At 49.7% G+C, this 56,016-nt stretch carries 46 protein-coding genes; 22 read left to right on the top strand and 24 right to left on the bottom strand.

Annotated elements, in window-relative coordinates:
* From ACY2RQ_RS17960 to ACY2RQ_RS17950, 3 genes are all read right to left on the bottom strand, one after another.
* Positions 1–1,602, bottom strand: a 1,602-nt coding sequence (locus ACY2RQ_RS17960) for a hypothetical protein (RefSeq protein WP_490114377.1), incomplete at its 3' end; no start/stop codon positions are given.
* A 410-nt stretch (positions 1,603–2,012) separates the two neighbouring features.
* Positions 2,013–2,687: a DUF2959 domain-containing protein gene (locus ACY2RQ_RS17955; RefSeq protein WP_490114376.1), complete on the bottom strand. Its 675-nt coding sequence runs from the start codon at positions 2,685–2,687 to the stop codon at positions 2,013–2,015.
* Complete coding sequence (locus ACY2RQ_RS17950; protein ID WP_490114375.1) at positions 2,662–2,862, bottom strand: YqaE/Pmp3 family membrane protein; 201 nt, start codon at positions 2,860–2,862, stop codon at positions 2,662–2,664. The genes ACY2RQ_RS17955 and ACY2RQ_RS17950 overlap by 26 nt, the downstream gene beginning before the upstream one ends.
* A 234-nt stretch (positions 2,863–3,096) precedes the next feature.
* Between ACY2RQ_RS17950 and ACY2RQ_RS17945 the strand changes: the two genes are divergently transcribed.
* Positions 3,097–4,173 carry an AraC family transcriptional regulator gene (locus ACY2RQ_RS17945; protein WP_490114374.1) on the top strand — a complete coding sequence of 359 codons (1,077 nt, stop codon included), beginning with the start codon at positions 3,097–3,099 and terminating at the stop codon, positions 4,171–4,173.
* A 125-nt stretch (positions 4,174–4,298) separates the two neighbouring features.
* On the opposite strand, the gene ACY2RQ_RS17940 is transcribed toward ACY2RQ_RS17945, so the two are convergent.
* Positions 4,299–5,042, bottom strand: a complete 744-nt coding sequence (locus ACY2RQ_RS17940) for a hypothetical protein (RefSeq protein WP_490114373.1) — start codon at positions 5,040–5,042, stop codon at positions 4,299–4,301.
* Between the two features lie 56 nt (positions 5,043–5,098).
* Between ACY2RQ_RS17940 and ACY2RQ_RS17935 the strand changes: the two genes are divergently transcribed.
* The 11 genes from ACY2RQ_RS17935 to ACY2RQ_RS17885 all read left to right on the top strand — a co-directional run bounded on the left by ACY2RQ_RS17935 (position 5,099) and on the right by ACY2RQ_RS17885 (position 19,490).
* The gene (locus tag ACY2RQ_RS17935; protein WP_490114379.1) at positions 5,099–5,284 is read left to right on the top strand and encodes a helix-turn-helix domain-containing protein; all 186 of its coding nucleotides are present in this window, start codon (positions 5,099–5,101) and stop codon (positions 5,282–5,284) included.
* An 812-nt stretch (positions 5,285–6,096) separates the two neighbouring features.
* On the top strand, positions 6,097–6,576 hold the full coding sequence (locus tag ACY2RQ_RS17930; RefSeq protein ID WP_490114372.1) for a hypothetical protein: 480 nt from the start codon (positions 6,097–6,099) through the stop codon (positions 6,574–6,576).
* A gap of 138 nt (positions 6,577–6,714) precedes the next feature.
* Positions 6,715–7,905: a protein kinase family protein gene (locus tag ACY2RQ_RS17925; protein WP_490114371.1), complete on the top strand. Its 1,191-nt coding sequence runs from the start codon at positions 6,715–6,717 to the stop codon at positions 7,903–7,905.
* A 122-nt stretch (positions 7,906–8,027) separates the two neighbouring features.
* Positions 8,028–9,260 carry an acetyl-CoA C-acetyltransferase gene (locus tag ACY2RQ_RS17920; RefSeq protein ID WP_490114370.1) on the top strand — a complete coding sequence of 411 codons (1,233 nt, stop codon included), beginning with the start codon at positions 8,028–8,030 and terminating at the stop codon, positions 9,258–9,260.
* Between the two features lie 13 nt (positions 9,261–9,273).
* Positions 9,274–11,430 carry a 3-hydroxyacyl-CoA dehydrogenase NAD-binding domain-containing protein gene (locus tag ACY2RQ_RS17915; RefSeq protein ID WP_490114369.1) on the top strand — a complete coding sequence of 719 codons (2,157 nt, stop codon included), beginning with the start codon at positions 9,274–9,276 and terminating at the stop codon, positions 11,428–11,430.
* 312 nt (positions 11,431–11,742) lie between these two features.
* Entirely contained in the window at positions 11,743–12,933 is a 1,191-nt protein-coding gene (locus ACY2RQ_RS17910) for a CaiB/BaiF CoA transferase family protein (RefSeq protein WP_490114368.1), read from the top strand.
* A gap of 175 nt (positions 12,934–13,108) precedes the next feature.
* Entirely contained in the window at positions 13,109–14,272 is a 1,164-nt protein-coding gene (locus ACY2RQ_RS17905; RefSeq protein WP_490114367.1) for an acyl-CoA dehydrogenase family protein, read from the top strand.
* A gap of 6 nt (positions 14,273–14,278) precedes the next feature.
* Positions 14,279–15,055 (top strand): enoyl-CoA hydratase, encoded by a 777-nt coding sequence (locus tag ACY2RQ_RS17900; RefSeq protein WP_490114366.1) that lies wholly within the window; start codon positions 14,279–14,281, stop codon positions 15,053–15,055.
* A gap of 120 nt (positions 15,056–15,175) precedes the next feature.
* Positions 15,176–17,959, top strand: a complete 2,784-nt coding sequence (locus ACY2RQ_RS17895) for a hypothetical protein (protein ID WP_490114365.1) — start codon at positions 15,176–15,178, stop codon at positions 17,957–17,959.
* Between the two features lie 228 nt (positions 17,960–18,187).
* On the top strand, positions 18,188–19,198 hold the full coding sequence (glpX, locus tag ACY2RQ_RS17890; protein WP_490114364.1) for a class II fructose-bisphosphatase: 1,011 nt from the start codon (positions 18,188–18,190) through the stop codon (positions 19,196–19,198).
* Positions 19,199–19,259: 61 nt separating this feature from the next.
* A complete protein-coding gene (locus tag ACY2RQ_RS17885) occupies positions 19,260–19,490 on the top strand; it encodes a hypothetical protein (RefSeq protein ID WP_490114363.1) in 231 nt (76 codons plus the stop codon).
* 36 nt (positions 19,491–19,526) lie between these two features.
* Here the strand turns inward: ACY2RQ_RS17885 and cls are convergent, their stop codons facing one another.
* Positions 19,527–20,978: a cardiolipin synthase gene (cls, locus tag ACY2RQ_RS17880; RefSeq protein WP_490114362.1), complete on the bottom strand. Its 1,452-nt coding sequence runs from the start codon at positions 20,976–20,978 to the stop codon at positions 19,527–19,529.
* A gap of 178 nt (positions 20,979–21,156) precedes the next feature.
* Between cls and ACY2RQ_RS17875 the strand changes: the two genes are divergently transcribed.
* Together ACY2RQ_RS17875 and ACY2RQ_RS17870 are read left to right on the top strand one after the other, a co-directional pair.
* A complete protein-coding gene (locus ACY2RQ_RS17875) occupies positions 21,157–23,589 on the top strand; it encodes a hybrid sensor histidine kinase/response regulator (RefSeq protein ID WP_490114361.1) in 2,433 nt (810 codons plus the stop codon).
* A gap of 41 nt (positions 23,590–23,630) precedes the next feature.
* Positions 23,631–24,320, top strand: coding sequence for a class I SAM-dependent methyltransferase (locus tag ACY2RQ_RS17870; protein ID WP_490114360.1), 690 nt, complete (start codon positions 23,631–23,633; stop codon positions 24,318–24,320).
* Here ACY2RQ_RS17870 and ACY2RQ_RS17865 read toward each other — a convergent pair.
* The 15 genes from ACY2RQ_RS17865 to ACY2RQ_RS17795 form a co-directional block, all read right to left on the bottom strand.
* Positions 24,307–24,543: a DUF2496 domain-containing protein gene (locus ACY2RQ_RS17865; RefSeq protein WP_490114359.1), complete on the bottom strand. Its 237-nt coding sequence runs from the start codon at positions 24,541–24,543 to the stop codon at positions 24,307–24,309. The two genes, ACY2RQ_RS17870 and ACY2RQ_RS17865, sit on opposite strands and share 14 nt — an antisense overlap.
* 87 nt (positions 24,544–24,630) lie before the next feature.
* Positions 24,631–25,191, bottom strand: coding sequence for a hypothetical protein (locus tag ACY2RQ_RS17860; protein WP_490114358.1), 561 nt, complete (start codon positions 25,189–25,191; stop codon positions 24,631–24,633).
* Positions 25,192–25,280: 89 nt separating this feature from the next.
* Complete coding sequence (locus ACY2RQ_RS17855) at positions 25,281–26,471, bottom strand: acetate kinase (protein ID WP_490114357.1); 1,191 nt, start codon at positions 26,469–26,471, stop codon at positions 25,281–25,283.
* Between the two features lie 222 nt (positions 26,472–26,693).
* Positions 26,694–26,951: a hypothetical protein gene (locus tag ACY2RQ_RS17850; RefSeq protein WP_490114378.1), complete on the bottom strand. Its 258-nt coding sequence runs from the start codon at positions 26,949–26,951 to the stop codon at positions 26,694–26,696.
* Positions 26,952–26,993: 42 nt separating this feature from the next.
* A complete protein-coding gene (locus ACY2RQ_RS17845) occupies positions 26,994–27,392 on the bottom strand; it encodes a type IV pilin protein (RefSeq protein WP_490114356.1) in 399 nt (132 codons plus the stop codon).
* A 51-nt stretch (positions 27,393–27,443) separates the two neighbouring features.
* Positions 27,444–31,349 carry a PilC/PilY family type IV pilus protein gene (locus ACY2RQ_RS17840; RefSeq protein WP_490114355.1) on the bottom strand — a complete coding sequence of 1,302 codons (3,906 nt, stop codon included), beginning with the start codon at positions 31,347–31,349 and terminating at the stop codon, positions 27,444–27,446.
* A gap of 12 nt (positions 31,350–31,361) precedes the next feature.
* Positions 31,362–31,832, bottom strand: a complete 471-nt coding sequence (locus ACY2RQ_RS17835; RefSeq protein WP_490114354.1) for a hypothetical protein — start codon at positions 31,830–31,832, stop codon at positions 31,362–31,364.
* Positions 31,819–32,736: a PilW family protein gene (locus ACY2RQ_RS17830; protein ID WP_490114353.1), complete on the bottom strand. Its 918-nt coding sequence runs from the start codon at positions 32,734–32,736 to the stop codon at positions 31,819–31,821. The genes ACY2RQ_RS17835 and ACY2RQ_RS17830 overlap by 14 nt, the downstream gene beginning before the upstream one ends.
* A complete protein-coding gene (gene pilV, locus ACY2RQ_RS17825) occupies positions 32,736–33,152 on the bottom strand; it encodes a type IV pilus modification protein PilV (protein ID WP_490114352.1) in 417 nt (138 codons plus the stop codon). Before pilV ends, ACY2RQ_RS17830 begins: the two co-directional genes overlap by 1 nt.
* Positions 33,153–33,157: 5 nt before the next feature.
* The gene (locus ACY2RQ_RS17820; protein ID WP_490114351.1) at positions 33,158–33,646 is read right to left on the bottom strand and encodes a GspH/FimT family pseudopilin; all 489 of its coding nucleotides are present in this window, start codon (positions 33,644–33,646) and stop codon (positions 33,158–33,160) included.
* A gap of 232 nt (positions 33,647–33,878) precedes the next feature.
* Positions 33,879–34,886, bottom strand: a complete 1,008-nt coding sequence (gene oppF / locus ACY2RQ_RS17815; protein WP_490114350.1) for a murein tripeptide/oligopeptide ABC transporter ATP binding protein OppF — start codon at positions 34,884–34,886, stop codon at positions 33,879–33,881.
* A complete protein-coding gene (locus tag ACY2RQ_RS17810; RefSeq protein WP_490114349.1) occupies positions 34,886–35,869 on the bottom strand; it encodes an ABC transporter ATP-binding protein in 984 nt (327 codons plus the stop codon). The genes oppF and ACY2RQ_RS17810 overlap by 1 nt, the downstream gene beginning before the upstream one ends.
* 26 nt (positions 35,870–35,895) lie before the next feature.
* The gene (gene oppC / locus ACY2RQ_RS17805) at positions 35,896–36,828 is read right to left on the bottom strand and encodes an oligopeptide ABC transporter permease OppC (protein WP_490114348.1); all 933 of its coding nucleotides are present in this window, start codon (positions 36,826–36,828) and stop codon (positions 35,896–35,898) included.
* 11 nt (positions 36,829–36,839) lie between these two features.
* The gene (gene oppB, locus ACY2RQ_RS17800) at positions 36,840–37,763 is read right to left on the bottom strand and encodes an oligopeptide ABC transporter permease OppB (protein ID WP_490114347.1); all 924 of its coding nucleotides are present in this window, start codon (positions 37,761–37,763) and stop codon (positions 36,840–36,842) included.
* 67 nt (positions 37,764–37,830) lie between these two features.
* The gene (locus tag ACY2RQ_RS17795) at positions 37,831–39,456 is read right to left on the bottom strand and encodes a peptide ABC transporter substrate-binding protein (RefSeq protein ID WP_490114346.1); all 1,626 of its coding nucleotides are present in this window, start codon (positions 39,454–39,456) and stop codon (positions 37,831–37,833) included.
* 423 nt (positions 39,457–39,879) lie between these two features.
* Between ACY2RQ_RS17795 and ACY2RQ_RS17790 the strand changes: the two genes are divergently transcribed.
* Together ACY2RQ_RS17790 and ACY2RQ_RS17785 are read left to right on the top strand one after the other, a co-directional pair.
* Positions 39,880–40,461, top strand: coding sequence for a DNA-3-methyladenine glycosylase I (locus ACY2RQ_RS17790; protein ID WP_490114345.1), 582 nt, complete (start codon positions 39,880–39,882; stop codon positions 40,459–40,461).
* A 148-nt stretch (positions 40,462–40,609) separates the two neighbouring features.
* A complete protein-coding gene (locus ACY2RQ_RS17785; protein ID WP_490114344.1) occupies positions 40,610–41,353 on the top strand; it encodes a hypothetical protein in 744 nt (247 codons plus the stop codon).
* A 161-nt stretch (positions 41,354–41,514) separates the two neighbouring features.
* On the opposite strand, the gene ACY2RQ_RS17780 is transcribed toward ACY2RQ_RS17785, so the two are convergent.
* Together ACY2RQ_RS17780 and ACY2RQ_RS17775 are read right to left on the bottom strand one after the other, a co-directional pair.
* Positions 41,515–42,384, bottom strand: coding sequence for a hypothetical protein (locus tag ACY2RQ_RS17780; protein WP_490114343.1), 870 nt, complete (start codon positions 42,382–42,384; stop codon positions 41,515–41,517).
* A gap of 320 nt (positions 42,385–42,704) precedes the next feature.
* On the bottom strand, positions 42,705–43,142 hold the full coding sequence (locus ACY2RQ_RS17775; protein ID WP_490114342.1) for a hypothetical protein: 438 nt from the start codon (positions 43,140–43,142) through the stop codon (positions 42,705–42,707).
* A 131-nt stretch (positions 43,143–43,273) separates the two neighbouring features.
* Between ACY2RQ_RS17775 and ACY2RQ_RS17770 the strand changes: the two genes are divergently transcribed.
* Positions 43,274–46,123, top strand: coding sequence for an ATP-binding protein (locus ACY2RQ_RS17770; protein WP_490114341.1), 2,850 nt, complete (start codon positions 43,274–43,276; stop codon positions 46,121–46,123).
* Here ACY2RQ_RS17770 and ACY2RQ_RS17765 read toward each other — a convergent pair.
* Together ACY2RQ_RS17765 and ACY2RQ_RS17760 are read right to left on the bottom strand one after the other, a co-directional pair.
* Positions 46,077–48,485, bottom strand: coding sequence for an ATP-binding protein (locus tag ACY2RQ_RS17765; RefSeq protein WP_490114340.1), 2,409 nt, complete (start codon positions 48,483–48,485; stop codon positions 46,077–46,079). The genes ACY2RQ_RS17770 and ACY2RQ_RS17765 overlap by 47 nt on opposite strands.
* Before the next feature lie 158 nt (positions 48,486–48,643).
* Positions 48,644–49,354 (bottom strand): response regulator, encoded by a 711-nt coding sequence (locus ACY2RQ_RS17760; protein WP_490114339.1) that lies wholly within the window; start codon positions 49,352–49,354, stop codon positions 48,644–48,646.
* Between the two features lie 328 nt (positions 49,355–49,682).
* On the opposite strand from ACY2RQ_RS17760, the gene ACY2RQ_RS17755 reads away from it, so the two are divergent.
* The 5 genes from ACY2RQ_RS17755 to ACY2RQ_RS17735 form a co-directional block, all read left to right on the top strand.
* Positions 49,683–50,024, top strand: coding sequence for a DUF192 domain-containing protein (locus ACY2RQ_RS17755; protein ID WP_490114338.1), 342 nt, complete (start codon positions 49,683–49,685; stop codon positions 50,022–50,024).
* 270 nt (positions 50,025–50,294) lie between these two features.
* Positions 50,295–51,155, top strand: a complete 861-nt coding sequence (locus ACY2RQ_RS17750; RefSeq protein WP_490114337.1) for a helix-turn-helix transcriptional regulator — start codon at positions 50,295–50,297, stop codon at positions 51,153–51,155.
* A 234-nt stretch (positions 51,156–51,389) separates the two neighbouring features.
* Positions 51,390–53,543, top strand: coding sequence for a type I secretion system permease/ATPase (locus ACY2RQ_RS17745; protein ID WP_490114336.1), 2,154 nt, complete (start codon positions 51,390–51,392; stop codon positions 53,541–53,543).
* A gap of 26 nt (positions 53,544–53,569) precedes the next feature.
* Positions 53,570–54,928 carry an HlyD family type I secretion periplasmic adaptor subunit gene (locus ACY2RQ_RS17740; protein WP_490114335.1) on the top strand — a complete coding sequence of 453 codons (1,359 nt, stop codon included), beginning with the start codon at positions 53,570–53,572 and terminating at the stop codon, positions 54,926–54,928.
* Between the two features lie 57 nt (positions 54,929–54,985).
* Positions 54,986–56,016 (top strand): hypothetical protein (locus ACY2RQ_RS17735; protein ID WP_490114334.1); only part of this gene is annotated, 1,031 nt, incomplete at its 3' end.

Below are 56,016 nucleotides of genomic sequence, written 5' to 3'. Positions count from 1 at the left end.
GTCCTTACCTGCGTTTGCAACGGGCTTGCGGGGCGTGATGGACACCAGCATTGTGGAAGACAGATGATAGTTAAGAGTTCTATTCAAATCAGTCAGCAGCATGCGATAGACAATTTCAAAACGCGCGGGTACCTTGGGCGCTTCCAGTTGAACTCTGTAAGTATCCTGACCCGCAGCAAAGCTGATAAGCTCGTTCAGATCGTTCTTCACGGTGCGTCCATCAGGCAGCACGTAGTTTGCGATGTGAGTACTGGAGGTAATGGGAGACGGCTGTGCTCCGGGCCCACCCTGAATACGTACAGCATTGTTAAAATCTTTCTCCGGTGCCCTGTTCAGGCGAACGGAGAAGGTGCCGGTCTGGCCCTGCTGAATACGGATGTTCTGGGTGCTATAGCCAACGGCCAGAGGGTCGTTATCGGTAATGTTGAAGGTGTGCTGAACCGGCTGAGTCAGGTTGACTGAGCCACCATTGCCAACACGTTCAGCGCTGATAACTTCCAGAACATAGGCTTCGTTGGCTTCAGACGCCGTGTCATCAACAACAGTGAACTCTGCGGAAGCCTCTGTATCACTTTTGTTGAAGATAAGGGTGACTGTGTCGCTTTTTTCATCTTTCCAAACAACACCGCCAGAGTGATTTCCCTGTGTGGAGCGAAGCTTCATACGCACACGGAGAGCTGCGTCACGGGGTGTGTCCAGTTTTAACTTGACTTTGACCTTGTCACCTTCGGTGATTTTAGAGGGCAGAGTGGACGATCCCTGGTATTCAAAATGAGCTGAGAGTTGATCAGCATCATGTAGACCATAGAGTACATCACCAGAGCCGGGTGTTGTTATTATCTCTCCCTTGGTATTTCGAGTAACAAAAATATGAGACTCATTTTCCTCAATAATACCGTCCTTTCTTGGTATCAGTTGGATGGTGGTTGAGGTCTGTCCGGCGGGAATCGTGAACGGCCAGCCGGTTTTTCCTTCGGGAAATATCCAGTCGTCCGGGTTGGTGGCAAATCGCCGAATCGGGTGAAGAGTTATTTCGCCAGTTGTCGGTTTATTCAGTTTTTGGCGTAATTTGATGGTAGCCGGGATACTTTTCCCTTCCCGTACGCCACCGTTACGGTCAAAAGTAAGGATTACACCGGTCAATGCGCCAACTTGCACAGTAAAACTTTGGGTTGCCTCCCCAGTGGGGCTCTTGGCCGTTACTGTGATCGTTGCGATTCCGGGTTTAAGGCCTTCCACACTCACCATGCTGCCACGGGAGCGGACTTTAACTACATCCTTTTTTGATGAAGAAACTTCATATGTCAGAGGGTCGCCAAGGGGGTTGACAAAGTTGGCAGCAAGATCACGGGTGATGGTTTCCGATTTCTCTACAACCATATCCGCTACAGATCCTACTGTGCGGGGAGGGGGAAGTATTATGACTTGAGTCCCTTCCTCAACAGGTGGAGCTGCTGGAGAGAATTTGCCACTGTTTCCATTGGAATGGCTGTCAGGATCAGGTGCTGCCTGGAACTGGGCCAGTGCACTTACAGGCAGAAGACCTATAAGTACAGGTATACCCCCTTTCAGGAGAATTGATCGGATCTGTTGCTTCAACATCGACTACCTCTTGAGGAAACCCAGACTCTGCTCCTGTTTTCAATGCTCTGTTCCGGTCTTGCCGTACGGAATTCAGGGCGAACAAAACCACAGAACCTGATGGCTGGTCCGGTGGTGGTTATTGAAGTTCAGGTATGCAGTTGTCTGAGTGCAGACCGCTGGAGTTGAGTGCGGCTTCAATTTCTTATTCTTATGAACACATTGTGCTTTTCATGATTGTGGCAAGTTGTAGAAATACAGAATCAGGGTACGCAGGGAGGCTTGTTGCGGGAATCCACAGAAATGCAAAAGTGGTTGGTCGTTTATATCATTTTTGCAAATAAGGTCGGTGTGAAGGGCTGGTATGCTTGAATAACTGAAGACTTGTCAGGGTAAATCCACCGAAGGAGAGAATCTTTCGGTGGGTGGTCTTATTGCTGCTTGAGAGTTTCCACAAACCGGCGGGATTCATCAATCGAGCGCTGCATATTCTTCATCAGCTTTTCGATATCCGCCTTAATGCTGCCAAATTCACCTTTGAGTGCGCTGATAGCCTGAGCATTGAGGTTGTGCTTGAGATAAAGCACCTGGTCCTGAAAGGCATCAAGAACCGGCTGCATCTGTTTTTCAGTCTTCTCAAGGTTGGCCAGCATTTTCTTGTATTGACGACGGGTATCGTTCAGTTTTTTCTGGCTGGCGCGTTTGAGATTGGCGTTGCTGTAGAGTTCCAGTTCCTCTTCCCACTCCTCGAACAGAGCTTCGGACACATTTTCAACGCTTTCGATACGGTCGCGGACATTATCGGCTGCCGCGACGCTGTTTTCATATTCACTGTTCAGGTTATCGTAAAGTGCTTCCAGGTTGCCGCCATCAAAGCTGACGACACTGCGGAACTGATCCAGGGCGGACTGAAACTGCTCTTTGGCTTCTTCCTGGGCATCCTGGGTTTCCTCAATACGGTCTACCATAATGTCCCGTTTGTGGATGCCGACTTTCTCCATGGCGCTGTAATAGGTGGTCTGGCACCCGGTCAGAATCAGGGAAGCACAGAGCGCTACAGTTGCGGTAAGGGTTTTGGAATTAATCATCATTCTTCCTGATCGCATCTACCAGTTCCTGATTGCGTTTGTCTGCAAGGTGGCTGTTCACAACGAACAGGGCATGAATGACACCGGGAATCCAGCCCAGTAAAGTCAGTAGCAGGTTAAGAAGGGCCTGGATGGGTTTGCCGCACAACAGGACAGCGATAGGAGGCAGCAGAATAGCAAGAAAGTAGCGCATAGAAAGTTACCGCCTTAAGCGATTTAAGCCTTTGATTATTAGATTTGTCAGAAGTATCCATCGCCCAACCCGGCAATTCAAGAATATGGATGCTTTTCTTGCTGTAGAGCATGGTCTGGAGCGAGCTTTGGGGGAAGAGGTGATACAGTTGCAGAACCCGGTCCCGGGGCATTGCGTCATGGCTTATGTAGTGGAACAATCATCCGGTTGTCGGCGAAAAAACAAGCCATACCTATGCTTGACCAAGCAAAGCAAAGAACGATTGCCAGTGTGTTTGTCCGTTCTTCCCTGAAAGGGGTGGAACGTCGTGGAATGTCCTCTGAGTCTCTGCTCAGGAAGCTGGGTATAGATACGGATGTTCTGGTCAATGATGATATGCGGGTGGATCCGGAAATCTACAGCGAGCTCGTGCAGTTAATCTGCCTGACCCTGGATGATGAGTTCTTTGGGCTGTCCGGCAGCCGATGCCCTCCTGGGGCTTTTGCCATGATGGCCCAGGCATGTATAACCTGTGCCACCCTGGGAGATGCTCTGCGCCGGAGTATTCGTTTCTTTGAGATGGTTGCCTCCAGTTTCCGTTACACCCTGTCCTGCCAGGGAGAAGAGGTCAGCCTGGAAGTCGAGCATATTGAGCCTGGTGATATTGATGACAGCTTTCTTATCGAGACCCTGTTTATCTGCCTGATACGCTGGAGCAGCTGGATGGTTGGCCGTCACCTGCTGCTTAACCGGGTTGATTTCTGCAGCGCCGAACCCCTGGAAGCCGATGAGTACAGCCTGGTATTCCCCTGTTCCCGAAACTACCGGCAGCAGTCCAACAGAATTGTTTTTGGTTCCCGCTATCTGACCATGCCGGTTGTGCAGGATGCCCGTTCCCTGACCGATTTCCTCTCCGCTGTTCCCGGCAATATGCTCACCCGTTACCGGCACGATGACAGTCTTTCTTCCCGTATTCGAAGACGATTGACCAATATGCAGTATGAAGAGCTGCCGTCGTTTGACGATATCGCCGAAGCTCTGAATATGTCGACCCAGACCCTTCGGCGCCGACTGAAGAAAGAGGGCAACTCTTACCGGGAAATAAAAGACAGTATTCGTAAAGATATCGCTGTTTATCACCTGTTACGCCAGGATATGTCCATAAACGATATTGCTGAAGTTACGGGATTTGCCGAGCCCAGTACATTTCACCGGGCTTTTAAAAAGTGGACAGGACTGACCCCCGGAGCCTGGCGGGAGGAGCATATTGCCGCAAGGGGCAAGCGGCAGGTGGCCACGAGTGAAACGGCAGCAGAAGTGCCTGTGGGATAAAACCTCTCCAATTGAGAGAGGTTGTTAGAGCCTGTTCACAATCTTTCGCTTTTCACGAAAGACCATGAACAGGCTCTTAAACATGGAAAAATAGGAGTATTTATCTGAAGTTGAACAGATTTACCTTAACATGGCTTCATACCTGATACTAAGCATACGTTATAAGGGCAAACCATCTTACCATGCACTTTCTTTCCACAATTCATGAGGACTCCACAATGACAGCACCTTCCCTGATCTTGAAAAATTGCCATAGCTATACATGCTGGAAACCCTACAATAGAATCACAGGCTCCACATGCTGCAAAACAATTAACACAATCCATCGTGGCCGGCTCTGATGTATTGTCAGACAGCGAATCAGGCTGCAGGTCCGAATGGGAATCTGCAATTTCAGGTTGTAAATTCAGGTCTCTGGTTCTGTAGTAAGCAAGAGAGAGGGTTTCACTGTCCTGAGAACCAAAAATACCTACATATTTTTTTTCTTTCAGGTACTCAACTTCCTGTAAAACCACTTTGGGGTTATCACGTCTCAGCTTTTTGAGGACTATATTTTTAGCTGCATGCTGGGTGCAGTACATTTCACTCCAGCTTGATACGGCGTAGTCACCGATAAAAATATTCTGCCCGCAATCGAATAGCTTTTTCCCAAAAATTCCCTGACTGATTTTTACCATTTTCCTGGAATTAATAGTTTCAGGGGAGGGGTCCACTGTACAGACTGGAGTAATATCATCAAATCGAAAAGACTCAACAAGCTCACAATCACTCACGGCATAAGATAGCTGGAAACAGACTGCGAGAATTAAACCCAGAAAAACTCTGGCAATAAAAAAAGAGAGAATATGATTAGTTCTGGATACTCTCATAAAACACCCCTCACTCTACTAAAAGGTCTGCTGGTTACAAGGCGCGGTTAGTTTAGCTGAATATCTCTTTTGGTCTGTCTTATCACCTGTTACGTCAGGATATGTCCATCAACGCTATTGCTGAAGTTACGGGGTTTGCCGAGCCCGGCACATTCCGCAGAGTTTTTAAAAAGTGGACTGGGCTGACTCCCGGTGCCTGGCGTGAAGAGCACATGAAGAGCACATATTGCCGTAAGGGGTAAACACCAGACGACTGTGAATGAAGGGACAGCAGAAGCACTTGTGGGATAAAACTTTATCTGTTTATTACATTGAATGTGTCGTTTGCAGAAACACATGACCCTGCCTATTTTTGAACAGGGGAAGTCTCAGAAAGGGGTTATCTAATGCAGAAAATACCTATTCCTATTAAGGCTGTGTCGGTTAAGGCGATGTCTATTAAAAAAAGTGTCTTTAAGAGTGCGCCGTTTGCACTGTGCCTGTTCTTCTCTTCGCCACAGACCTCTATGGCCCACTACTGGTTCCCATGCCCTGGTGACAAGGATTCTGTCTGTGCAAGCGAGAGATATTGCCCGAAGTCCTATTATTCTCTCTGTACCAGCCCTGGCTGGGGTACAGGCTGTGGAAGTGTAGATGGGGACGGTGTGCTTTGGGTGCCGGGTCTCTGTATGAGTGCCGGTAATGACGCATATCCTGTTCACTTCAAATTGATGTCTTCAAAATGGAATCTTGTTCCTCCGGCAGTATTATCGGGGGAGGATCAGAGGTGTACATTCCAAATGGAGTAAGAGTAAGTGTCGGTAATGTTATTGTAAGAATCTTATCTGATCCTTCTACTGAGTATTGCTTTTTTCATGATTAAGTGTGGGCAATATTCTTTGCTCAGGGCTGTTTTTATGCTGTAAACAGTGGCTGCCGTTGGCAGTGAGATATTATTGCAGGGAAAATGCCTTTCTTTCAGAGTATTGTCTTCTTTCTTTCTGAAGTGTAATGATTTCCATCAGTGAGAAATGCCGGGTACACTGAAAAGAGAGATACAGGAGGGAAGGGCATTATGATAAGCAAGAAAAGTTCCAGCTCCGAGAATGAATTGATAAGGCATCAGGACTTGCTGGAGAGGTTCCGGGATTCCCGGCAGACTCCCAGAGAGTTTATTTCCCAGTGCCTGAAACGGGGTATGGTCTCAGGGGCTGATGCTCTGGAGTTAATGACCGTACTTAAGTCCAGTGTATCCACCCGCTCTTTTGCGCTCGCTGATTTGAGTGATGATGACCATTTTCGCCTGGGACTGTATGAAACCACCCGGGAAGACAGCGAAAACAATCCGGTTTTCGTTATCCAGTTTGATAATGCCCTGACAGATCAGAATGAGGACATTCAGGAGCTTCTGGAGAGTTTCTCCCGTGATCTGGCGGAGATGATCTCGGAAAAGCAGGAAATAGAGGAGCCTGCCGAATTTGATCCCCACGCCACCCGTAAGGAAGCCATGGATACCATTCTGGAAAGCCTGCCGGTCGACTCTGCACGCCACTGATTATTTCTCCAAAATAACCCGCTTCACCAAATAACAGCTCCTTTTTCCGGGGCTGTTATTGTTTCTGTCTCTGCAGTTAGTGCTCCTGAAGAAAAGCACGCTGATGATTTATGAATAATTATCAGGGGAAAGAAGGCGATGCAACAACTTGGAATTGGTTTTGCTATCTCCCAGGAATTGTTCGCAGGAACAGCAACGGATGAGACAGATTCAGTGAAACCCGGCTCGGGAACGCAAGGGGGGCGATCTGTCGCAAGTACTCATAGTTGCAGGCAGGAGGGTATCTGGGGAGAGACAAAACGCGAGTGCCATTTGCTCAATGGCAAAAGCCTTGATGAGCTTAAAGCCATGACAGCAGCCCCCCAGACCTATCTGGGGCGAGGCTATAACAGCATTGTTTATATGGTCAGATCCGTCGATGGTAGTACCCCTTATGCCATGAAAGTGAGCCTTAATGATGAAGATAAAGAGGCAGAAGACTCAGAGGAAGATGTCAGCCTGCTGACTTATTGGGGCCTGTGGGACGAGGCCGATATCCTTAAGCGCTTGAGCCATCCCAATATTATTAAGTTCTGGGGATTCTACGGGGATGGGGTTCATGCCCACCTAATGCTGGATTATGTTCCGGAGAGCCTGTCAGATCTTCTGGAAGATGGGCGGGGCGGAGATATGTTTGAACGTCTGGCTCTGATCAAGGGGTTGTTGTCAGGGCTGGCTTATATGCATGGAGAGAAGGTTTATCATAATGATTTAAAGTGCGATAACCTGATGATAAACGAGGCACTTCCTCCGGAGCAAAGACTGAAAATTATTGATTTCGGCGCCAGTTGTACGGAAGGGCAGCATATAGTAATGACGGAATATCCTTTACACCTTGATCCTGAAAGTAAACATATGGTCGATGAGAAGTCGGACGTTTTCAGTGGCTGCGGTGTGATAATTTCCCTTGGTCGGGGAGAAGTCTGTGATGCGCTTTGGGCGTTTCAGGAGGGGGCTGGTGGTGAAGAAAAGAAGAAGATCAGTATTTTCCGGGAAAAGGGCAGGATTTGGAAAAAACACCGTAATGAACTGGTAGACCCCACCCTCGAAGACAGCGACAGGCTGAGCGCTTTGGAATTAATAAAAACAGTTGCGCTGCCCGGTCTTCATATAAAGAGGGCGAAGCGCCCCGATTTATCAGTACTGAGGGAGAGAGTGGAGCAAATTTCCCAGCGTCTTGAACAAACTGCAAAAGCAGAAGCCGCTCCCATAATCCCTTTCAGCGTGGCCAGGAAAAGGCAGGCTTTTCAGCAAAGCCCCGCAGTGGAAAGCAAACGCCCAAAAGCATAACACGGGATCCAACTGGCCTGTAACCTGATCTATCAGGTCATTGTTTCTGGGCTCTTCTGCCATTGAGACTCCAGCCCTCTCCGCTATTTTGTATGGCACACATGAAAGGGAAGGAACATCCAGTGACTGAAGCCTATATTTACGATGCAATCCGCACCCCCCGTGGGCGGGGTAAGAAAACCGGTTCTTTATATGAAGTGAAACCGGTCAATATGCTGTCAGATCTCCTCAACACCCTTCAGCAGCGTAACGGGTTTGAAACCGATGCTGTGGACGATATTGTCCTTGGCTGTGTATCCGCCGTGGGTGATACCGGCTGTGATATCGCCAAGGTTGCCGCCATGAAAGCCGGCTGGAACGATGATGTAGGCGGTGTCACCCTTAACCGTTACTGCGCCTCTGGGTCGGAAGCCGTAAACCTCGCGGCTATGAAAATCCGTTCCGGCTGGGAACAACTGGTTGTGGCTGGTGGTGTGGAATCCATGTCCCGGGTTCCCATGGGCAGCGATGGCGGTGCCTGGATGATGGACCCGGAAACCAACATGGCGACAGGTTTTATGCCCCAGGGTATTGGCGCTGACCTGATCGCCACACTGGATGGTTACACCCGTGCTGACGTAGATGCCTACGCCACCCAGTCCCACAAAAAGGCGGCGGCGGCCTGGGAAAAGGGTGCGTTCTCCCGCTCTGTTGTCCCAGTGAAAGACCTTAACGGCATCACCATTCTCGACAAAGACGAATTTATTCGCCCGGACACCACCGTTGAAGGTCTTGCCGGCCTGAAGCCTTCCTTCCAGATGATGGGTGAAATGGGTTTTGACAGCGTAGCCAGGGAAAAATATCCACAGGTTGAAGCCATTGATCACGTTCACCATGCCGGTAACTCTTCCGGCATTGTGGATGGTGCCACGGTTCTGCTGATGGGTACTGAAGAAGCCGGTAAGAAAATGGGCATCAAGCCCCGTGGCCGGGTTGTTTCCACCGCGATTGTGGGTACAGATTCCACCATTATGCTAACTGGCCCGGCTCCCGCTGCCCGTAAGGCCCTGGCCCTGGCCGGCCTGACCTTTGAAGATATTGACCTTTACGAAGTCAACGAAGCTTTTGCCTCTGTGGTTATGCGCTTCCAGAAAGAGAGCGGTGTGCCCTGGGAAAAAATTAATGTAAACGGTGGTTCCATTGCCATGGGGCATCCCCTGGGTGCCACCGGTGCCATGCTGGTTGGTACAGTACTGGATGAGCTGGAGGCCCGTAATCAGCGCTACGGTCTGGTGACCCTGTGTGTAGGTGGCGGTATGGGTATCGCGACAATTGTTGAAAACGTTGCTCTTAAAAGTTTGACAGAACGGGCATAAGGGAGAAGGGAACATGACATCTATTCGTTACGAAAAAGACGACAAAAATATTGTTCACCTGGTTCTCGACCGCCCCAGCGGTTCCGCCAATGTGATGGACGAAGCCTTCCAGAAGGATTTTCGGGAGGTCAGTCACCGACTGGTGGAAGAAGCGGACTCTATTAAAGGTGTGATTCTGCGCTCCGCCAAGAAAACTTTCTTTGCCGGTGGTGATCTGAGCCTGATTATCAAGGTACAGCCGGAACAGGCGGAAGAGTACTACAAGACCGTTGAAGAGATGAAAGCCTGCATGCGCCAGATTGAAACCCTGGGCAAGCCGGTTGTCGCGGCCATTAATGGTGCGGCTCTTGGCGGAGGCTGGGAACTCAGCCTGATGTGTCACCACCGCGTTTGTCTCGACGACGAGCGTATCAAGATTGGTTTGCCGGAAGTGACCCTCGGCCTGTTGCCCGGAGCCGGTGGTGTTGTGCGTACGGTTCGCAAGCTGGGCCTGGAAGCCGCATTCCCGTTGCTGCTGGAAGGCAAGCAGATGCCTCCCTCCAAAGCCATGAAGCTTGGCCTGCTGGATGAGCTGGCAACCGATGCCGACGACATGCTGGCCAAGGCTGTCGCCTGGATTGAAGCCAACCCGGAAGCTGCCCAGCCCTGGGATCAGAAAGGCTACAAGATTCCCGGCGGCACTCCTGCCAACCCAGCCATGGCCCAGAAGCTGCCTATCGCTCCGGCCATGCTGCGTAATAAAACCAAAGGCTGTTTCCCCGCGCCAGAAGCAATCATGAGCGCTGCTGTTGAAGGTGCCCAGGTTGATTTTGATACCGCCCTGCGTATCGAAAGCCGTTACTTCACCAAGCTGGTGATTGGCCAGGTCAGCAAAAACATGATTGGCACCTTCTGGTTCCAGCTGAATGAGATCAAGGCCGGTGCACGCCGCCCTAAAGAGTTTGAAAAGAAGGCTGTAAAGAAAGTAGGTGTACTGGGTGCCGGCATGATGGGCGCGGGTATAGCCTGGTCTGCCGCCAGCGCGGGTATTGAAGTGGTACTGAAGGATGTTTCCCAGGAGTCAGCTGACAAAGGCAAAGCCTACTCCGCTGGCATTCTGAAAAAGAAGCTGTCCCGGAAGCCTGCTTCTGAGAAAAAGAGTACAGAAGCCAAGAGCGAAGCCATTCTCTCACGCATTACGCCAACCACGTCTGCGGAAGACCTGGCGGGTTGTGATCTGGTGATTGAAGCCGTATTTGAGAACCGTGACCTGAAAGCTACGGTAACCAAAGAAGCGGAAGCCCAGCTGGACAGCACTGCAGTATTTGCCTCCAACACTTCAACTCTGCCTATTACCGGTCTGGCGACGGCTTCCGAACGTCCGGAAAACTTTATCGGTCTGCACTTCTTCTCCCCTGTGGATAAGATGCCCCTGGTAGAGATTATCTGCGGCAAGAAGACCTCCGATGAGACGCTGGCCCTGGCTTACGACTTTGTCCTGCAGATTCGCAAGACGCCGATTGTCGTTAATGACAGCCGCGGTTTCTTCACTTCCCGTGTGTTTGGCACCTTTGTGAATGAAGGCGTAGCCATGCTGGGTGAAGGCGTACCGGCTGCTGCCATTGAGAACGCAGCCATACTGGCGGGTATGCCGGTTGGCCCTCTGGCCATTTGTGACGAAGTCAGTCTGGAACTCACAGCGAAAATCCGTAATCAGACCATCAAAGATCTGGAAGCGGAAGGCAAAACTTACGAATCTCACCCCTGCGAGGCTGTGATTGACCGTCTGCTGGGGGAAGAGCGTTATGGCAAGGCGAAAGGCGCTGGCTTCTATGACTATCCCGAAGGTGGCAAAAAGCATCTGAGCCCGCTGCTGAAGGATATTTATGGCGGCGAGAACCTGATGCCTCTGGCGGATATTAAAGAACGGATATTGTTTATCCAAGCCATCGAAACCGTACGCTGCTACGAGGAAAATGTTCTGACCGCTGTTCGTGATGCCAATGTGGGTTCTATCTTTGGTATCGGCTTTGCTGCCTGGAGTGGTGGTGCTCTGCAGTACATTAACCAGTATGGCCTGCAGAAGTTTGTTGCCCGTGCCCAGGAACTGGCTGCCAGCTATGGTGACCGTTTCACGCCGCCAGCCCTTCTGGTTGAAAAGGCTGAGAAGGGTGAAATCTTCGAGGATTAATCCCTGAAAACTGAAACAGCTATAGCTGTTTTTTCTCCGGCCCCGCTATCACTTTGAGTGGTAGCGGGGCTTTTATTGACAGTATTGCCAGCCCCTGGCCAGGTCCGGTGATAATGCGTGAAAGCTCAGGGTGTAGCAGTCTGCCTTTTTTCTTTCATGGTCTTTCATTGCGAAGAGCATCTTCGGTGACCAGCAGGATAGGCATAAGAGCCAACTCTTGTGAGTGGTTTGGTTATTTCCGCTCTGCCCGCAAGCACATACACTCATGGAAACTCAAGTACAGCCCAATCCAAGAAAAATAAGGAATGCTCTATGAATCGTCCCCTTGCTGGTTTAAAGGTTCTTGATTTATCCACTCTGCTGCCGGGTCCTTATGCTACGCAGTTGCTGGCAGATATGGGGGCGGATGTTCTGCATATTGAGGCCCTGGGACGCCATGACATCACCCGTTTCACGCCACCGTTTGTGGAAAAAAATGTATCGGCTTTACATGCGTCCCTGAACCGCAACAAACGGAGCCTGGGTCTGAACCTGAAAACTCCCGAGGCAGTTAACGTTGTTAAGCAGCTGGTAAAGGAGTACGACATTGTCGTGGAACAGTTCCGTCCGGGAGTTATGGGGAAATTCGGGCTGGGTTATGAGCAGCTGAAAGAGATTAACCCTGGCATTATTTACTGCTCCATAACCGGATACGGGCAAACTGGTCCTATGAAAGACAGGGCTGGGCACGATATTAATTATCTGGCTCTCTCGGGCCTGGCTTCCTATAGTGGCCGGCAGGAAACCGGCCCCGTGTTGTCCGGAACCCAGGTCGCTGATATCGCCGGCGGTTCCCAGCATGCGGTTATGGGCATTCTGGCCGCTGTGATCCAGAGACAGGTCACCGGAGAAGGGCAGTTTATTGATATCAGTATGAGTGACTGCGCCATGGCCCTGAATGCTATTTCGGCTCCGGGATGCCTGGCCGGTGGCAAGGCTCCGCAGTTCGGCAGCGAAATGCTCAATGGTGGTATCTTTTACGACTATTACTCTACCAGTGACCAGCGCTGGCTGTCGGTAGGCGGTCTTGAACCCCAGTTTGCCCAGGGATTTTTCACCGCTATCGGTCATCCCGAGTGGCTTGAGAGAACCGTGGATATGAAACTGGAGAGCCAGCAGGTTCTCAAGGGAGATATACAGCAGGTTATGGCAACCCGCACCCTGGATGAGTGGCTGGAATTATTTGGTGAGCTGGATATCTGCGTTGAGCCGGTACTGGATATTAATGAAGCGGTGGAGCATCCCCACTTTCAGGAACGGAATATGGTTGTTGATGTTCCCCTTGCCGGTGATAACAGCAGCACCGTTCGCCAGATGGCCAGCCCGATAAAGTTTTCTTCCAGCGAGCCGGAGTACAGAGTAACCGGTGGCCAGTTGGGTTCTGACACCCGGGAAGTGCTTGAAGCCCTTGGGTATGGTGCTGAGGATATCGGGCAGCTGATGGAAAAAGGTGTCTGCGGATAGGGTGCCTGTTTCGTCCTTTGTCTATCTCGCACTTTAGCGGGCAGGGAGGCCGGAATGTCAAAGTGAATCAAAGTAGTGGCTCACCTGTAACCCGGGAACCAGACGACAAAGTTTGGTTCCCGGCTTTCCTTCGCCTAAGATAATCCGATAATAAAAAACAGATTGCAGGACTTCCATGAACTTCGATCTGACACCTGATCAAAAAGCGTTCCAAAGCTCTGCCCGTGATTTTTCCCGCAAAGAGCTGGCACCCTATGCCGCTCAATGGGACAGGAACTGTGAGTTTCCGGTTGATGTTATCAAGAGAGCGGGCACGATGGGTTTTCTCTCCCTTTATACCCCTGAAGATGCAGGTGGAATGGGATTGAGCCGTCTGGATACCAGTCTGGTTTTTGAAGAACTCTCCGCCGGTTGTACAACCACTACAGCCTTTATGACTATCCATAATATGGCGACCTGGATGATAGCCAGCTTCGGCAACGCAGAACTGCGGGAGCATTGGTGTCCGCTGCTTGTATCCGGTGAACGGCTGGCTTCTTACTGCTTAACAGAGTCCGGCTCCGGCAGTGATGCGGCTTCCCTGCGGACATCCGCCAAACGTGAAGGTAATAAGTACGTCATTAATGGCAGTAAGTGTTTTATTTCAGGTGCCGGAAGTACAGATGTACTTGTTCTTATGGCCCGTACAGGTGAGGCCGGGCCGAAGGGGATTTCTGCCCTGGTGGTTCCCGCTGATGCCGAAGGTATCAGCTATGGTCGCAAGGAAGAGAAAATGGGCTGGAATGCTCAGCCAACCCGCACCATAACCTTTGAGAATGTAAAGGTTCCTGTTTCCAACCGCCTGGGAAAAGAAGGGGAAGGTTTCCGTTTTGCCATGCAGGGACTTGATGGCGGCCGGATTAATATCGCCACCTGCTCTCTGGGTACCGCCCGGGCAGCGCTGGAACAATCCCGCAACTATCTGAAAGAACGCAGACAGTTTGGCCGGGCGATTGGCGAGTTCCAGGCATTGCAGTTCAAACTGGCGGATATGGCGACCCATCTGGTTGCCGCACGGCAGATGGTCCATCTCGCAGCTGTAAAAATGGATACAGCTGACCCTCAGGCCACTATGCACTGCGCTATGGCCAAACGTTTTGCCACGGATGTCTGTTTTGATATCTGTAATAACGCCCTGCAGCTTCATGGCGGTTATGGCTATATTCGGGAGTATCCATTGGAGCGGTACGTCAGGGACTGCCGGGTACATCAGATACTGGAAGGCACTAATGAAATTATGCGGGTAATTATTGCCCGTCGGGTGCTGGAAGATGATTCAATTTCATTCTTAGGGGAATAAATAACAATGACAGACAGCCTGATTCTGGAAAAGCGCGGTTCCATGGCCACTATCACTCTCAATAATCCACCGGCCAATACCTGGACACTGGACAGTCTCAATCTGCTGAAACAGATGGTGGAAGAGCTGAATCAGGACAGCCATATTGTCAGCCTTGTTATTGCCAGTAACTCCGAAAAGTTCTTTTCCGCCGGAGCAGACCTGAAACAGTTTGCTGATGGAGATAAAAAGCTGGCGGCAGATATTGCCAGGGCTTTTGGTCAGGCCTTTGAAACCCTGTCGGACTTCCGCGGGCTATCCATCGCCGCTATTAATGGTTATGCCATGGGCGGAGGGCTTGAAGTGGCTCTGGCCTGCGATCTGCGTATCGCCAGTGACAATGCCGTTATGGCTTTGCCGGAAGCCCATGTTGGGTTGCTGCCCTGTGCCGGAGGGACGCAGAACCTGACCCTTCTGGTGGGAGAGGGCTGGGCCAAGCGTATGATTCTCTGTGGTGAAAGAGTGAATGCGGAACAGGCTCTGGCCATTGGTCTGGTCGAAGAAGTGGTCTCTTCCGGGGATGTTCACGGGCGGGCTGTGGAACTGGCGGAGCAGGCTGTGAAGCAAAGCCCTGACAGCCTTGTTGCCTGTAAACAGCTTGTACAGATGCACCGCAATCTGCCGGTTCGGCAAGCCTTGCCCGCAGAAAGAGAGTTGTTTATTGCCCTGTTCGATGGAGAGAACCAAAAAGAAGGCGTACGGGCTTTTCTGGAGAAACGCTCCCCTGATTGGCAATATAACTGAGAAACTGTAAACAGAACCTTTCTGTAGTCAGTTCAGCTAACTGCCCTGTGATGTATTTCCAGAATTCAAATCTCTAGCCTTGCCCGCTGATATTTCACATATATGCAGGGTATCAAGGCTATGCAATATACAGATACAGGTATAAGGACCGGGCAGCAGCAACAGCTATCTCAACAGCTAACTCAAGAGTCGTCCCAACGAAGAAGCTCTTTGAGAAAGCGGGCTGCAACCACAGACCGCACCTGGAGCGAAGCTCAGGAACCGACTGAAAAGCGTATTCGCGTAAGCGAGGAGACAGGTGAAAGTTCGGCCATAGCCAGGCCCCTGTGTAATCGAAAGAGACGGGAAACTAAAGCTGTAAGAAGTGGGGAGCCAGCACCCTCTGTCGTTCCTCAAAACAATATCTATGGTCAACGTACAGATATTGGCACAGTTATGTGCGCAACCCTGCCCCATGTCGCACCGAATACCTGTTTTATCAGTTCTGGTATGGCATTTATCAGCCATATGATAAGTGATGGGGAAATCCAGGATTTAAGGCAAGCCAGATTCCCCGCGAGATCCACCAGTAAGCAATATCCGCCCCCTGCCGTCTGGCAAAACAGGAAAACAGTTTCAGCGCAACAGAAAAGGGTATGGGGAGAATTAAAAGACAGCTTCTGTCATCTGGTTAATACACTTAAAAGACCAAATGGTTGTAAGACTGTGAGTGAAGGGCACTTCACAAACTTCATCAAAGCGCTTTATGAATATGGCCATGAATTTAAAGACCCAGCAGTTCTGCGTATTTTTCCTGAACAGCCGCGAGAGCACAAAAAGCTGAGTCAGCAGGAAGTGAAAGTTGTTATGGCAGAGATAAAACAACAGGATGCTGAGGAATTTGTCAGCATGCTTGTCAATACCCTGAACCTGAATGATCCGGCAAAATATTCCTCACAGTTTCTGGTAACCCAGGCGGACTGCCAGTGGGAAGTCGCGGAGATAGATGGTTTTCCTGTTATTTACACCGAACCTGGGCCTAAGGAACCCGGTTGCTGGCTGGAAGCAGATCTTTCAATTGGGGATGATCAGTATGACGACACATTCGCAGAGTGTCTGACAAATGCCACGCAAGGATACTTTGGCAGTCTGCAGAGAACCCTGGATAAGGAGAAGGTCAGGCAGGCCTATGAGAGCAGCCTTGAGCGTCTGAAGACTGTTCCCCGCGCTGAGGATGAAAAAAAACAGATAAGGAAAGAGATTCATCGTCGTCTGGGTGCCCTGGATGCAGAGTGGGATGAACAAACCCTGATCGCCTGCGCACGGCCTGTAACCCATCATATGAGAAACGGCATGAATGACTCCCTGGGGATGAGACTTAAAGTCTTTGCTCGAGAGGACCACCCCATTAGTGTTCAGAAGCTGGAAGAACTGTTTGCTTACAGTGATCAGCCTGAATGGGCTGGCCTGAAGAGGGGCTACGGCTACGAGATGTTTATGGTCGATGAGCAGGATTATGGTTACTTTGTGACCGGAGGCGTTAATGGAGAGTGTGGACTGGACAAGCATGATATTGAACTGATGATGATTGCCCGGGAACTGTATGCGTGCGCAAATATTCCTGTGGCGAATATAAGGGCTGTGACATCAGAAAAAACAGGTGAGCATTATCTCCTGACAGAATACCTGAATGATTATCACCAGAGGCAGGTCTCAACACGTAAGTTTGATTATAAACCCGGGGTTGGCATCCAGGCACTGAAAGACGGTGCCGTGGGAGGATCCGGTGTTGTGCTTGATGCGTTCCTTGGCAATGTGAATGTTACCAGAAGTCGTTTGGTTCCCGGGTTTAATGAGAGTGAAGAAGAGGAAACTGCCGAAGATATCGCCACTGACACGATTGTGTGCAGAACCCAGTTCTACTGTCTGGGTATGAGTGACGACGGCAGCAAAATGCCTTATCAGTTAACCTCTGACGGTGCTCCGACTACCCTGGAGCTACTTCTGCGTGAAGACTGTTTCAGCAGCGTGGATGATGAAATCCTTCAAGTGGGAATGGAAAGGCTGGCATCTGTTTCTGATGAGATGATTGAGTCCATAGTATCCAGGTACTGGACCGGAGCAGAGAGTGACAGGCAAGATCTTATTTCTATCCTGATCGCCCGTAAAAAGTCCCTTCTTGAAATGAAAAATGAAAAGGGGGAGCTGAAGTTCAGGATCGCCCCTGAGCGCCTGGCAGAAAACCGGCAGAAGTTTATTGGCAAGCTGCACCATGAATCAGTCGCGGCAGTCTGCGACAGTGAAGGTTTGATTGATTTGCCAGTTGTTGTTGACGGTGCAGAAAGGTCATGTACTGGGCATTTGCGGGCAATGATGTGCCATCAGGGTGTTGACTGCTACTCTGGACACCATGTGACCTTCCGCTGTTTCAGTGGTGTCTGGTTTGTGCAGGACGACATGCACAGAGATGAGAAGGGAGAACTTACCGGTGGTATTCCCCTGGAAACCTACCTCCGGCAGAAGGGCAAAGAGCAGCTAATTGCGAAAGGGGAGAAACCTTCCGGCTTTGAAACCCTGAAAAATCTGTTAAGGGCACCAGAAGAAGCCATGACACCTAATATGCTGGCCTGGAGCGTAGGCGAAGGGGAAGAATGGAGTCAGACCTTTGAGCAGGAACTGTTGAGTAAGCAGAAACAGGCTCTTGTGAAAGAACAGGAAGCAGCAAGAGCGGAAGTGGAGAGACAGGCTGAAACTGCCCGGTTACAGAGCCAGGAGATTGAAAGTGAGGAAGAAGAGGACATGGAAATCCAGGAAATGCCTCAGGCTGTTACGAAAATGAGGGTCCCGCCGAAAAAGCGGCGTCCTTCTGTCGTTGTAAGGGCCGAAAGGGCGAAACCCTACGAAGAAGAAGCAGAATTAACCTAGCAGCACCCATCCATCCACCTGGCCTGTCGCTGTTTATGGTCGGCAGGCTCCTGTTTTTTTATTACATATCAATACGCATATTGGTGGATTGTGTAAATTTTTATGTACAGGCATTGCGTTCACACAGTTTGTGTAAACAGGGACAAGGTGAACATTGGGAATATCTGGAGATGGTTTGGGCTTTGCTATAGAGTCAGGTCGATTTTTATATGCAAATGGACTTTTACCATGAAGCGAGAGCTGGCAATTGAGTTTTCCCGGGTAACGGAAGCCGCAGCCCTGGCTGCTTATAAATGGCTGGGACGGGGGGATAAAAACAAGGCAGATGCCGCAGCCGTACATACCATGCGTACTCTGTTGAATCAGGTGGAAATTGACGGAGAGATCGTTATTGGTGAAGGAGAAATTGATGAAGCCCCCATGCTCTACATCGGTGAAAAGGTTGGCAGGGGGCAGGGTGACGCGGTGGATATTGCCGTTGATCCCATTGAAGGCACACGTATGACAGCCATGGGCCAGCCTAACGCTATCGCGGTTATGGCTGTTGCCCGTAAGGGCTGTTTCCTCAAGGCACCCGATATGTATATGGAAAAACTGGCCGTTGGCCCTGGGGCAAAAGGCGTGATTGATATTGACCGCCCCCTGGAAGATAACCTGCGGGCCATTGCCGGTGCCCTTGGGAAAGGTCTTGATAAGCTGACAGTGATTACCCTCGCCAAGCCCCGTCACGACAGGGTTATCCAACAGATGCAGGATCTCGGAGTGCGGGTGTTTGCTATTCCCGATGGAGATGTGGCAGCTTCAATCCTTACCTGTATGCCGGACAGCGAAGTGGATGCCATGTACTGTATTGGCGGCGCGCCGGAAGGTGTTGTCTCCGCTGCGGTTATCCGGGCGTTGAATGGAGAACTCCAGGGGCGTCTGGTACTGCGCAACGAAGCCAAGGGTGATACTCCGGCAAATATTGAAGCCGGAAACCTTGAGCGGGAGCGCTGTCTGGAAATGGGCATTGAACCGGGCATCAAATTACCCATGGAGCGTCTGGTGTCTACCGATGAAGTTATTTTCTCCGCTACAGGTATTACCAAAGGTGACTTGCTGCAGGGCGTGTTCCGCCAGGGCAATATGGCGACCACGGAAACCCTGCTGATTCGGGGTAAATCCCGTACCATTCGCAGGATTCAGTCTACACACTACCTGGAGCGGAAAGACCCGGAAGTCTGTGCCCATATTCTCTGATTACCTCTTCCAGCCTGGCTTTTTCGGCCAGGCTTTTTATCTATGCTGAACAGAGTCTGTTATGGAAAACGGGCAAAATGAAGCAGGGAAAAAAGTAAGCATGGGCAAAAAACAGACATGGATCGTTGTTTTTCTTCTGGCTACGTTGGTTATTGTCGGCGTGCCTGTGCTGTTACTGGCGTCATGGAGCTGGCAGATTAATGAAACCCACCAGTGGTCAGAGTTGCTGCGCTTCGGGCTGATGATCATTCTGCCGGTTATTCCCCTTCTGTTCTGGTATTCCCGGCAATGATGATGAGCCCGATAAGCCTGTCTGGCAGAAGTCGTTTTAAAGAAGTGGGCTTAACAGTTGCGCGGTATTTTCCGCAAGGCGCTGGAGAAAGGGACGTTGTTGCCAGGTGTATCTGTCGAGTTTTTGTGAGCGGCTGATATAGTCTTCCATTAATGTGGTCATATGCTGGCCAAAGTCCTGATTATAAATAATCAAAGTCAGTTCAAAATTGAGCCAGACACTGCGCATATCAAGATTTACTGTCCCGAACAATACGGTTTCCCGGTCCACCAGAACACATTTGGTATGAAGCAGCCCATCGGTAAAATGCAGGATCTGGACGTCGGCTTTCAGCAGTTCATCGTAGTAAGAGCGGCTGGCGAAATAGACCATACGTGAGTCATTACGCTCGGGCACAATCAGAGTAACCTGGACACCGCGCATAGCGGCTGTGCACAGAGCCGTGACCAGAGCTTCATCGGGTACAAAGTAAGGGGTGGTGATAATCAGTTCCTGCTGGCTCTCATAAGCAGCAGCCAGAAGTACCTGATGAATAGCTTTACGATCAACTCCCGGTCCGGAAGGCATAACATGGATGGCCGCATTATCTTCAGATATAGTTTCCGGATATTGATAGGTCTGGCTGAAAACTTCTACATCCTCCCCTGTTTCCAGCACCCAGTCATAGAGGAAAACGACACCGGCAACATGAGCTGCAGGACCCTGGATACGCACCATACCGTCTATCCACTGGCCTACGCCGACATCCTGCTTGAAAAGCGCCGGGTCAACCAGATTAGCGCTGCCTGTCCAGGCGATACAGTCGTCAATGACGACCAGTTTGCGGTGGTTACGCAGGTCTATTCGCTCAAAAAGCATTCTCACAGGGCCTACCTGGAGAGAGGCTCGCACCTGTATACCGACAGCTTTCATTCTGAGGGCTTCAGGGCTGCGAAGGAAATTGCTGCTGCCTACAGCATCCAGCAGAATTCGGCAGATGACCCCCCGTTTGGCTGCGGATTCCAGGGCTGAGAAGATATGGTCGACCTGGCCACCGGATTCACAGATATAGAATTCCAGGTGAATGCTTTCGGTAGCCTGCTCAATATCCTTTAACAGGGCATGAAAGATTGTGCTGGTTTCATGGTAAAGAATAAGGTTATTGCCGCTCAGCGCGGGAATGCTGGTGGTATGTTCGGTAAGGCTGTAAACCCGGTTATGGTTGGGCAGGGGAGGACCGGTTTGGGGAAGAATCTGACGCAGGTGGCTGTGCCATTCATTATATCCCGGGTTCAGGACAGCGGCCCGTTCCAGGCGTTTACTGCCCAGTCGCTGGTGACCAAACAGGAGGAATAGAAGAATTCCGCCAACGGGCAGAACAATCAGCAGCAACAGCCAGGATAGGGTCACGCCAACGGGGCGCCGTTTCATAATCACGATAAGAACAAAAGCAACAATAAGGCCTGCATAGGCAAAACCGGCGATAGTGCTGAGGAGGGAGAGTGACATCGCTTCTTCTGGCATAAATAACGAGCTGGCCGTTTTGAATCATTAATATTGTTCGGGTGTATAGAGTACCTGTGCCTGTAATGGAAGAACAGACCTGGTTGCCCACCGGGGAAGTATTGCCCACAATAGCAGCAATAACGATAACGAAACCCATTAATACGCTAGTAGAAGTATGAAGATGTCCATTGCGAGGATGGTTGAGCGGGTTCGCTGGTTTCTTCTGGGAAGTTTTTTTCTTGGATGTATGGTGCTGGTGACCCAGGTATCGGCTGCAGTTTTTAACGTGGGAGATAACCAGCCTTTTCAGCCCTTGGCAAAGTACTTCGATATATACCGGACAAAAGATAACTCTCTGACGATAGACGATGTTATTAAGCGTTATGAGAATGGTGAGTTTTCCCGGGTTCATGTGGAACAGTTGAACCTTGCCTATACATCAGAGGTGGTCTGGCTAAGATTTCAGCTAAAGAACCAGGATACTGTTCCCTTGAAAGTTTTCCTGGAATCTGGTTTTACCCGTCTTGATTATGTCTCCCTGTTTTCTCCTGTTGATGGCGGCTGGAGCGAAATGAAAGGTGGGGACCGTATCCCCCGGGGAGAATGGCCAATGGCCCGACGGCTGGTCACTTTCCCCCTTACCTTAAAGGCTGAAGAAAGAAAAACCTGGTATATCAAAGTCCAGAGCACCAGCTCCATGCACTTGCCCATGACCATAGTCGGGGACAAGGCTCTTATGGAAGAGACTGAAGCCCGATATATGGGAGATGGCCTTTTTTATGGAATTTGCCTGACGGTTATCCTGATCGCGCTTATGGTGGCTGCAGTACTGAAAGAGGATATTTATATCTTTTACCTGTTCCATGTTGTCAGCGCGACATTAACGGTTATGGCTCTGGATGGCTCAGGTTTTTTGTTCTGGCCTGACTCCCTTGATTTTCAGGAGTACTCAGTCGTTTATTTTGAATGTATGAACGGCGCATTTCTTATGTTATTTGCCCGGCGCTATCTGCGCCTGAGAACATTTCTGCCCAAAGTTGATATAGTTAACCGGCTTTTTGTCGGTCATATGCTGTTCCTGATACCGATTGCTCCCTGGCTGCCCTATTATCTGGCGTCATTCCTGGCTGTTATTCCTATCAGCCTGATGGTTCTGGGTATGTTTATTCAGTCCCTGTATCGTTCACTGCAGGGGGACAGGCCTGCAATGGTGTTTCTGCTGGCCTGGTCACTGTGTTTTATGATCTGTATTTTTGTGATCTCCTCAAATTTCGGGCTGATTCATAATTATATGAACTCTATCTACGGTTTGAAGGTGGCTTTCCTTACGGAATATATCGTTTTACTGATTGGTCTGAGTTACAGAGTCTACCTGTTGCGCGGCAGTGAGCAGTCAAGTCGGTTGCAGGCGGTAACTGAACGGGCGGAGAACCAGGCGAAAAGCGAGGTTCTGGCCCGTATCAGTCATGAGATCCGTACACCGCTTAATGGCATTCTTGGTATTACCGATCTGCTCAGCCGTACCCCGCTAAATGGCCAGCAGAAAAAATATACGGCAACGGTCACTGATTCCGGGCAGTCTCTGCTGACAATTATTAATGATGTGCTTGATTATTCCCGTATCAGCGCCGGGCAGATTAACCTGGAACATATTCCTTTCTCCCTGACCCAGCTGTTTGACCGGGTTGTGGATATGTTCCAGATTGAAACAGAACAACGAGGGCTGCATCTTGAATTTATTATGGACCCGGAATTTCCTGATGAGGTGCTAGGAGATCCAACACGTCTCCGGCAGATAATCGTTAACCTGCTGGGTAATGCCTGTAAATTTACTGAGAAAGGAAGAATTTCTCTTAAGGTGCGCAGGGAGTGGGCTGATGATGAACAGCTACGTATAAGGGTCGAGGTGGAAGATACGGGGATTGGCATTCAGCCGGAATTCCATGGTGTTTTGTTTAACTCCTTTACCCAGGGCTCGTCGGATACATCACGCCGTTTTGGCGGTTCAGGGCTGGGGTTGACCATCTGTCGACAGCTGGTTGAGCGAATGGGGGGAACTATCGATTTTGTCAGCGAGCCAGAAAAAGGCAGCCGATTCTGGTTCCAGGTTACTCTGGAGGTGAGCGCGGTAGATACCTGGGAACAGGAGGTGCCGGTGTTTGATATCAGCGCGTTCCGTTTTACCGGGCGGCAGGTGCTGGTGGCTGAAGATAACAACACCAACTGGATTGTTATTTCCAGTTATCTGCAGGATCTTGGTGTTACCCCGGTCAGGGCGAGGCACGGTGAAGAAGCTATAGAGTTGTATAGGAACAGGCATTTTGATCTTGTGTTTCTGGATTGCACCATGCCGAAATGGAATGGTTTTGAGGTGGTTACCGAGATTCGGGATATTGAATCAAGGGAGAACCGGGAGCTTATACCCGTTATTGGTGTGACGGCTCATGTGTCTGAAATGATAAGAGAACAGTGTCTGTTATCGGGTATGGATGATTATTTTGCCAAGCCTTTTACCCAGGAAGATATTGTAGTGACATTAAGCCGCTATCTTACACCTGTAGCAGGTAGCGAATATGTCCATAGCCATAATAAAAATGTGTCTGAAGTTATGTGACTTTTCCTTTGAGTAAACCTGAACATCAGATAAGGATACCCATGCCAGAGCAACCCAGAAAAAATGTAACGCTTACAGACAGCAAAGACTGGATAGAGCGCTGGGAGCAGGGGGAAACCGGGTGGCACTGCCCAGCCTGGAACCCCTGTCTTGTTCAATATTTCCCCCTGTTCGAATTGCCTGCGGGCGGGCGCGTGCTTGTACCCCTGTGCGGAAAGAGCCGGGATATGGAATGGCTGAGCCGCAGGGGATATCAGGTCGTTGGTATAGAAATTTCCGCTCTGGCCATTGAGGATTTTTTCCGTGAGCGGGGTATGGCATACGTTCGTGAAGAACGGGAAGGTTTTACTGTCTGGCTGGGACCAGGCATTGAGATCTGGGAAGCGGATATCTTCAATCTGCCAGCCGGTATGACTGATGCCACTGTTCTGTATGACCGCGGTGCCTTCATTGCTCTTCCTCCCGAAAAGGGGGAAGCCTATGTCAGGCAGTTACTGAACATAGCGCCTGAGCTGAGCCAGGGATTGATTCTGTCTGTGGAATATGATCAAAAGCTGCTTGAAGGTCCGCCATGGAGCCGGCCGGTACAAGATGTGCGGAGCCTCTGGCCAGATTACACGCTGACTGTTCTGGCCGAGGATGAAAGCCTGTCTGCCATTTCCAAATTCCGGGGAACAGGCCATAGCTGCACGCATCTTACCCTCAGGCTGGAAAAGATCAGTTCAGATTGATGACTTTGTGAACAGCTGATTTGTTGGTACCAGGAACGCTGAGAATATTGCTGAGGCGGCTGCGCCAGAACAGGCGTGCTTCGCTGGGCATTTTGTTCAGGGTGTCCTGAATCACCAGCAGACAGGCTTCCAGTACCGTTGCATTTTCAAAGTCCAGATTTTCCATCTGGCGAATCATATCTACCGCAAGTTTTACATGCTCCGGGGCTTCATCGTAGGCCATGGTATCTCCTGGCGTTCAAGGCTGGAAGATCATGTCGGCGTGGATGAATCAAACTTTAAACATTATAAGCTGACAGGCTGAATAAGATTACCGGTTGAAACTCTGAAGATAAGTCAGTGGCGTCATATGCCCAGGAACGGTACATACGGTTTTCGTATCCGGTATCGTACACCAGAATAAATTATTATCGGGAGGGCATAGCTTTGTAGCACTGTGTTCCAGGGTGATATTGAGATTGTTATCAATGTGAACTTCAAGATAGGTTCCGTAAGTGATCATATCGCGCTGGCTTCGAAGAATGGTCTTATCAAAGGCAAAGGCATGATCCACAGGTTTCTGTGAGGCTGGATTGCCATCATAGGTACGATCCCCGCTGTTATCACACAGCACCAGACCCTGGCTGACAATATCATCCTTATAAGGGCCGGAAGTCGGCCTACCGAGAACGTAAATTCCAGGTACTTTCAGGGCATTAGCACTCAGAGGTGTGTAGACGTAGCAGAACGGAAGGATGCTGCCGTTGCCGGTGACAAAAGGGTTGGGTATAGCCTGGGGGCAGGATGCGGCTGCAGACACGTCAACTGTACAAAGAAGTAGCGTGACCAGAGATACATTCAGGAACCCTGTCGCAAGATTGGAAAACTTCATATCTGATTTTCAGCAAAGAGGGGAACTGCATAACAGATAGATTATGTTGTCATCCTGTCAAACATATTTGTATCGCGATGCGGTGAAGATCAGGCGATCAGAACCGCAGTGTCCCTGGCAATCATCAGCTCTTCGTTGGTGGCTACAACAATGGCAGTTACTTTGGAAGAATCAGTGGTGATCACGCCTTCGTTGCCAAAGCGGTTGTCCAGATTGCGCTGTTGATCCAGTTCGAAACCCAGGAAGCCCAGCATTTCCAGAACCCTGCCACGGATGATATCGGAGTTTTCGCCGATACCGCCGGTGAAGGCCAGGGCGTCAATGCCGCCGGTGGCCACAGCCAGGCCAGCCAGCTGCTTGGCCAGAACGTAGCAGAATACGTCTATGGCCAGTTGCGCCTGCTTGTTGCCTTCAGCGCAGGCTTCTTCAATAGTGCGGCAGTCGTTGGACAGCCCGGAGATACCCAGCAGGCCGGATTTCTTGTTCAGGATGTCGGTGATTTCGTCCAGTGTGTAGCCGTAAGTCTTGTTTAGGAAGGAGAAGACGTTCGGGTCAACGTTACCGGAACGGGTACCCATAACCAGACCTTCCAGGGGCGTAAGGCCCATGGTGGTGTCCATGGACTGGCCGTTCAGTACGCCGGCAGCACTTGCGCCGTTACCCAGGTGAGCGATCAGAACGCGGCTGTTGTTAATGTCCAGATTCAGAGCGGAGCAGGTAGCTTCCGCGACAAAACGGTAACTGGTGCCGTGGAAGCCGTACTTGCGCAGGCCGTGATCACGGTAGTATTCGTAGGGCAGAGCGTAGGTGTAAGCCTGCTCCGGCATGGTCTGGTGGAAAGAAGTATCGAATACCGTGGCCATGGGCAGGCCGGGGAAGTGCTTCTGGGCAGCCTTGATACCGATCAGGTTGGCGGGGTTGTGCAGGGGCGCCAGGTGAGCGCAGTTTTCGATAGCCTGCATCACTTCGTCGGTTACCAGGCAGGACTCCCTGAAGGTCTCCCCGCCGTGTACGACACGGTGGCCAACAGCGGCGATACTGTCTTTCAGGCCCTTGTCTTCCAGCATGCTAAGCAGCGCGGCCACAGCTGCGTCATGGGCACCGCCATTCAGTTCTATACGCTCTTTATTGCCTTTAAATTTCCAGCGGATAAATGCTTCCGGAGAGCCCAGACGCTCAGCAATGCCGTTAATGAACTCTTCGCTGGTGTTCGGGCTGATCACGGCAAACTTCAGGGAGGAGCTGCCGCAATTGATGATCAGAATGTTTTCTTTGTTCATGGTCCGTATCAACGCTGGTTTCTGCCCGAATGGATAGAAGTGAGAATTCGGCGTGAACTGCCTGGAATCAGGACAAACCGCCGCCACTTCTGCATTGTCTACTGCACGTCTAGTCTACTGCACGTTTAGCCCGAACTCGGGGCTTTTTCCAGATTCCGTGAAGAGACGTGAAGAGAAGAACAGTCAATTCTGGATGAAAATTATCAACAGAAGTTGAAGTTATCAATCCGTAGTTGTTGCAAAAGGAAGAATTTTGTCGTCGTATGCCTGGTTCTGGCCGGTGATGGCTTCAAATTCCAGCAGCTCCGCTTCTGTGCCAGTTTCCTGCCACATGGGCTGGCGGGTAACAGTATCCAGCTGCATGCCGGTAGTGCCAGGGAGAAAACGGGCTTTATCGAGGGTGATATGGGGTTTCAGCACCAGGAGCGCCATACGTCGCTGCTCGTCTGAAACCTCACCTACTTTGATGGTGCGGGTAATATCTGTGGTTCCACAGATATTATTATCTCCGGGATTCGATTGTTAGGGACAATTCCAGTTTCCACGGGCTGCCAGGTTGGTGAGAGTGATGGTATTTCCTCCCTGCACTGCGGTGGGAACAGCCCGCAGGGTATAACCGCTGGCGGTGAGTGTTCCGGGAGCAAAGCTGATGTTGTAGCGGATTGGACCATCTTTGGGGCTGCGGTTTGTAAAATGGGTCCCTGCTGCAGCGTTCAGATAACTGTTATTGTTTCTGGCCCGATATCTTTCCAGATCCGCAGCGGCCAGCTCCAGTTCTCCACGGGCCTGTTCACAGGCCGTGCGGGTAACATGTTGCTGGTAACTCGGGTAAGCGATAGCGGCCAGTATCCCAACAATAGCGACCACAATCATTAATTCGATAAGGGTAAAGCCGCTGGAATTTATCTTAACTTCAGACAATCTGTTCACTGCTCTCATATCAAAGTGCTGTTTATTATGTTCCTGACGTATTTAAATGTCCGGATCGGATTGGGAGGCTGACTTGCCCTCTTCCTCTTCCTCTTCCTCTTCCTCTTCCTCTTCCTCTTCCTCTTCTGAAGATGATTCACCACCCTTAGGACCTTCTCCCGGGCGGGCCAGAATCTTGTCATACCAATAGGTACGCCGGAAAGTGAGGTTGGCATCCAGTTCTTTGTTGGGACCCAGTTCAAGAATGGCATCGCCGCTGCCCACCGGGGAGTTAAGGGCAGTTTCGTCGGTCAGGATAAGGGCGACACCACCGCTGATACCCGGTGACTGAATGATCTGTGAACGTTTGCCCCGGCCATCAGCCAGATTGAGTTTGTAGTAATAGTTCTGCCCTCTAACCGCACTGCAGTTTCTTCCAGGGCTACTAGGCGCGTAGGTCAGGAAACGAATATGATCGGCAAAAACCAGATACTCCGTGATGGCTTTTTCACCACTGCGGTTCGTGCTGTTGCCGAGTTTGATATACCAGCCACCAGTCTTATGCTGGACGCGGTTATCTCCTGAGCCGGTAATCAGGTTCAGTGCATTTTTTGCGCTGTTTTTCTGGTCCTGAGAGGCTGAGTCATTATCCAGATGATTGGGTGTATTGTCATACATGGAAACACTGCTTTCGGTCAGGACCGGAGTTGTGGCCGTCTGTTCCCGAATAGCCGCTGTTTTCAGAACATAGAAGCGATCCTGAACCGTTTTATTCAAAGGGTTGGCCCGGTAACCAGATCCGATTGCCACAGTCAGATAGGTACGGCCGTCGGAATGGTTGGTCAAAGCCAGAGAGGGTGTGACATAGAACCTGCGTGCGTCTGGGTTGTTTTGATCTGCGGGAGCATCACTGGCCAGAGAAGCCATCAGCCCCTTGGTCGCATTGCTTCCGGTGGGAGTCGGTGTTACCAGACTATCAAGTGAGGTTTGCCCCTTGTTGATAAACAACCGCCAGACCTGGCCACCCATATCTCCAAAGATAATCTGGTCGGAGAGTCCATCTTTGTTGATATCAAGAATCGCCAGGCGTGCCGGAATACTGTAGTCCATAGCGGGGAGTGCAAGGGTTCCGTAGCCACTTGAGCGAAGCTGTTTCTTGGATGCTTTCCAGATCAGCTCGCCGGTTTCTGCATCTACGATAAACAGGGCGTTGCCCATGGGGTTTGCAGATTCTGAATCCTTACGTCGAGTTACAGGCTGGTCGGGGATTGGATCTTGATTAGTGCTATAGCCGCCGCCAAAGAACAGCACGTCTTTATCCTGGAACCGGCCACCGGCCTTTACTCGAATGCGTCCACGTACAGGCTCTGACCAGGTTTGACCCAGATTTTCAAAGCCGGGGGTACCGCCTGTGCCACCATGAATACGCCACTTGATTTTGGGTTGGTTTGGATCAGTGATATCCAGTGCATAGTAGCTGCGTCCGCCCCTGCGCATGCCGGCATAGAGGTAGACTTTTTCTCTGTTGCTGGCCGTTGGATCAACAACATGGTTTTTGTTTAAGTCTTTGTGCCAGATGACGGGAGTCAGGTCCAAGCCGTAAATTTTGGGCTGGGTCACTGAGATCTCAGGATTGCTGGCAATGGTACTCAGGTTTTTCAGCAGCTCCGCTGGTATAAAGGCAAACTTTTCCACACCGTTGCCAGCGTCAATAGAGTGGAGGAAACCCTGGTTGGTTCCAAAGAAAATACGGGTGTCCGTTTCGCCCTTACAGCCAGAGCCGGGGGTGTTGGGGGAATTATATTTTTGCCCGCCAACAGGCTTGCAGTCGTAGGTAAAGGCGACGGGGGATGAGTGTAGAGGATCGCCTATTTTTCCTTTTCTTGCGGGAGTTGTACCGCCATCCAGGTTAAGGCCTCTGGCCCAGTGAATAATCTGAGAGCGGCTCAGATCAGTCGCTCCATTTGGATCAAGATAACCCAGGGTGATATAGGCGTTACTGGTTCTTAACTGATTGGTCGTCAGGCTGTCTCCGTCGTTCAGTTCCAGATCGGTATAGATCTTTCGTGTGCCCGCACTCGGTAAATTTTGCACGGCACCACCTTTATCTATCTTGTTATCATCGTTTCCGGTACTCCAGATACTGGTGGTACCAGTGGCGAAACTCCCGTTAAAAGCAATGGCTTTTCTATTGTTCTTATCTGCAATAACCAGCTTTTTATCGGCCTCAACCCGTGCCAGCTTGTAAGCTTTCAGGTTGCCTTCCCAGGTGACATTGGGGCCAGGCTTGAACATGGAGTAATAGAGCCTGTTGTTATGGCGAAAGCTGTTGAACTGGTTGATGGCAACACCTGGAGTGACAAAGCTGTTCTGGACATCAAGGATTTCCTGAACCTGGGATTGGAAAATCTCTATCAGCTCCTGATCATTCCCTGCCAGGCGGGCACGTCCTGTTCCACCGGCCCGGGCAAGGGCATCGAGGAAACGGCGAGCCTCACTGCCATCAGATCCACCTTTAAGGCCAAAGCCGATGGTGTGTAGTAAAACATTGCTTTTACCGTCGACGTTTGAACTGAAGTCATGGTCATCCCTCATCCAGCTGGCAAGAGTTTGGCCACAATTTGTATTGTCGGTACAGGATTTTCCGGTTAAAGCTTGAACCTGACTGGCGACACCTGCAGCCATTGGGCTGGGGCGGCCATCAGAGAGGAGGATGATATGGTTCTTCTGGCACTTGTTTTCTACCAGTGCATTGCCGTTATCCTTGAAGAACTGGGCAGCTACGCGCAGTTTATCAATAGTCGGAGTTGAGTCGGTATCCGGGTCCAGCGCGTACACCCGGTTAATCAGCTCATCTCTGACTTTGTGTGAGGCCGGTGGCTGAGTTTTTACTATGAGACTTGGTGGCGAAACCTGATCTTCATTACCCAGCGTGCCAGAGAATAAAGCTCCATCGAAGGAGTAAAACCAACGACGGGGCTCTTTTTTGTATTCAGCGCAGTAACGACCACGCCATCGGTCATACTCAAATCTTGCGCATTCGTGAGTTGTGAAGGAATTAGCCAAAGGGTTTGGTTTGGAAAAGCCAGAATCGTAAAGGATCGACATTATGCCGCCTTGCTGCCAGCCACTTTGATTTTTCAGGGTGTTGATAATGCCTTCGAGTCCGGTTATCTCGTAACCAAAGGCATTGAATGGCGGCTGCTCATAGGGGGAGTTCTCTAATCGTTTGCCATTTCCCGCACCCAGGGGCATCACAGCCCCTTTGTTTCTCGCATAAATTTTGCGGCGGTAGGGATTGTTTTGAAATGGGAGAGGATTGACCTGCCTTTCCCCGAAGAATTCCTCACGGTCATTGGGGTCCAGAAAGTTTTCCGGGGCAAAGTTCTTGGAGCGCCATAGATTCAGACGTGCGTCACTCACAGTATCGGATGGAGAAAGAGGCAGGTTACGGAATATCATTCCGATATCTCCTCCATCTAAAGAGAGTTTCGGTCTCCAATTCTGCGTCCGGCCATTAAACTCCTGAGCATCATCTTTTCCTGAATGACCAACATATCTGCGGAACTGCAGTCCTGTAGGGTTATTGATGGTCTCTTCCAGATCTTTGATCGGGAAATAAATAGGTGAGCCACTGTAATTTGGAACACTGAGTCCGTCGCCGTCATAGCTGCGATGGAAGCGAATAAGCCCCGCCTTCATCTGTGGTAGCTCGTTGGTCTTGGAGCTTCTGGTTGTTAAAACCTGTTTGAACGCATTCTGGAGCCCTTCCAGGCGGGTTCTGTACTCATTGTTCGTTGATAATGCATTAAGCATGGATGCGGATGTATCCAGAACAAACAACACGTTGGGTTTGAGCTCTTCACCAGCCGCCTGCCCCCCGAAGAAAATCTCCGTATCATCTGCCTGAAGTAGTGTGACCTGAAGGCTGATGGCAGCCAGACATGCCGACTTTATAAATGCTGACATAAAGTCTCCCTTTTAATAATTCGATGCCGGATGAATGCGCATAAAGCCCTGGGTCGTTCCACGAATGACCAGCTCGGTGTCACTTGTATCAATAACATTGTCAGTATTGCTATCTAGCCATGAGGTTGAGATGACCCTTCCGCAGACAGCATCTGTTTTAATCAGGTCCATGCCAACAATCGCGCCTTTACAGCGATGGGTCTGGTTGACGACAGCCTGGCTGCGAATCGTTGAGCCGGGTTGTTGGACAACACTGCCGGTGACGCCTTTTTGCTTCTTGGCTACGGTAACAAATATCTCTTCGATGCGATTGCTGGAGGCCTGGTCAAGCATCTTCCCTTCAGCAAGCCCGGCGGAGAGTGTTTGCTGTAGAACTGCATCTTTGACACCACTCAGTGAGACCATGGACACCAGCAGCAGGAAAACCAGTATCGTGACCAGAACCGCACCGGACTGCCGGTTGTTAAAATTATTCACCACCATGCAATCTTCTCCTGGGTACAGCTACTGTGTAGAAAACCTTGTCGCTTTCCAAAGAGTCGCTCTCTATAGAGATTTCCAGCCTGTAAGCCTTTTGCTTGTTTGTGGCGAGGTTGGGGTCTGTATTTCTTATCTTGAATCCAGTGATGTTGTTTGCCAGCACCACAGCTTTGTCAGCAGCAGTGCAAGGAGCACCATTTACCAGCTGCTTCTTAGTGGCGTCCACGGCAAAACAGCGCTTTATGATTTCATAGAGGCGTACATTGGCAGTCAGCCCTGTGCCTGGTACAGAGGTTCGAGTCGCTGGCTTGTTACCGGGAATGGTAAAACCCGTTGATCCAGCGTCGAGACGGGGGGGGTCGAAAATAATACTGCCTTCATCATCAGCCAGAACCAGAGGCCCAGCTTCAAGGTCTTTGGCTTCTAGTACGGGTTGCCGGGTTGAACCGACAGGTGGCATGGTGGCGAAGGTTCTGCCGTTCTCTGTCAGGGTGAACTCGGTTGAGGCATTAGGCCATGGGCTCAGGTAAATAATTTGCAAAACATCGGAAGGCTCTGGTGTTCCGGCAGGTGCATCATCTGCCGTGGTATTTTGCGTCAGTTTTATCCCGCCCTCTTTCAGAAGTTTACGGGTTTCATTCAGGCCGGATTCAGAGGAGATAATTTGCATATCTCCTCCGGGATTTGGCCCTAAAAAGCCGGCACGCTGTATATCCTTGCTTAGTCGTTGTAATAGAAAACGGCCCTGATCCTGAGTCAGGTTCAATTCTCGGGTTGTTGTCGTATTTCCCCTGGCATCGCCAAGGTAATGGGTGATTCCCAGAATCAGTACCAGGCTGATCACCATAACGACCATCAGCTCAACGAGGGAAAAACCGCGGCTGTAAGGACTATGTGCTTCAACCATTACAGCACCATATTCAGGACCAGGCGGCCTGTTTCCTGAGCTTTGCTACTGTGGTTTCCCAGTCCTTCGGGCCAGGTTATGGTCAGGGTATAGCGCTGGTTACCATTGAGTGAGTCGAGCTTTACCAGTTGCGCAGTCGCCTCTGATGAGAGGTTGGCTTTCAGATTTGTTTCCCAGGTTTTGAAGACGCTGTTACCGTCTGATTTTTTGGCAAAAATATCTAAACCTCTATCACCACTGGCCAACATACGCTGCTCAAGGGCATCAGCAAGTTGGACCGCCTGGGTTTGCAGCATGGAGGCCTGACTGGTTTGCAGTGCCCGTACCTGAAACGCAAACATCCCAAGAAAGCCAATTGAGATAATCAACAGCCCGACAAGTAATTCTATTAAGGTGAAACCTGGGACTTTTTTCATATTATTTATCCCTTCACAGAGGAGTGGCCACCAGCGGTTATCTCAATGCTCTTTTTGATGGAGGTATCCGTTGTTTGTTTAACGAGTATCTCACCACCAGTGGTGCTGCCGTCGCCATCAAAGTTGATGCTGAAATTGGTATTGTTGTTCACGGTTAAGCTGATGCCGTCTGGCCCTGGCTCAATATCTTTCAAGGTTTTCGAGGTGGTTTTGATAAGGAAGCCGTTACTTGAGTTATTTCCGCAATCATCTCTGGCACTGTTAGCCGGACAAATGACAATAGAAGTATCACGCCGAATCGCTTCGCCACGGGCGTACTGCAGTACAGCGATAAGGCTGTTGGCGGTGGAGGCAACGGAATTGGTGCGGATAATATTGGTCATGGCGGGCACGGCCACACCCAGCAAAATGGCGAGCACCGCCAGGCTGACCATCAATTCAATCAGTGTAAATCCGCTACTGCGCTGACTTAGTGAAGAGTTACTACTTCTCATTGCAGCCCCTACAATCTGACCATAAATGTGTTCTTCAGCAAGTATTTTTGTATATTGTGATACATTTATATCTCAAAGGCGATTCTTATGTTTTTTGTGGGTGACGTCAACCGATCTGTTTTCCATACGACATAGTATTGATAAATGGTCGTAGTTTCAGGATGAGTGGTATATCAGGAAGGGAGTAGCGGTAAGGGAATAGCGGTGCCGCTTGCAACGACACCGCAGGGAGTTACTGAACAGCGATGGGGCAGGCAACCTGATGAGAGCCTGAACCGACAGACTGCAGCTCAGGTTTATGGCTGGAGCAGCTGTCGACAGCCTTCGGACAGCGAGTGCGGAACACGCAGCCAGAGGGAGGCTTGATCGGTGATGGCAGGTCTCCTTCCAGCAGCTCAATGGTTTTATTACGCTCAAGCTCAGGGTCTGGCACCGGAACCGCAGACAACAGCGCCCGTGTATAAGGATGAGTCGGATTGGCGTACAGGTCGTGGGACGTGGCCAGTTCCGCTTCATTACCCAGATACATTACCAGAACTCTGTCGCTGATATGTTTCACAACAGAAAGGTCATGGGCGATAAAGACCAGGGCCAGCCCCATTTCTTTCTGCAGCTCTTTCAGCAGGTTCACCACCTGGGCCTGGATGGAAACGTCCAGGGCACTTACCGGTTCGTCACAGATCACAAGTTTAGGTTTGAGGATCAGGGCCCGGGCGATACCCACACGCTGGCACTGGCCGCCGGAGAATTCGTGGGGGTAACGGTTGATCACGTTGGGCAGCAGGCCAACCCGGTCCATCACTTTGCGGACCCTGGCTTTCACCTCGTCAGAGCTGAGGTCAGGCTCAAAGTTCCGCAGAGGTTCACCAATAATATCGCCGATGGTCATGCGGGGGTTCAGGGATGCCAGAGGGTCCTGGAAGATCATCTGGATATCACGACGAACGTCGTGGAATCCGGCATCGTCCAGACCTGCAAGGTTTTTGTCTTCCCAGATGATTTCACCGGAGCGGGCTTTTACCAGACCGATCAGCGCCCGGGCCAGGGTGGATTTACCACAGCCGGATTCACCCACAACACCAAGAGTTTCACCGGGGTAGAGGTCAAAACTGACACCATCTACCGCTTTCAGCATGGGGATAGGCTGCCAGGGCCAGTCCCGGGCCTTGGGAATGGGGAAGTGAACGCAGACGTCACGCACCTGCAGCAGGGGCTTGTTGTTAGAGGTGTTAGCATTCATCAGGAAACTCCTCCCTGTTGACCTTCAGGCTGCCAGAAGCAGGCGCGCTGGCGTCCGTTTGCCAGAATTTCCAGTTCGGGAGAGTGTTGGCGACAGCTGTCTGTCACATGTCCGCAGCGGTCCTGGAACGGACACCCTGTGGGCAGGCTGAGCAGGTTGGGTGGGTTGCCGGGAATGGTTGGCAGGGCCACAGTGTCGTCGGTATCCAGACGGGGAATCGATTCCAGCAGACCAATGGTATACGGATGGCTGGGACGATAGAAGATTTCATCGGTGGTGCCGTATTCCATGGTACGACCAGCGTACATAACCAGAACCTTGTCGCATATACCGGCCACCACACCCAGGTCGTGGGTGATCATAATGATGGCGGTGTTGAAGTCCCGCTTCAGGTCGTTCAGCAGATCCATAATCTGGGCCTGTACGGTAACGTCAAGCGCTGTTGTTGGTTCATCGGCAATCAGCAGCTTTGGCTGGCACAGCAAAGCCATGGCAATCATCACACGCTGTCGCATACCGCCGGAGAATTCATGGGGATACATATCCATACGTTTGCGGGCTTCGGGCATTTTTACCGCGTCCAGCATGCGTACGGATTCCTCGAAGGCTTCCTGTTTGCCCATGCCCTTGTGAAGCATCAGTACTTCCAACAGCTGGGTGCCGACCTTCATATAAGGGTTCAGGGAGGTCATCGGGTCCTGGAAAATCATGGAAATTTTCTCGGCCCGAATTTTATTCAGCTCTTTCTGGGGAAGGTTCAGAATCTGCTGACCTTCAAACAGGGCTTCACCACCTGTCAGACCATTCTTAGCCAGCAGTCCCATAATGGAAAAGGCTGTCTGGCTTTTGCCGGAACCGGATTCCCCGACAATACCGAGGGTCTGCCCGGCTTCCAGGGAAAAGTTCAGGTTGTTTACTGCGGTTACACTGCCGTCCGGTGTGGAGAAGTGCACCTGCAGGTCTTTGACTTCTAAAAGACTCATAGTATTGGATGCTCCTTATTTACCGATCAGCGATCTTTGGGATCAAGGGCATCACGCAGTCCGTCGCCCACATAGTTGAAACAGAACAGGGTGACGACCAGGAAGGTCACCGGGAAGGCCAGCTGCCATATAGCGACTTCCATAGACTGGGCACCTTCGTTTACCAGCGCGCCCCAGCTGGTCATGGGTTCCTGTACACCAAGGCCGAGGAAGCTGAGGAAGGATTCAAAAAGAATCATTCCCGGCACCAGCAGGGAGGCGTACACCACCACGATACCCAGCACATTGGGCACGATATGGCGCAGGATAATGGCGGAAGGTTTGGTGCCACATACACGGGCCGCTTCAATAAACTCCCGGCTCTTCAGGCTGATGGTCTGGCCCCGAACAATACGGGCCATATCCAACCAGGACACCGCGCCGATTGCGATAAAGATCAGCATGATGGAGCGGCCGAACATGGTCACCATCAGGATAACCAGGAACATAAAAGGGAAGGATTGCAGGATTTCCAGAATCCGCATCATAAAGCTGTCCACTTTGCCGCCCGCATAGCCGGCGGTAGCGCCAAAAAGGGTACCGATCAGCACGGCAACCAGTGCGCCCATAATGCCCACCATAAAGGAGATACGACCACCCATCAGGGTACGGACGAAAAGGTCGCGGCCCAGGGAGTCGGTACCAAACCAGTGGCTGGATGCCATATCGGGAGCTGCAGCCATATAGCCCCAGTCGATAGCATCGTATTCGTGGGGTGAGAACATGGGGCCGACAATCACGAGAATGCCGACACAGGCCAGGATAACCAGGCTGGTCACAGCCGCGCGGTTCCGGAGGAAACGATCCCGGGCATCGGCCCAGAGACTGCGGCCTTCAATTTCCAGGCTTTTGTTATCAAGGGCGTCAGCAAACTTACTGACCGCCGCTTTTTTATCCGCATCAGGGGTTATTGTTGTCATCACGTACTCCTTTACTGGTAACGGATCTTGGGATCGATCACCGCATAAAGGATGTCAACGATCGCAGTAAACAGAATGGTGAGGGCACCAATAATAATGGTCAGACCCAATACCAGAGAGTAGTCACGGTTCAGGGCGCCATTCACAAAATGCTGTCCGATACCGGGCAGGCCGAATACGGTCTCAACCACCACGGAACCGGTGATAATGCCGACAAAGGCCGGGCCGAGATAAGAAATCACCGGCAGCAGAGAAGGCCGCAGAGCGTGACGCAGGATGATAATCCGCCAGGGCAGGCCCTTGGCCCGTGCAGTACGAATGTAGTTACTGTGCAGCACTTCAATCATGCTGCTGCGCTGGATACGGGCAATAGAGGCCATATACATAATGGCCATGGCGGTGACCGGCAGGATCATGTACTGCCATTCCCCGCCGTTCCAGCCACCGGCGGGTAGCCATTGCAGGGTGATTGCGAAGATCAGAACCAATAACGGGGCGATCACAAAAGATGGTAGAACAACTCCGGTCATGGCCAGAGCCATGATGATGTAGTCAAGAATGGTATTTTGTTTGAGTGCGGCAATGGTACCTATGGCGACGCCTATAAGAACGGTGAAGATAAAGGCGACAGCACCAATTTTCAGCGAAACGGGGAAACTCTGGCTGAGCAGGTCATTTACGGAGTAATCCCGGTATTTGAAAGAAGGACCTAAATCGCCTTTCGCGAGGTCTCCGAGATAATAGAAATATTGCTGCCATACGGGCTTATCCAAATTGTACTTGGCTTCAATGTTTTTCAGGATTTCAGGCGGTAAATTACGTTCACCGGTAAAGGGGCTACCGGGCGCTGCCTGCATAAGAAAGAAGGATATAGTTATCAGTACCAGCAAAGTAGGTACTGCTACGGCAAATCTTTTGATTATAAATTTCAGCATGAATATTCTGGTCCCTGAAGCGCCCGGAGCCGTTTCCGGCACCGGGCGCTGTTAGACTCATAAGCCCTTAGTGCTTGATGATATAAATATCACGAGAGTAGACGTTATCTTCCGGGTTGTTCATGGGATAACCGCCAACATAGGGCTTCACGAGGCGGCTGATGACATACTGATAGATGGGCAGCACTGGCATATCGGCAGCAAAGATCTGCTCAGCCTGCTCATAAATGAGGCCACGTTTACCTTCGTCCTGAGTTGACTTGGCTTTATCCAGCAGTTGATCATACTCGGCGTTAGCCCACTTGGCGTCGTTCAGGTCACTGTAGCTGGTCCAGAGGGAGAGCATGGTGGAAGCTTCGTTGTAGTCGCCAATCCAACCGGCACGGGACACCTGGAACTGGCCCTGACGGCGGGTATCCAGGTAAGTCTTCCACTCTTCGTTTCGCAGAGTCACTTTTACGCCAAGAGCCTGTTTCCACATCTGAGCGATAGCGATAGCCACTTTCTTGTGGGACTCACTGGTGTTGTACAGCAGTTCAACTTCCAGAGGGTTGTTCTTGTTGTAACCAGCTTCTGCCAGCAGGCGCTTGGCTTCCGCTATGCGCTCTTTCTGGGACATTTTCTCCCAGGCCAGGTCAGGCTTTACAAAACCATTCACTGAATCCGGAGTAAAACTGAAGATAGGCTTCTGGCCCTGTCCAACAACATAGTTGGCAATAGCGTCACGGTTAACGGCATAAGAGAGAGCTTTGCGAATACGGGCATCGTCAAAAGGTGCTTTCTTGTTGTTGAAGACGTAGTAGTAGGTACCGATTTTCGGGGTGACCTTTACATCACCGGGGATAGTCTTCTTAAGATTCTTGAAGTGATCCAGGGGAATCTCGTTGGTCATATCCAGCTCATTCGCCTTGTAGCGATTCAGCTCAGAGACCTGGGATACGATAGGCAGATAGTGGACTTCTTCAACAACAGTTTTGTCATTGTTCCAGTAGTAAGGATTGCGCTTGGAGACAATACGCTCGTTAACAATCCATTCGTCCATGGCGTAAGCGCCGTTGGAAACAATATTCTCAGAGCGTGTCCACTGGTCACCGTAGTTCTCTACGATCTTCTGGGGGGTCGGGAAGGTGGTGTAGTGGGCCAGCAGTTTGGGGAAGAAGGGAACGGGAGCTTTCAGGGTCACTTCAAAGGTGTGGTCATCAACGGCTTTTACGCCCAGCTTTTCGGGGGCTAATTTCCCATCGATGATCTCGTCAGCATTGACGATACCTGGAATCTGCATATACCAGGCATATTTGGAGGCGGTAGCAGGATCAACGGCACGGCGGAAGGAGTAAACGAAGTCGCCAGCAGTTACCGGATCACCGTTGGACCAACGGGCATTTTCACGAAGGTTGAAAGTGTAAACCAGTCCATCTTCAGAGACGCTCCAGCTTTCGGCGGTACCGGGTATGGTATTGCCATCGTCATCCTGGGTAACCAGACCTTCAAAAAGATCTCTGACTACGTAACCACCAGGAGAGCCTTCTACCTTCTGAGGGTCGAGAGAGGCGGGCTCGGAGCCTATACCACGGCGAAATACCTGTTCGGAGGCAAGCTCTGTGCCTTCGGGAACATCGGCTGCCTGAACCGGCAGTGCTGCACTGATCGCTGTGGCCAGAGCTAGGCTGGCAAATAAAGTTCTCTTTTTCATCCTGGACCTTAAAGTGTTGGCATTCGAAGCACGCCATGAGTGGAAAAACCACCCAAAATTTAACAGGCGAGCAATGTGTTTTTGAATGCAGCTGTGGTGTACGGAATGTGGCAGCCACTCTGCTTTATTATGAAATGAGCCTTCCCTGCCCAAGTAAAAATGACATACCTATGGTGATTGATGGTCGAGTTACATAAGATAAGTATTTCGCACAGAAAATAGCCATAAATATGCGTAACAGGCACTATATACTTCGTAAATGCCGTGTTGCAATAGGAATATTATGATGTAAATCAACAGGATATATGATTTCAGATGTTTCCTGCTTGTTTTTGTTTTTTTACGGTTTTATTTTTTGTCTTTTGCACTTTTTATGGTTTTTTTGTCTTTTTTGTGCCGCTGAAATTCAGAGAATATAAAAATATGAGGACTCCTGTGGTCAGTGACGACAAGCGTTGCAGCTGGTGTCATGGTGATGATCTGTACCGTAGTTACCACGACAATGAATGGGGTGTTCCCTGCCGGGACGATCAGCAGCTGTTTGAGTTTTTGATTCTGGAAGGTGCCCAGGCCGGCCTTTCCTGGATAACCGTGCTGCGTAAGCGCGAGCATTATCGCAAAGTGTTTGATGGTTTTGATCCTGAAAAAGTTGCTTTGTATGGGCCAGAGAAAGTCGAAGAGCTGCTGCAGGACCCGGGTATTATTCGTAATAAGCTGAAAGTGAACAGTGCTATTCGCAATGCCAAAGCCTATTTAAACATTCAGGAAAAGTATGGTTCTTTTTCTGATTACATCTGGTCGTTTGTAGATGGTAAGACCATTCAGAACAGCTATGCCTCTCTAAAAGAAGTGCCAGCTTCAACGGAGATTTCTGACCGCATGAGTAAAGCCCTGAAGAAAGAGGATTTTAATTTTGTGGGCAGTACGATTTGTTATGCGTTTATGCAGGCAACGGGGATGGTGAACGACCATGTAACCAGTTGTCATCGTTATTACAGGGTTTAACAGCATTCTCTTGTTCCACCTGCCTGCGGTTTTGTCCTGTACGTAAGGTAGACTCCTGTTCTATATGTTCTGTAGCGCCTAGCCTGCTCTGGTTTTTCCTATAGTGGAGGGGTACATAGCTATCCCTATGCAGTAAGAGGAAAATGTTATGAGGTTTCCTGCTCTCTTCTTCTCCTGTTCTCTATTTTTATCCAGCCATACTTTATTTGCTGACCTCGTTAACACTGTCAATGAGATAGAAGGACGGATCCAGCAGGGTGAGAGAGTTATGATCATTGTCATGGATATGGTTGAGGGACTGCCCACCAGTCGTAACGCTGTGATGGAAGTTGTTCGGGGCAATGTAGGACTGGTATCGCATTTTTTCAGTAATCAAAATGTCTGGCTTGCCAATGTCAGCTTTCAACCGGTAAAGGGCTATCCGATAGAACATATGCAGAGCTGGATAAGAGAGAAACAGCTTGAAGAGTTTTATTATCATATAGAAACAGAGTACGAGGTGGAGAATGGTGATTATGTTTACATCCGGGATATGGAGGAAAATCAAATGTGGCTTAGTTCCTTTGAAAGAATCTTTGACGGACATAAGACTGACACGGTACTTATAACAGGATGCACAGATGATAAAAGAGCAGAGGATATTGTAGATGCTGTTTTAAAAACAGGCCGCAAGTTATATATTGATCCAGACCTTAACCTTCTTCCAGGAGAAGCAGGGTCAGAAGAAATGGAACCGCTGAGTCTGGATAAGAGGAGGCAGATATCAAAAGAAAACTGGGGGAAAAAAATAGCTGAGAATGACGAATGGCAGAAAATTTTGAAAAAAACCCCTGAAAGGCTCCAGTTTGTGCCTGATGAAAGCGAAGGTCATGAAGACCGTTGTTCTCCCTGAATTTAACCAAGTCAAAAACAAGTTACAGGCTACTTTAGGCACGAGGTCTTTTCGACAGTAGAACAGATCGCCGAAACGCCTCTTATTGGCAGAAGTGGTGTTATATTCGGCACCTGTGAAATAAAAGTCAGCGGCGCACCTGAATGCGGGCTCCTAATGTTCTACTGGATGGAACAACACCCCTGGCACACTGCAGGTTCAGGTTCACGTGGGAGTGTTCTGATACTCTCGGGCTGCCCTATAGTCTCGCGGATAATCATACCCTCCATTGCCGGGCCTCCGGGCAGCTCCCCACGCATGACAAAATCTTCCAGTGCAATAGAATGCCGAACGCCAGAGGAATCCTCTACCCAGAACTCCCCTCCCAGACCATCTGACGTTGGTCTTTGGCCTGTACGTGCATTAAACCCAACCAGCTCAATATTGTCCGCATCGGAGTCTTTGACAGCCTGGAAAAATCGCCTTTGATTTTCTCCATCACAGCTCACAAAATCGATTCTGGAAACTTTGATTCTGTACCTTTTCAAAAAACCCATAATATCGGTACCCAGCTCATAGGAGTCGTAACCCTCAGCTCCACCCCGGGTAGTCTGCATCACTTCCTCCCCTCCTTCTATAGTTTCAGTCGCGTATTCCCATTCCACCATCCCTGAACTCCGGCCATGAACAGCCAGAATCAGCCGGCCATTGAAAACAAGTTCCCTGCCAGCTTGCAGCAAACCAAGAAACCTCCGTGTCATGGCGATCGTCCGGTCCTCCATAAGAGCCAGTGGTCCTGCGAAGAATTCACTTTCAATAGCCCCATAATTAAAAAAACCGAAAGCATTTCGGGAATCTCGCATAGCAGCTCCATGTAGGAAAGAATTCCCATGGAACCAGCTGGAAATCATCAGAGGACGATACTCAAGGGCATCGAAAACCAGCCCACCCCGTACTGTCGGCAACTCATTCGTACCAGAAGCATTGAAGGAAAGGAAAGCAACTGTAAAAGCTACGCCAAACCACAGTGTGTTCAAAAAAGCTGGTCTCATGGAAGCTTAACCTCGCTTTACTGCTCCCTTTCGCCTCCATGAAAGCCTTCACTTTGGCTGCATTTATAGCTATAGAGACACTATTTTACTGGTATTATTATAGTGACATCACTGCTGCCCGGTTTAGGTTTTTCCGCTTATTGTAAAACCCTGGTGCGTGTCGCGTTGAAGGCTCTGAACTGGACAGCAATGTAGTGACATCGTCAGTCCGCTACGCAAGTACAAACGCAAATACAGGAGAACAAAGAGATCTTTCAAACACGCATTGTATATCCAGCTGTATACCTGGCTACCGGCGAAGCTGGAAGATTATGTGATGTTTACAGTCTTGCCCCTATTACCTGTTTTTCTTTGGTTTTTTTTGGTTTGGGGAGAAGACTTGAGTGTTTTGAAATATTCTGGTTCTTCGAACCAGATAGAATCCTGCATAAGAGTATTAATCCAGCGGCACCTGGAAATCTTTCGCCGTGTAGAATACGGGTCTGGTTTTCTAGAGTGTCCAGACTGTCTGCAGTCCATGCATAAAATTCATCATTGGTTATTTTGATAATCATGACGGTATGACTGAAATCAGTACCTTGGCTTCTAGCAATTAGCCTGCTTGTTGAGGCTGTTCCGCTGCATAGTAAAATTGAACCTGTAGAAATTGTGTCTTTGATTTTTTCCAGGGTTGGAAGGCTATTCTCCTCGCAGGGGTTTGGGTGGGTGAAGGTTTTCATTGCAATCCATGCAGCAAAAGAAATAGTGGACTCAAGCATAATGCTATTTGTATTTATATTAGCTTTGGGGGTTGGGAGGCCATAGAGTATTTATTGAATGCAGGAATATTATAATTTCTTACAAGAAAAAATATAAATATCAGGATGAAAAATGGGCAGGAATGTTGTGAATGAATATCAGTGAATATGACTGGCGAATGTCGTCCAGTAATCGCTGGCTTATGGCGGCAGTAACGGCATTACTTTGTATCCCCATGTTGATTGCCTTGATTGTTGGTATTTTTAAAGGCACTCATTCATCGAACGTTGCCAATGGAGGAACGGTTGTCCTTGAAGGGCATGATTATCTTCCCGTCAGATTGCGAGGTGAGTGGCGCTTTTACTGGAATGAACTGCTGACGCCGGAAACCATTCACAGTAAATCGGTATTGTTGACTATCCCTTCCCGCTGGAACAGAACTTCGAGTGAGTCAGCTTCTTACCCAGGTCAGGGGCATGGTACTTTTGCTTTGACTGTTGAACTTCCTGAGTCAAGAGGAGACTTGGGTATAAAAATTCCCGCTGTCTATCGAGCCGCAAGAGTATGGGTCAATGGTCATGAAATCGCGGAACTGGGACGACCGGGGACTGGCCCTGAAACAGAGAAGCCCTATGACTTTCATATTCTGCAGCCACTTCCCGAAGACAGCCGCTATGAAATTATTGTGCAGGTTTCCAGTTATCACCATATTGACGGAGGCATTGCCCGCACGCCGGTAATAGACCTTTGGGAAACCATGCAGAATGATGAGAAAAACCGTATTGCTCAGGCCATGACGCTGGTTGTTTCCAGTTTGACCCTTGGTACATTCCTGCTCATGTTGCTGCTTAGCAGCGCTATGGACAGGAGTCTCCTTTATCTATCTATTACTTTTCTGGCAATAAGTTTAAGAATATTCTGTGTTGAGAAAATTATTCTTCACTGGCTCCCTGATGCTGATATGGAGTGGCTGTTAAGGGGAGAGTATGTGGGGATGTTTCTGGTGGCTTCGTCTTATCTGATGTTCCTGCAAAGGCTGTTTCCTGAACAGATTCGTCGGCCTCCATTATTATGGTACTGGCGCATAGGCTGGCTCTTTGCGGCTGTTACTGTGGTGGTGCCTGCAGAGTTGTACAGCTATTTCCGCGATCCCTGGAATCTGGTCACACTGGTTTGTCTTGGTTATCTGTTATTTTGCATGGGCAAAGTGGTTGTACGTCGGGAATCCGGATATTTGCAGATGGGTATGCTGGGTATTGTGTTTGCGTTAATGGTTATCAATGAGGTGGCATTTTATACTCGCTGGACAGAGTTCCGTATGACCTACTGGGGCTATGTCGTAATTTCCGTGACCAGCGTGTTTTTTATGGGGGCCAGGATACGGGCGTTGTTTGATGCGGCAACCATGCGTAATGAGGAACTGCAGAAAGCTGTTGAGGGCAGAACTCTTGAACTGAATCAGAGGCTGGAGGAGTTAGAGGAGGCCCGCTCACAGGCTTACGAAGCCTCCATGAAGAAAAGCGAGTTGATGGCGGTGATGAGTCATGAGGTCAGAACGCCCTTAAGCGGTTTGATTGGCTCAGTGCGCTTATTGGAGAAAGCAAATCTCTCTTCCCGGGAACAGGAACTTCGGAGAAATGCCCAGCAGTCGGGTGAGTCATTGCTGGAAATAGTGAACGATCTGCTGGATTTTTCCCGCTGGGAAACCGGGGAGCATGTTCTCAGGCTGGAGAGGTTTGAGCTGCGCCAATGGCTCGCCTCAATAGAGGGGCTAATGGGAATGTCTGCAAGGGATAAGCGTCTGGTATTGACCGTTGAGTGCAGAAATATTCCTGATGGAGAGTTCTGGCTGTACGGTGATCATCAGAAACTTCGGCAGGTGGTGATTAATCTTATCCATAACGCTATTAAGTTTACCTCCCACGGTACAGTCAGTGTGATTGCCAGGTATGGAGCAGGACGTTTGATGATCTCTGTGGAAGATACTGGAGCAGGTATTTCTCCACGGGATAAGGAAAATATTTTTGACCGTTTCGTGCAGTTGGGAGATGGCCATGGAGCTGCCCATAAAGGGGCAGGTCTGGGGCTGGCGATTACCCGTCGAATTGTGACCCGGATGGCAGGCCAGATTACCCTGACAAGTGAGGAAGGAGTGGGCAGCTGTTTTTCGATTCTTATTCCCATCAGTCAGATTTCCCCTCCCCGGAATAAGGTTCCATTGAATCCTGTTACAGAAAGGCCAGCTGAATCATTAAATATCCTGCTGGTGGAAGATGACCCTGCCAACAGCCTGTATGTCAGTGAATTAATCAACAGTGAAGGCCATATATGTCTGTGCGCGGACAGTGGTAAAGAAGCTCTGGAGAAGATTGAACGTCAGAGTTTTGATATTTGTATTCTGGATATCAATCTTCCGGACACAGATGGTGTCAGGTTGCGGGAAGATATCGTATCCAGAGTTTCTGAGCGGCCCGATTATGAGGTGGTGAGATTTATCGCTTTAACGGGAGACAAAGCCAGTGCCTGTTCCATAGACGGGGCGATGGAAGGCTTTGACGATATTCTTCAGAAGCCCATAGACAGGGATACGCTGCAGAAGATTCTCAATACAGAGAGAACTGATGTTGCCAGAAAACAAAACATGGGAGATGTCTCTGCACAACATCAGGGACGGCTGGAAGAACTTGTGGAGCTGCTTGGCACAGGAGGTGTTGAAGCACTTCTGGATGTGGCCGAGGAGTCCGTAGATCAATCTCTCACCATGCTGGAAGAGGCTATCGCTCAGAAAAACCATGATGATATAGTCGCCGCAGCCCACAGACTGAGCAGCGCGGCATTAACCGTGGGAATGGATGCTGTTGTTGATCTGGCCAAAGCTGTTGAGCGACAGAGTGATTGCAGTTCTGAAGAGCTGGGCCGGATGCGTCAGTTATGGGATTCAGAACTGAAGGTATTCAAGCAGGCGTTGCAAGGCTCTCCTGTTTCCGGGGAAGTGAGTTAAGCAGTTTATACAGGGCTGTTTGAGAGGCTGGTTTTCTGAGTACGCCATCGAAAAGGTGCTCATATTCCGTCAGCTGCTCAGGTACAAGATTGGCAGTGTAGGCATAGAGGGGGAGTGTTGAGAGCCGTTTATCTTCAAGCGTTTTTATAGCTTTTCTGAGCTCTATTCCAGACATGGGGTACATCTGAATATCAACCAGAATAACGTCCAGATCCGGAGTCAACAGAGACAGAGCCTCACTTCCTGACCGGGCACTGATAATTGTGCACTGCTCAGGGGGTAACAGCAGGTGAAGCACCTGGTGGTTCAGCGGGTCGTCATCAACAACAAGAATACGGTATTTGCGGGACAGAGCAGGTTGATAATCAAGCTGTTGCTCCCCTTGCTTCAGTTGCAGGTTAATGGTGAAAGTGTTGCCCTGATCTGGTGTGCTATCCAGCCGGATAGAACCACCCAAAGCTTTGATAATGATATTGCTGATACCCAACCCTAATGTGCTGCCTGAGTAATTCTGCAACTCCTGGGAGTTAAAGTCGTGGTAGGTTTTGAAGAGTTGGTGAATTTGTTTGTTATTCAAGCCTGGGCTTGTATCCGTGATTTGAACCGTCAGCTGCCAGTTTTGGTTAGGGAGCGGCTGGCTTTTTCCGACTACCAGAATTCTGCCCTTTTCCGTTGTGCGTATGCAGTAGTGAATGATATTGAGAAGAACCAGTTGCAGACGGTTGCCATCCCCATTAAGAAAAGCTGGCAGATTTTTCATTTCAAGATTTAAATCAATACCTTTTTCATCGGTATAGGGGTGAAGCAGGCAAACCGTGTCTTCCAGTAATTTTCCCGGGTTGAAAGATACAGGGTTAAGAACCAGTTTTCCCTGTTCAACGCTGATTTGATCCAGCAGCTGTTCAATAAGCATGGCAATCATGTCACCGGTGCTTTTTAAAGCACTTGCCATCCGTTGCTGGTGGAGAGAGAGGTGGGTTTGCAGCAGGGCTTTTGTTGTTGCCTGAATACCGTTAACGGGAGTTCTGAGCTCGTGACTCAGCATATTAATGAAATGGGATTTGGCCTGGTTTTCTCTGGTCAATGTCGCTTGTGTACTCTCAAGTTCCAGGAGCTTTTGATTGAGATCCAGGTTTTTTTCAACCAGCAGGTCATCCAGTTCCCGTGAGCGGGCTGAGGCAAGTTTGAAATTCTGGTGTGTACGATCCCCTACCACAAAAGCACTGATAACAATCCATAAAGAAAAAGAGTAAGGGGTGATAAGCAGAGTATAATCAGAGGATATAAGGCGTATAAGGTCATGAAGAATACTGCCTATCAGAAAAATTCCAATTATCAGAATGGGAAGACTTCCCCGTATTCTCCTTCTACAGGCTGTGATTATGCCAGTAAGGCTGTAGAAGCAGGTGAGAACTGAGAACAGCCAGCAGGCGTTCATATAAATGGGGTTACTCAACAGAGTCTTTGAGAAGGCTGCGAGTGTCATGAGGGCAGAAAGGCCAAAAATCCAGCGGATGATTTTCTTGTTGTAACAGTCCGGAAACAATAAATAGAGCAATACAGGATAGGTTCCGGAAAAAGCCCAGGCGGAAGTCCACTCAATGGTTCTCAGGGAATAAAAATTCACAGCGGGAAGCAGGAAATTGCCGTCTATCTTATGACCAATAAAGGCTCTCAGAGCAATCAGAAGAGCGAGACAGCCAAAAGTCAGCAACAGAAGTTCTTTTCTATGGAATAAGTAGAGAACAAGGAAGTAGAAGCCGAAAAACAGGTAGCCCCCAAGGCTGATCATCATAAAGGCATGACGTATTTCATACCTTTGGGTGAGTTCTGCTTCTGTTCCAAGAGTTATAGGTCGTTTGGGGCCACCATGATAGAGAGCATAGTTGGACAACTGCCAGACCAGCTCAAGATCAGGCGTATGCGGCAGGGGAATGAAATGCTCCCGCCAGACAGTGTCTGTTTTGCCTGAATGAACGCCAGGTGTACCTACGCTGGCAAGCTCTTCTCCGTTTACCCATAACCGCCAGCTGGTATTCTGGACCGGAATATTCAGCATCATATCGGGGGGGTGGTCTGAAAGCCTGATTTTCAGCCTGTAGGTAACTGTGCCTTTGTTAGGCAACCCCTGGTCTTTCCAGACCGCAGGAATCGTCAAATAGTTTTTGGGGAAAGGTTCATTTGGCTTTAACAGTTGGCCGGGCGCTGCCTGCCATTGACCATTGAGCTGGAGCAAAGGCTGATTGTTGAAATCCCGGTTTTGAAGATTGATAAAGCCTTGGCGAACATGGGGCATGTCCTGGGTATTTGCATAAGTGCAGGATACCCCGATAAGAATGAAAAGCTGTAAGAGCCTGTTCATGATCTTTCATGGAAAGCGAAAATGTCGAGAAAGCTACAGTTTTTCTGGTTTTTCGAGGCGCATAGTGGTGCTATGCAACGAGGAAAAGCGGAGAAAATGTAGTTTTTATTCGGCATTTTCAGCCTACGATAAGATTGTGAACAGGCTCTAAGAGCAGATTAAACTTTGCTCTTGGCGAAAACATAACCAACACCATATTGGGTTTTTATTAACTGGTTGTTTCCGGATATTTTGGCCAGTTTGGTGCGGAGTTTACTGACCAGAACATCAATACCCCGATCATCAGGATGCCACTCTGAGCGCCCAAGGGTATGTCCAAGCTCTTCTCTGGAAAGTGGTGTATTGGCATGTTGAATCATGAAATCCAGAAGGCGGGCCTCGTTACGGGTCAGGCTGATATCGTCCCCATGATTATTATTAATCATCATCTTCTGCCTGCTGAAATGCCAGCTTTGAAAGCTGATATGTTGCTCCTGGCTGAATTTATCTACACCGGAACGAACCCTGTTAAGGAGGTTTTTAGCACAGGCAATAACTTCTCTCAGAGGCAGGGGCTTGGTGTAATAGGCATCTGCGCCATTTTCCATGGCGACAATCTTTTCAATCGGATCATCACAGGAGGTTGTAAATATCACGCCGGCATTACTGCGTTTGCGGAGTTCTTTACACAGAGTTTGACCGTCCAGACCAGGCAGGCGCAGGTCGAGAAAAACAATATCAATGTCATTCTTATGGACAAATGCGGGAATATCCATGTCTTCTGACCACTCCAGGGTCTGCCAACCCTGGGATCGGAGATAGTTAGCCAGAAGAGTATGGGCCGCTGCTTCATCTTCAACGATCAGTGCTTTCGGTATTTTTGATTCCATACGGCTCCCTCCCCTGCGAAATACAGCTATATCTGCAATACCGATGACCTTTTAATCCTGAAAGGTAAATCAAATGTAATAATTTTTATAAAAGTTTGTAGTGTTAGAGAAGATTCTATTGCCTTCTGATCACAATGTCAGCAGGAATCATGACTGATTGATTATATTCTTTTTACCGTCACTGATTGTGCATTGAGTTGTGTTAGATGTTTTGAATTAATGAGAAGTTATAGGTTGGCGGTATGTTTTATTCAGTAATGATTTTTTTACTTTTGACACTTATGTGTTTATTGGTCGCAATAGCCGTAGAAGCTCTGAGGATAGATTGATGCTCAGAGAGGTGGAAGTTATGCGAAGAGGGCGAGTGATTGCCAGGTTCTCTGTATATCAAAATAACCGCTGGTGGAAAAGACTGCTTGGGTTGGTGAAAGTTTCTGAAGTATCCGAACCACTGGTGACACCTTGTTATGGGATTTATGCCTTGCTGTCTTTAGCGCCGGCGAATGTTGTGTTTTTAGGCGATAGTGACAGGGTGCTTATGGATGCCGTTCAGGTAAAGCCCTGGCGGTTGGCGGTAAACCTGAGAGCAAGAACGGTCCTTGAATACCAGTGTGAAACGTTTGAGACGGTGAATATAGAAAAGGGTGATGTTATTTCCTGGGTGGGTTAGTGGGCTCAGTTTGGAGTAAGAAGTAATCTGGATATTATACTTTGATATCTGAATTTGAAGCATCGCTCATTTTCAGATGAGAAGCAGGTAAACAAGGATGTTTATGCTGTAGATGGGAGTGATATGGATATTTTTTTAAGCTTTGAGTCGATGTTAAGGGAATGCTCCTGTAAAGAATGGGAGACCCAGGTCTCTGGGCAGACACTTAAGATAGGACTTTCCTGTCAACTTCATGAAGAAGAGGGATGCTGGCAGGAGTTTAAAGGTTATATGATGGACTCCCTTGTCCTCTGCAGCCTTAAAGGCTCTTCCCCGAAAAATGCTTCCCCGGCTACACAGCCCTGGCATCAGAGTGTGTATTTCCAGCAGAGTCGCTTTTATATCATCTATGTGCCTGTGGCTGGTGCAGTGAAAACTTCCGATGATTCTTGCTACCGTGTTGTAACCCCTGGGCAATCCCTTGTTGTTCACTCCAGAAATGAGAAGCAGACCTGGCTGAGTGGAAATTTTTCTGGCGTGATTATGGCTGTACCGGAAGAGTTTCTGCTTGCGGAGAGCGTCCAACGGGATGGTTTGTCTGTCTGTATTCTTAACAGCGAAGAATCTGGCTCTGTACGTCTTGCTTTGCAGATGGCAGGCAGCCTTCCTGATGTTCTGGACTATGAACCCGGCCTTTCCCGGCGCAGGGAGCTTTCCCATTACCTGCTGGGTTTGCTGAGAATGTCTGTTCAGACAGAGTATGAATTGAACAGCGGTATGACAGGCCGGCAACAGCTGCACTGTGAGCGTATTTTCACCGAGATAGAGAAGCAGTTAGATAATCCGGATCTTGATCTTGAGAGAATCGCGGACAGTGTTCATCTGTCTGCATCTTATGTCAGCCGTTTATTGAGTCTGCACGGGGCAGGATTTCGGGAAGAGCTAAGATCCCGAAGGCTGGAGCGTGTCGCGGCAGCCCTGAGGGATCCGAAACAACGAAGTGCAAGCGTGACCATTCTTGCACTGGAGCATGGATTCAGTAATGGCAGCGCTTTTTCCCGAACCTTTTGTAAAAAATTTGGTAAGTCACCAAGAGAATATCGGAAAAGACAACCCGAACGGGTGTTATCAAATATCAGCACGGCGGAATGATAATGTAGTTATGTGACACAGTTCTCAAAAAATCAGAAGGTTAGAGTGGTATTTATCAGCAACTTCTCACAAACCGTTCTTCTGATGCACAAAACGGTGCGTTCCCTGCACAGCAGAAAAATCAGCCAGTTATACAATTTTCAAGATTAAGAATTCACTGACTCTGAATAAACAGGGTACACAGGGATTGTGCGGTCCGTGGCTGGAGCGCGGCAAAAGCAAAGGGTGAGGGTTATGGATAACTCGGTAATAGATAACGGCAGCATAACAGGTGGAAAATTAGCCGCCTGCCTTATGACGCTATGCAGTATTTATGAAAAAAGCGTAAGCATTAAAACCCTTCTGGCGGGTTTGCCTTTGCGTGATGGTGAGCTTACGCCATCTCTATTTCATCGGGCGGCTTCAAGAGCAGGCCTTTCAGGAAGAGTATGCCCTGTTCCCCAATCTGAACTACCCGGCTGTGACTTACCTGTCGTTCTTTTACTGGAAGACAGCGCTGCAGTCCTTCTTCACCTGGATATCACCCACGATGAAGCCCTGGTCTGGGAAAATGGCCATCAATCCATGGAACCGGTGAACAGGGTTATGGAACGTTACACAGGCTATGCCATTCCGGTGTCGATAGCTGAAGAGGACGGACTGGAAACAGGGGAAGAGGCGTCGTCCAAGACTGTTCCCCGTTATCAGTGGTTTGCGGATGTGGTGAAATCCCACTGGCGGGTTTACCGGGATGTACTGGTGGCCAGCTTTCTTATTAATGTTTTTGCTCTTGTTTCCCCGCTGTTCGTGATGAATGTGTATGACCGCGTTGTGCCCAACAATGCCACAGAAACCCTGTGGATGCTGGCGGCTGGTGTCATGCTCGCCTTTCTGTTTGATTTCGCCCTGAAAGTGCAGAGGGCCTGGTTTATTGACCATGCCGGGAAAAGCATTGATCAGGAGTTATCTGCAAAACTGTTTGAGAAAACCCTTGGTTTAAGAATGGACGCCAGACCGGTCTCTACCGGTAGCTTTGTTAATAACCTGAATGAGTTTGACAGCCTGCGTTCCTTTATTACTTCAGCCTGTATTACCACGCTGGTGGACCTGCCATTTGTGGTGCTGTTCCTTGGTTTGATTATCTGGATTGGCGGAGCGCTGGCTGTCATACCTTTGGTATGCATGGCTCTGTGTCTGGGCATTGCCTGGGCTTTAAATCGTCCCCTTCAGGAACGGATTTTAAAACAACAACAGGTTTCGGCTTCACGACAGGGGCTTGTTACCGAAGTGCTGCAGGGGCTGGAAGATATTAAAACCAGCCGGGCAGAATCCGCCATGCAGTTTCGCTGGGAGCGGATGGTTTCTTTTCTGGCGGCCAACGGACTGACAATTCGCAGATTGCAGAATCTGAGCAGCAATAGCGCCATGTTTATTCTGCAATTAAATACCGTTTTCCTGGTGATTGGTGGCGTGTACCTGATTGGCAGTGGTGCTCTCTCTATGGGGGGATTGATCGCCATTATTATGATTGCCGGACGCTGTGCCGCTCCCATCACTCAACTGATTGGTTTATTAAACCAGTATGAGCGGGCGAAGCAGGCGCTGGATCAGGGCGAACATATTATTACCCTGCCCCAGGAACGGGAGAAGGGGCGTTCCTATCTCAGAATCAAACACCTGCAGGCTGCATGGCTCGGGCAGGGATTGAGTTTTGCCTACCCGGAACAGCCTCCCTTATTGGCAGGTCTGGATTTCCGCATTAAACCGGGTGAAAAGGTCGCCATTCTAGGACGCATGGGCTCTGGTAAAACCTCTCTGGTAAAACTGATGCTCGGTTTGCATCAGCCAACGGATGGCAGCCTTTCCCTGGATGGTATTGATCTTCGCCAGTTAGACCCGGCCTTGCTTCGTGAGCATATCGGTTATGTGCCCCAGTCTGTCGGCCTGATCAGCGGCACCATTCGGGAAAATATTGTTATGGGGCGAACCGGTGTCAGCGATGAAGAGATTCTTCGTGTCGCAAGGCTGGCAGGGCTGGGTGAGTTGATTGGCAGCAGCGCCAATGGCCTGGATTTTCAGGTGGGAGAATCCGGAAGACATTTATCGGGAGGTCAGATTCAGGCTGTTGGTCTGGCAAGAGCCCTGGTGGGTGACCCTGAAATCATGGTGATGGATGAGCCTTCCAGCGCCATGGATAACCACACCGCTGCCCGTATCTGCGAAACCCTGCGCCATGTCTGCGAAAACAAAACTCTGATTATGGTGACCCATCAACTCTCAATGCTGGCGCTGGTGGACAGAATTATCGTGCTGGAAAAGGGGCGGATTATTGCGGATGGCCCATCGGAGATGCTGGCCGGTGTTTACGGGGATGATAAGGCCAGAGAGCAGTCTGCAAAGGCAGGGTAATTCACAGGATTCACGGAAGAATCAGTATGAAAGATTTTTTAACAGAGCAGAACGAACAAGAGAACGAGGTGTTCTCATTGGAGAGTGATGCCCGGGAAACCATTTTACGGCAAAGCCCGGCCGGTGGTCGAATGCTTTTACTGGTGACGCTGGTGGCGGTTTTCGTTTTTCTGCTCTGGGCAACATTTACCGAGATGGATGAGATTACCCGGGGAACAGGCAAGGTGATACCTTCACGGCAGGTACAGGATGTGCAAAACCTCGAAGGGGGAATAGTCGCTGATATTCTGGTGAAAGATGGTGAGATTGTAGAGAAAGGTCAGGTGCTGCTGGTGCTTGATGATACCCGGTTTATGTCCAGCCTGGATGGGCAGGAAGTTAACATCCTGGCTCTTGAAGCCAAACGTGTAAGGATCTTGGCGGAGATTGAAGGGCAGGAGCCGGATATTCCCGATCATGTATGGAAAGCCGCTCCCGAGCTGGCCCAGCAGGAATCGGATATTTATTTCAGTCGGCTGGAAGAGCTTCAGGGAAGAAAGAGCGTACTCCATGAACAGCTTCAGCAGCAGAAGCGTCAATACGAAGAGGTCAATGCCCAGCGCAGCCAGCTGCAAAGGAGGATGAAATTTCTGAAAGAAGAGCGGGATATTGCCACCGGACTGGCAAAAATAGGTGCGGTGTCCCGTATAGAAGTATTGAGGCTTGAACGACAGGTCAGCGATACAATCGGGGAGCTGGCTGTAAACAAGAAGACAGCGGAACGGTTGCTCGCCCAGCAGCAGGAAACGAAACAGCGTATTAATGAACTGCAGCTCACGTTTATCAGTAATACCCGGACAGAGTTGAATGAGACGGTTGCCCGTTTGAAAGAGCTGGAAGCTACGGAAGCGGCTTTATCAGACAGGGTAGACAGGGCGCAGGTGCGCTCGCCGGTAAAAGGGGTGGTGAAACAGATTCTGGCTAATACCGAAGGTGGCGTTGTTCAACCAGGGATGAAAATGATGGAAATAGTCCCCCTGGATGACCGACTGCTGATAGAGACAAGAATTCGCCCGCAGGATATCGGGTTTCTTCATCCCGGCCAGAAGGCTGTTGTCAGGTTTACTGCCTACGACTTTACCGTTTACGGCGGTTTGGAAGGGCGGCTTACCCATCTTGGGGCGGACACCATTACCGATGAAAAAGGCGAGAGTTTTTATATCGCTCATGTGGAAACAGACAGAAACACCCTGGAAATTGGTGGAACCGCAGAAGGAAACAAGGACAAGCCTGTGATAACCGGAATGGTGGCAAATATCGACATTATTACCGGTAAGAAAAGTCTTATGTCGTATTTAATGAAGCCGGTGTTAAGGGCAAAACAACTGGCTTTCAGCGAGCGTTAAAGGTTTCAGGAATATTAAAAATAAACGGAATTAAAAACAAATTAGAGGGATATATTTATGAATACGATTGCAGATAAACAACTGGGTGTCGTTCAACAAGTGACCGGTGATGTCGTCCTCCTGAAAGCTGATGGGACTGAGAGTCTGCTGCAGGTCGGGGATCTTATAAATATCGGTGACCGGGTTATTGCCCGGGATGGCGAGGCGATTATCCAGTTTGGCAATGGCCGGATAACCGGTGTTATTGGCAATGAGACCCTCAATTTTGGTGACAGCGACCTACTGGCTGCTTTGGGTTTTGACCAGTCTGGTAAAGTGGTTGATAACATTATTACCTTACCGGCCACGGCAGCTGGTGATGATATTAATGTTGACCTGCCTGATGAGCCTCCCGGTGCCGGCGAGCCTGATCTCCCATCCGAGCCTCCTGGTGCGGGTGCTCCCGGGAATACGGGTTCCAGTCAAACAATAAATACCCCTCTGGATATACGGGAAATACAAGTTCAGTTTGGATTTATTACCGAAGGCCTAGAGGCAGCATCATTGCGTAATGTGGATGATGTGGTGGTTCCTGTTCCTTTCGAGGATTCTTCTCCACAAATATCCACAGGTAATATTACTCTGGAAGATCAGGTTCGTTCTGATGAAGAAGCTGGTACCGGCTTATCCGCCTCTGTCGGGTTTGCCATTTCCAGCCCCGATGGAATTTCCAGTGTTGTCTTCAGCCCTTCCAGTATTGGTCAGTTAAACAGTGGCGGTTATACATCTGCTGGCGACAGCATATTGTTTGCCCTGAGTGCTGATGGGCAGACAATTACCGGTACCGCAAATGGCTTCACTATCCTTGAGATCTCCCTGACATCCCCCGGTGATTTAACTTCAGGAACGATAACAGCAACGATTTATGGCCAGTTTGACCACGGCGAGATCAGCGATGTTCTGACCCTTTCGGGTTTGGCCCTGCAGGTTACGGATAGTGATGGTGACCAGGCAGCGACCCAGGTATCGGTGCGGGTGAATGACGGCCAGCCAGAGATTGCAATCACCGGCGGCGATTCTGTCGTTGAAGGCAGCACCCTGAACGGCAC

It is taken from the genome of Parendozoicomonas sp. 209JJ7-1 (genome assembly GCF_058147085.1).
This window is presented reverse-complemented; position numbering and strand designations above follow the sequence as displayed.

What these genes read in the sequence shown, in the direction of transcription:
- ACY2RQ_RS17870 (WP_490114360.1), top strand. Translation starts at nt 23,631, where the DNA reads ATGCCAGAGCAACCCAGAAAAAATGTAACGCTTACAGACAGCAAAGAC.
- ACY2RQ_RS17905 (WP_490114367.1), top strand. Translation starts at nt 13,109, where the DNA reads ATGAACTTCGATCTGACACCTGATCAAAAAGCGTTCCAAAGCTCTGCC.
- ACY2RQ_RS17925 (WP_490114371.1), top strand. Translation starts at nt 6,715, where the DNA reads ATGCAACAACTTGGAATTGGTTTTGCTATCTCCCAGGAATTGTTCGCA.
- ACY2RQ_RS17955 (WP_490114376.1), bottom strand. Translation starts at nt 2,687, where the DNA reads ATGCGATCAGGAAGAATGATGATTAATTCCAAAACCCTTACCGCAACT.
- ACY2RQ_RS17945 (WP_490114374.1), top strand. Translation starts at nt 3,097, where the DNA reads ATGCTTGACCAAGCAAAGCAAAGAACGATTGCCAGTGTGTTTGTCCGT.
- ACY2RQ_RS17765 (WP_490114340.1), bottom strand. Translation starts at nt 48,485, where the DNA reads ATGAACAGGCTCTTACAGCTTTTCATTCTTATCGGGGTATCCTGCACT.
- ACY2RQ_RS17740 (WP_490114335.1), top strand. Translation starts at nt 53,570, where the DNA reads ATGAAAGATTTTTTAACAGAGCAGAACGAACAAGAGAACGAGGTGTTC.
- pilV (WP_490114352.1), bottom strand. Translation starts at nt 33,152, where the DNA reads ATGAAAAAAGTCCCAGGTTTCACCTTAATAGAATTACTTGTCGGGCTG.
- ACY2RQ_RS17755 (WP_490114338.1), top strand. Translation starts at nt 49,683, where the DNA reads ATGCTCAGAGAGGTGGAAGTTATGCGAAGAGGGCGAGTGATTGCCAGG.
- ACY2RQ_RS17745 (WP_490114336.1), top strand. Translation starts at nt 51,390, where the DNA reads ATGGATAACTCGGTAATAGATAACGGCAGCATAACAGGTGGAAAATTA.
- ACY2RQ_RS17860 (WP_490114358.1), bottom strand. Translation starts at nt 25,191, where the DNA reads ATGAAGTTTTCCAATCTTGCGACAGGGTTCCTGAATGTATCTCTGGTC.
- ACY2RQ_RS17900 (WP_490114366.1), top strand. Translation starts at nt 14,279, where the DNA reads ATGACAGACAGCCTGATTCTGGAAAAGCGCGGTTCCATGGCCACTATC.
- ACY2RQ_RS17835 (WP_490114354.1), bottom strand. Translation starts at nt 31,832, where the DNA reads ATGGTGGTGAATAATTTTAACAACCGGCAGTCCGGTGCGGTTCTGGTC.
- ACY2RQ_RS17875 (WP_490114361.1), top strand. Translation starts at nt 21,157, where the DNA reads ATGTCCATTGCGAGGATGGTTGAGCGGGTTCGCTGGTTTCTTCTGGGA.
- ACY2RQ_RS17855 (WP_490114357.1), bottom strand. Translation starts at nt 26,471, where the DNA reads ATGAACAAAGAAAACATTCTGATCATCAATTGCGGCAGCTCCTCCCTG.
- ACY2RQ_RS17915 (WP_490114369.1), top strand. Translation starts at nt 9,274, where the DNA reads ATGACATCTATTCGTTACGAAAAAGACGACAAAAATATTGTTCACCTG.
- oppB (WP_490114347.1), bottom strand. Translation starts at nt 37,763, where the DNA reads ATGCTGAAATTTATAATCAAAAGATTTGCCGTAGCAGTACCTACTTTG.
- ACY2RQ_RS17830 (WP_490114353.1), bottom strand. Translation starts at nt 32,736, where the DNA reads ATGGTTGAAGCACATAGTCCTTACAGCCGCGGTTTTTCCCTCGTTGAG.
- ACY2RQ_RS17750 (WP_490114337.1), top strand. Translation starts at nt 50,295, where the DNA reads ATGATGGACTCCCTTGTCCTCTGCAGCCTTAAAGGCTCTTCCCCGAAA.
- ACY2RQ_RS17840 (WP_490114355.1), bottom strand. Translation starts at nt 31,349, where the DNA reads ATGTCAGCATTTATAAAGTCGGCATGTCTGGCTGCCATCAGCCTTCAG.
- cls (WP_490114362.1), bottom strand. Translation starts at nt 20,978, where the DNA reads ATGTCACTCTCCCTCCTCAGCACTATCGCCGGTTTTGCCTATGCAGGC.
- ACY2RQ_RS17790 (WP_490114345.1), top strand. Translation starts at nt 39,880, where the DNA reads ATGAGGACTCCTGTGGTCAGTGACGACAAGCGTTGCAGCTGGTGTCAT.
- glpX (WP_490114364.1), top strand. Translation starts at nt 18,188, where the DNA reads ATGAAGCGAGAGCTGGCAATTGAGTTTTCCCGGGTAACGGAAGCCGCA.
- ACY2RQ_RS17895 (WP_490114365.1), top strand. Translation starts at nt 15,176, where the DNA reads ATGCAATATACAGATACAGGTATAAGGACCGGGCAGCAGCAACAGCTA.
- ACY2RQ_RS17865 (WP_490114359.1), bottom strand. Translation starts at nt 24,543, where the DNA reads ATGGCCTACGATGAAGCCCCGGAGCATGTAAAACTTGCGGTAGATATG.
- ACY2RQ_RS17910 (WP_490114368.1), top strand. Translation starts at nt 11,743, where the DNA reads ATGAATCGTCCCCTTGCTGGTTTAAAGGTTCTTGATTTATCCACTCTG.
- ACY2RQ_RS17795 (WP_490114346.1), bottom strand. Translation starts at nt 39,456, where the DNA reads ATGAAAAAGAGAACTTTATTTGCCAGCCTAGCTCTGGCCACAGCGATC.
- oppC (WP_490114348.1), bottom strand. Translation starts at nt 36,828, where the DNA reads ATGACAACAATAACCCCTGATGCGGATAAAAAAGCGGCGGTCAGTAAG.
- ACY2RQ_RS17940 (WP_490114373.1), bottom strand. Translation starts at nt 5,042, where the DNA reads ATGAGAGTATCCAGAACTAATCATATTCTCTCTTTTTTTATTGCCAGA.
- ACY2RQ_RS17775 (WP_490114342.1), bottom strand. Translation starts at nt 43,142, where the DNA reads ATGCTTGAGTCCACTATTTCTTTTGCTGCATGGATTGCAATGAAAACC.
- ACY2RQ_RS17885 (WP_490114363.1), top strand. Translation starts at nt 19,260, where the DNA reads ATGGAAAACGGGCAAAATGAAGCAGGGAAAAAAGTAAGCATGGGCAAA.
- ACY2RQ_RS17760 (WP_490114339.1), bottom strand. Translation starts at nt 49,354, where the DNA reads ATGGAATCAAAAATACCGAAAGCACTGATCGTTGAAGATGAAGCAGCG.
- ACY2RQ_RS17820 (WP_490114351.1), bottom strand. Translation starts at nt 33,646, where the DNA reads ATGAGAAGTAGTAACTCTTCACTAAGTCAGCGCAGTAGCGGATTTACA.
- ACY2RQ_RS17930 (WP_490114372.1), top strand. Translation starts at nt 6,097, where the DNA reads ATGATAAGCAAGAAAAGTTCCAGCTCCGAGAATGAATTGATAAGGCAT.
- oppF (WP_490114350.1), bottom strand. Translation starts at nt 34,886, where the DNA reads ATGAATGCTAACACCTCTAACAACAAGCCCCTGCTGCAGGTGCGTGAC.
- ACY2RQ_RS17810 (WP_490114349.1), bottom strand. Translation starts at nt 35,869, where the DNA reads ATGAGTCTTTTAGAAGTCAAAGACCTGCAGGTGCACTTCTCCACACCG.
- ACY2RQ_RS17780 (WP_490114343.1), bottom strand. Translation starts at nt 42,384, where the DNA reads ATGAGACCAGCTTTTTTGAACACACTGTGGTTTGGCGTAGCTTTTACA.
- ACY2RQ_RS17770 (WP_490114341.1), top strand. Translation starts at nt 43,274, where the DNA reads ATGAATATCAGTGAATATGACTGGCGAATGTCGTCCAGTAATCGCTGG.
- ACY2RQ_RS17950 (WP_490114375.1), bottom strand. Translation starts at nt 2,862, where the DNA reads ATGCGCTACTTTCTTGCTATTCTGCTGCCTCCTATCGCTGTCCTGTTG.
- ACY2RQ_RS17785 (WP_490114344.1), top strand. Translation starts at nt 40,610, where the DNA reads ATGAGGTTTCCTGCTCTCTTCTTCTCCTGTTCTCTATTTTTATCCAGC.